Origin of the sequence: Streptomyces sp. T028, assembly GCF_048159505.1 — a bacterium.
Lineage (GTDB): Bacteria > Actinomycetota > Actinomycetes > Streptomycetales > Streptomycetaceae > Streptomyces.
This window is the reverse complement of record NZ_JBLRVZ010000071.1, coordinates 30,769-80,077: the sequence shown is the minus strand read 5'-3', so window position 1 is coordinate 80,077 and position 49,309 is coordinate 30,769. Positions and strand designations below refer to the sequence as shown.

General features: G+C 67.8%; 44 protein-coding genes and 1 pseudogene. 24 read left to right on the top strand and 21 right to left on the bottom strand.

Translation table 11 applies throughout. The features are described 5' to 3' along the window. The 6 genes from ACLZN2_RS46870 to ACLZN2_RS46845 all read left to right on the top strand — a co-directional run. Positions 1 to 269: hypothetical protein (locus ACLZN2_RS46870; protein WP_416986166.1), on the top strand; the 269-nt coding region annotated here is incomplete at its 5' end. A gap of 151 nt (positions 270 to 420) precedes the next feature. Further along, positions 421 to 1,386 (top strand): alpha/beta fold hydrolase, encoded by a 966-nt coding sequence (locus ACLZN2_RS46865; protein ID WP_416986165.1) that lies wholly within the window; start codon positions 421 to 423, stop codon positions 1,384 to 1,386. 23 nt (positions 1,387 to 1,409) lie between these two features. Further along, complete coding sequence (locus tag ACLZN2_RS46860; RefSeq protein ID WP_416986164.1) at positions 1,410 to 2,282, top strand: hypothetical protein; 873 nt, start codon at positions 1,410 to 1,412, stop codon at positions 2,280 to 2,282. Further along, positions 2,282 to 3,559 (top strand): DNA cytosine methyltransferase, encoded by a 1,278-nt coding sequence (locus ACLZN2_RS46855; RefSeq protein WP_416986170.1) that lies wholly within the window; start codon positions 2,282 to 2,284, stop codon positions 3,557 to 3,559. Before ACLZN2_RS46860 ends, ACLZN2_RS46855 begins: the two co-directional genes overlap by 1 nt. After that, the gene (locus ACLZN2_RS46850) at positions 3,559 to 4,695 is read left to right on the top strand and encodes a DnaB-like helicase N-terminal domain-containing protein (RefSeq protein ID WP_416986163.1); all 1,137 of its coding nucleotides are present in this window, start codon (positions 3,559 to 3,561) and stop codon (positions 4,693 to 4,695) included. Before ACLZN2_RS46855 ends, ACLZN2_RS46850 begins: the two co-directional genes overlap by 1 nt. Before the next feature lie 61 nt (positions 4,696 to 4,756). After that, the gene (locus ACLZN2_RS46845; protein WP_416986162.1) at positions 4,757 to 6,127 is read left to right on the top strand and encodes a DUF317 domain-containing protein; all 1,371 of its coding nucleotides are present in this window, start codon (positions 4,757 to 4,759) and stop codon (positions 6,125 to 6,127) included. A gap of 106 nt (positions 6,128 to 6,233) precedes the next feature. On the opposite strand, the gene ACLZN2_RS46840 is transcribed toward ACLZN2_RS46845, so the two are convergent. The 4 genes from ACLZN2_RS46840 to ACLZN2_RS46825 are packed head-to-tail and all read right to left on the bottom strand — an operon-like array spanning position 6,234 to position 12,989. Further along, a complete protein-coding gene (locus ACLZN2_RS46840; RefSeq protein WP_416986161.1) occupies positions 6,234 to 7,067 on the bottom strand; it encodes a phosphoadenosine phosphosulfate reductase family protein in 834 nt (277 codons plus the stop codon). Then, entirely contained in the window at positions 7,064 to 10,642 is a 3,579-nt protein-coding gene (locus tag ACLZN2_RS46835; RefSeq protein WP_416986160.1) for an ATP-binding protein, read from the bottom strand. The genes ACLZN2_RS46840 and ACLZN2_RS46835 overlap by 4 nt, the downstream gene beginning before the upstream one ends. Beyond that, a complete protein-coding gene (locus tag ACLZN2_RS46830) occupies positions 10,639 to 11,754 on the bottom strand; it encodes a DUF4007 family protein (protein ID WP_416986159.1) in 1,116 nt (371 codons plus the stop codon). Before ACLZN2_RS46830 ends, ACLZN2_RS46835 begins: the two co-directional genes overlap by 4 nt. A gap of 59 nt (positions 11,755 to 11,813) precedes the next feature. After that, entirely contained in the window at positions 11,814 to 12,989 is a 1,176-nt protein-coding gene (locus ACLZN2_RS46825; RefSeq protein ID WP_416986158.1) for a cysteine desulfurase family protein, read from the bottom strand. Between the two features lie 513 nt (positions 12,990 to 13,502). On the opposite strand from ACLZN2_RS46825, the gene ACLZN2_RS46820 reads away from it, so the two are divergent. From ACLZN2_RS46820 to ACLZN2_RS46800, 5 genes are all read left to right on the top strand, one after another. Further along, complete coding sequence (locus ACLZN2_RS46820) at positions 13,503 to 15,074, top strand: DEAD/DEAH box helicase (protein ID WP_416986157.1); 1,572 nt, start codon at positions 13,503 to 13,505, stop codon at positions 15,072 to 15,074. Further along, entirely contained in the window at positions 15,071 to 16,963 is a 1,893-nt protein-coding gene (locus ACLZN2_RS46815) for an ATP-binding protein (protein ID WP_416986156.1), read from the top strand. Before ACLZN2_RS46820 ends, ACLZN2_RS46815 begins: the two co-directional genes overlap by 4 nt. Further along, positions 16,960 to 17,856 (top strand): phospholipase D family protein, encoded by an 897-nt coding sequence (locus ACLZN2_RS46810; RefSeq protein ID WP_416986155.1) that lies wholly within the window; start codon positions 16,960 to 16,962, stop codon positions 17,854 to 17,856. The genes ACLZN2_RS46815 and ACLZN2_RS46810 overlap by 4 nt, the downstream gene beginning before the upstream one ends. A gap of 74 nt (positions 17,857 to 17,930) precedes the next feature. After that, positions 17,931 to 18,590, top strand: a complete 660-nt coding sequence (locus ACLZN2_RS46805; protein WP_416986154.1) for a hypothetical protein — start codon at positions 17,931 to 17,933, stop codon at positions 18,588 to 18,590. A 205-nt stretch (positions 18,591 to 18,795) separates the two neighbouring features. After that, complete coding sequence (locus ACLZN2_RS46800; RefSeq protein ID WP_416986169.1) at positions 18,796 to 19,596, top strand: phosphoadenosine phosphosulfate reductase; 801 nt, start codon at positions 18,796 to 18,798, stop codon at positions 19,594 to 19,596. A gap of 112 nt (positions 19,597 to 19,708) precedes the next feature. Here the strand turns inward: ACLZN2_RS46800 and ACLZN2_RS46795 are convergent, their stop codons facing one another. The 4 genes from ACLZN2_RS46795 to ACLZN2_RS46780 form a co-directional block, all read right to left on the bottom strand. Further along, complete coding sequence (locus tag ACLZN2_RS46795) at positions 19,709 to 20,560, bottom strand: hypothetical protein (RefSeq protein WP_416986153.1); 852 nt, start codon at positions 20,558 to 20,560, stop codon at positions 19,709 to 19,711. 59 nt (positions 20,561 to 20,619) lie between these two features. Continuing rightward, positions 20,620 to 21,981, bottom strand: a complete 1,362-nt coding sequence (locus tag ACLZN2_RS46790) for a DNA phosphorothioation-associated putative methyltransferase (RefSeq protein WP_416986152.1) — start codon at positions 21,979 to 21,981, stop codon at positions 20,620 to 20,622. A 209-nt stretch (positions 21,982 to 22,190) separates the two neighbouring features. After that, positions 22,191 to 22,760, bottom strand: a complete 570-nt coding sequence (locus ACLZN2_RS46785) for a peptide deformylase (protein WP_416986151.1) — start codon at positions 22,758 to 22,760, stop codon at positions 22,191 to 22,193. A 218-nt stretch (positions 22,761 to 22,978) separates the two neighbouring features. Further along, entirely contained in the window at positions 22,979 to 23,446 is a 468-nt protein-coding gene (locus tag ACLZN2_RS46780) for an NUDIX hydrolase (RefSeq protein ID WP_416986150.1), read from the bottom strand. A gap of 201 nt (positions 23,447 to 23,647) precedes the next feature. On the opposite strand from ACLZN2_RS46780, the gene ACLZN2_RS46775 reads away from it, so the two are divergent. Next, positions 23,648 to 24,502, top strand: coding sequence for a hypothetical protein (locus ACLZN2_RS46775; RefSeq protein WP_416986149.1), 855 nt, complete (start codon positions 23,648 to 23,650; stop codon positions 24,500 to 24,502). Between the two features lie 33 nt (positions 24,503 to 24,535). Here ACLZN2_RS46775 and ACLZN2_RS46770 read toward each other — a convergent pair whose 3' ends face one another. Continuing rightward, positions 24,536 to 24,991 (bottom strand): NUDIX domain-containing protein, encoded by a 456-nt coding sequence (locus tag ACLZN2_RS46770; RefSeq protein ID WP_416986148.1) that lies wholly within the window; start codon positions 24,989 to 24,991, stop codon positions 24,536 to 24,538. A gap of 351 nt (positions 24,992 to 25,342) precedes the next feature. On the opposite strand from ACLZN2_RS46770, the gene ACLZN2_RS46765 reads away from it, so the two are divergent. From ACLZN2_RS46765 to ACLZN2_RS46740, 6 genes are all read left to right on the top strand, one after another. Beyond that, positions 25,343 to 25,810 (top strand): NUDIX hydrolase, encoded by a 468-nt coding sequence (locus ACLZN2_RS46765; protein ID WP_416986147.1) that lies wholly within the window; start codon positions 25,343 to 25,345, stop codon positions 25,808 to 25,810. Between the two features lie 77 nt (positions 25,811 to 25,887). Beyond that, a complete protein-coding gene (locus tag ACLZN2_RS46760) occupies positions 25,888 to 26,244 on the top strand; it encodes a helix-turn-helix domain-containing protein (RefSeq protein WP_416986146.1) in 357 nt (118 codons plus the stop codon). 21 nt (positions 26,245 to 26,265) lie between these two features. Further along, positions 26,266 to 26,814, top strand: coding sequence for a helix-turn-helix domain-containing protein (locus ACLZN2_RS46755; protein WP_416986145.1), 549 nt, complete (start codon positions 26,266 to 26,268; stop codon positions 26,812 to 26,814). Next, positions 26,784 to 27,401 (top strand): transposase, encoded by a 618-nt coding sequence (locus ACLZN2_RS46750; protein WP_416986144.1) that lies wholly within the window; start codon positions 26,784 to 26,786, stop codon positions 27,399 to 27,401. Before ACLZN2_RS46755 ends, ACLZN2_RS46750 begins: the two co-directional genes overlap by 31 nt. A gap of 56 nt (positions 27,402 to 27,457) precedes the next feature. Further along, on the top strand, positions 27,458 to 28,321 hold the full coding sequence (locus ACLZN2_RS46745; protein ID WP_416986143.1) for a DNA-binding protein: 864 nt from the start codon (positions 27,458 to 27,460) through the stop codon (positions 28,319 to 28,321). 84 nt (positions 28,322 to 28,405) lie between these two features. Continuing rightward, positions 28,406 to 28,564, top strand: a complete 159-nt coding sequence (locus ACLZN2_RS46740; RefSeq protein ID WP_416986142.1) for a helix-turn-helix domain-containing protein — start codon at positions 28,406 to 28,408, stop codon at positions 28,562 to 28,564. On the opposite strand, the gene ACLZN2_RS46735 is transcribed toward ACLZN2_RS46740, so the two are convergent. The 4 genes from ACLZN2_RS46735 to ACLZN2_RS46720 form a co-directional block, all read right to left on the bottom strand. After that, on the bottom strand, positions 28,547 to 29,989 hold the full coding sequence (locus ACLZN2_RS46735; protein WP_416986141.1) for an IS701 family transposase: 1,443 nt from the start codon (positions 29,987 to 29,989) through the stop codon (positions 28,547 to 28,549). The two genes, ACLZN2_RS46740 and ACLZN2_RS46735, sit on opposite strands and share 18 nt — an antisense overlap. 97 nt (positions 29,990 to 30,086) lie before the next feature. After that, positions 30,087 to 30,644 carry a transposase gene (locus ACLZN2_RS46730; protein WP_416986168.1) on the bottom strand — a complete coding sequence of 186 codons (558 nt, stop codon included), beginning with the start codon at positions 30,642 to 30,644 and terminating at the stop codon, positions 30,087 to 30,089. Positions 30,645 to 30,697: 53 nt separating this feature from the next. Next, entirely contained in the window at positions 30,698 to 31,180 is a 483-nt protein-coding gene (locus tag ACLZN2_RS46725) for a winged helix-turn-helix domain-containing protein (protein WP_416986140.1), read from the bottom strand. A 98-nt stretch (positions 31,181 to 31,278) separates the two neighbouring features. Further along, on the bottom strand, positions 31,279 to 32,688 hold the full coding sequence (locus ACLZN2_RS46720) for an IS701 family transposase (RefSeq protein WP_416986139.1): 1,410 nt from the start codon (positions 32,686 to 32,688) through the stop codon (positions 31,279 to 31,281). 55 nt (positions 32,689 to 32,743) lie between these two features. On the opposite strand from ACLZN2_RS46720, the gene ACLZN2_RS46715 reads away from it, so the two are divergent. Further along, the gene (locus ACLZN2_RS46715; protein WP_416986138.1) at positions 32,744 to 33,886 is read left to right on the top strand and encodes a transcriptional regulator; all 1,143 of its coding nucleotides are present in this window, start codon (positions 32,744 to 32,746) and stop codon (positions 33,884 to 33,886) included. 232 nt (positions 33,887 to 34,118) lie between these two features. Next, entirely contained in the window at positions 34,119 to 34,538 is a 420-nt protein-coding gene (locus tag ACLZN2_RS46710) for an ATP-binding protein (protein ID WP_416986137.1), read from the top strand. Here the strand turns inward: ACLZN2_RS46710 and ACLZN2_RS46705 are convergent. Together ACLZN2_RS46705 and ACLZN2_RS46700 are read right to left on the bottom strand one after the other, a co-directional pair. Further along, positions 34,507 to 35,034: an NUDIX domain-containing protein gene (locus ACLZN2_RS46705; RefSeq protein ID WP_416986136.1), complete on the bottom strand. Its 528-nt coding sequence runs from the start codon at positions 35,032 to 35,034 to the stop codon at positions 34,507 to 34,509. The genes ACLZN2_RS46710 and ACLZN2_RS46705 overlap by 32 nt on opposite strands. A 94-nt stretch (positions 35,035 to 35,128) precedes the next feature. Then, a complete protein-coding gene (locus ACLZN2_RS46700) occupies positions 35,129 to 35,830 on the bottom strand; it encodes a hypothetical protein (protein ID WP_416986135.1) in 702 nt (233 codons plus the stop codon). Positions 35,831 to 36,085: 255 nt separating this feature from the next. Here ACLZN2_RS46700 and ACLZN2_RS46695 point away from each other — a divergent pair, with 255 nt between their 5' ends. Further along, complete coding sequence (locus tag ACLZN2_RS46695) at positions 36,086 to 36,559, top strand: GNAT family N-acetyltransferase (protein ID WP_416986134.1); 474 nt, start codon at positions 36,086 to 36,088, stop codon at positions 36,557 to 36,559. A gap of 200 nt (positions 36,560 to 36,759) precedes the next feature. Here ACLZN2_RS46695 and ACLZN2_RS46690 read toward each other — a convergent pair whose 3' ends face one another. From ACLZN2_RS46690 to ACLZN2_RS46670, 5 genes are all read right to left on the bottom strand, one after another. After that, positions 36,760 to 37,656, bottom strand: a complete 897-nt coding sequence (locus ACLZN2_RS46690; RefSeq protein ID WP_416986133.1) for a DUF5655 domain-containing protein — start codon at positions 37,654 to 37,656, stop codon at positions 36,760 to 36,762. Between the two features lie 370 nt (positions 37,657 to 38,026). Beyond that, positions 38,027 to 39,286, bottom strand: coding sequence for a group II intron reverse transcriptase/maturase (ltrA, locus tag ACLZN2_RS46685; protein ID WP_416986132.1), 1,260 nt, complete (start codon positions 39,284 to 39,286; stop codon positions 38,027 to 38,029). Positions 39,287 to 40,198: 912 nt separating this feature from the next. Then, positions 40,199 to 43,480, bottom strand: coding sequence for a CHAT domain-containing protein (locus ACLZN2_RS46680; RefSeq protein WP_416986131.1), 3,282 nt, complete (start codon positions 43,478 to 43,480; stop codon positions 40,199 to 40,201). After that, entirely contained in the window at positions 43,467 to 44,426 is a 960-nt protein-coding gene (locus ACLZN2_RS46675; RefSeq protein ID WP_416986130.1) for a hypothetical protein, read from the bottom strand. The genes ACLZN2_RS46680 and ACLZN2_RS46675 overlap by 14 nt, the downstream gene beginning before the upstream one ends. Before the next feature lie 9 nt (positions 44,427 to 44,435). Then, positions 44,436 to 44,876 carry a hypothetical protein gene (locus ACLZN2_RS46670; RefSeq protein WP_416986129.1) on the bottom strand — a complete coding sequence of 147 codons (441 nt, stop codon included), beginning with the start codon at positions 44,874 to 44,876 and terminating at the stop codon, positions 44,436 to 44,438. 699 nt (positions 44,877 to 45,575) lie between these two features. Between ACLZN2_RS46670 and ACLZN2_RS46665 the strand changes: the two genes are divergently transcribed. Together ACLZN2_RS46665 and ACLZN2_RS46660 are read left to right on the top strand one after the other, a co-directional pair. Next, a complete protein-coding gene (locus ACLZN2_RS46665) occupies positions 45,576 to 46,379 on the top strand; it encodes a hypothetical protein (protein WP_416986128.1) in 804 nt (267 codons plus the stop codon). Positions 46,380 to 46,656: 277 nt separating this feature from the next. After that, on the top strand, positions 46,657 to 47,175 hold the full coding sequence (locus ACLZN2_RS46660; RefSeq protein WP_416986127.1) for a hypothetical protein: 519 nt from the start codon (positions 46,657 to 46,659) through the stop codon (positions 47,173 to 47,175). 400 nt (positions 47,176 to 47,575) lie between these two features. Here ACLZN2_RS46660 and istA read toward each other — a convergent pair. Then, a pseudogene (gene istA, locus ACLZN2_RS46655) lies at positions 47,576 to 48,286 on the bottom strand (IS21 family transposase); the annotation flags it as partial. Positions 48,287 to 48,920: 634 nt separating this feature from the next. On the opposite strand from istA, the gene ACLZN2_RS46650 reads away from it, so the two are divergent. Next, positions 48,921 to 49,309, top strand: a 389-nt coding sequence (locus tag ACLZN2_RS46650) for a DUF2335 domain-containing protein (protein ID WP_416986126.1), incomplete at its 3' end; no start/stop codon positions are given.

Sequence of the window (49,309 nt, the reverse complement as noted above, 5' to 3'; positions counted from 1 at the left end):
CCCAGACCTCGTCACACATCGCGATCACCACGTGGCACGCCCTGGAACGCAAGGGCCTGGCGTACCGCGACACAGCCGCCCACCCCGCATCCCTCATCGGTCAGCGGCTGGCACTGACCCACAAGGGACTGGCTGTCCTCAACCACCTCGCCCAGGCCACCTTCCCGTCCTCGGCGACCCGACTGTGGCCACCCGCTCCGCCGCGGCATTTCACCGCACACCCCAGCCCCTACGGCGCCCGCGCACCCCACTCCCGGCGCAGGGGCTGACCACCCGCGCCCCACGAGGCCCGCTCCTCGCCATCCGCCCACCCGCTCACGCGGCCAGCCGCCATCCAGGCCGAACAGCTTCCACCACCAGCGCCAAGTAGGCGGGGCACGGCGACGGCCCTCAACTGATCCCCCTCTCCGGAGTCCCTCTGTGCTCAATCTGCCTTATGCCAGCGAGGTGTTGTCGGTCCCCGCCGCTGACGGCACTGGGCTGTCGGTCTACCGCGACACCTCAGCCCGTCCGCGGTCCGAGGGCGCGACGATCGTGCTGGTGCACGGCGCGTCGGTCACGGCCGACCTGTGGCGCCTCCACACCCGGCACCTGACCAGCCTGGGATTCAACGTGCTGCGCTACGACCAGCGCGCGCACGGCCGCACCCCGCGCGGCCAAGCACCGCTGACCATCGAGCAGCTCGCCGACGACCTGCACCACATCCTGCGCGCCCTCGCCCCCACCGGACCGCTGGTGCTCGCCGGCCACTCCCTGGGCGCCCTCATCCTCCAGGAACTCGCCGCCCTGCACTCCCAGCTCCTGCCCCGGATCCGGGGCATGGTGCTGCTGTCGGCCACCGCCCACGGCGCGAGCGTGCTGCCCGGCCACAGCCCGCGCGCCCTGCTTCTGGCCGCCGGACGCAGCCTGTTCGCCCTGACCTGCACCCACGCGCCCCAGGCGGTGGACCGGGTGCGACGCCTGCTGCCCGACACCCACCGCTACACCCTCACACCCCGCCCCGGCGCCGGACCGGACGACAGACCGCTGCCGTGCCGCCACGGCGTACGCCACACCCCCACAGCCGACCTCGCAGCACTCTGGCAGTCCCTGCGCCGCTACCGGGCCCGCCACCTGCCCGCGCTGGAGCAGCTCGGCGGTCGGCTGCTGCTGATGGCCGGCGCGGACGACCGGCACATCCCCGCCACCCACACCGCACAGCTGGCCGACCGACTGGGCGGCGCCCGCCTGGAGATCCTCCCGCGCACCACGCACGCCCTGCCCATCCGCCACCCGGCACTCATCAGCGCCCGCCTCGCACACCTCGCCGCCGGGCCGCACTCCGACTCTCACCCCCCAAAGGACCCGCCATTTCCGAACTTCCCGCTTTCCGAGCAATTTCACTAGGCGCCGGGGTTCAGTCCAGCGCTATGCTCGCTCTGTCAGCCGAGGGAATTCTCCCGAAGGTCGACTACGCGATTTTCGCCGACACAGGCTGGGAACCCGGGGCCGTCTATGCACACCTGGACCGCCTGGAACGAGAGATAGCCGAGCCCGCAGGCATACCCGTTCTGCGCGTCTCCTCGGGAAACATCCGAAAGGACGCCCTGGACCCGGATCACCGCTTTGCGTCCATGCCTCTCTACGTCCTCAACAAGGACGGCAGACCCGGTATGACGAGGCGCCAGTGCACCGGGGAATACAAAATAAAGCCGATCAAGAAGAAGGTGCGGGAACTCCTCGGCTACCCCTATCCGGCACGCATCCCCAAGGGCGTGTTCGTCGAGCAGTGGGTGGGAATTTCCACCGATGAATTCCATCGGGCCAAAGACGCCGATGTGAAGTACATGCGCAACCGGCACCCACTCATCGACATGGGCTGGTCGCGATCCGACTGCATACGCTACCTGACCTCGCTCGGACTGGCCGACACGCCGAAGTCGAGCTGCCTCGGGTGCCCGTTCCACGGAAACGCCCAATGGCGAAATATCCGCGACAACTCCCCTGCGGAATGGCAGGACGTGGTGGAGTTCGACGCGGCCATCCGAAAGGGGAACGCCCGAGCCAACGCCACCGGCAACAAGCTGCTCGGTGAGGCGTTTCTCCACCGCTCCCGCGTCCCTCTCAGCGAAGCCCCGATCGACCACGTCACCGCCGCCGAATGGGCGGCGATGCAGCAGGAACTCACCGACACCGGACCGGACCTTGAGGAGCTGGAGCAGGGCGTCATCGACGGCTGTTCACCGTGGGCCTGCCGCGGTGAAGTCGAGCAGGTGCAGGACGACTTCGGACTGGCCTCTTGATCACCCTGGACCTGTTCGCGGGACCGGGTGGATGGAGCCACGCACTGAACGTCCTCGGCGTACGGGACATCGGGCTGGAATGGGACGAATGGGCCTGCAAGACCCGTGCGGCAGCAGGGCAGTTGACGATTCGCACGGACGTGGCCATGTATCCCGTCCGTCCGTTCCTCGGACGGACCACCGGACTCATCGCGAGCCCGCCCTGCCAGGCATGGTCCATGGCCGGCAAACGCCTCGGCCTGGTGGACCAGCCCCTGGTGCACCAGGCTGTCGCGGATCTCGCCGCCGGCCGCGACACCCGCACGCAACTGCTGTCCGCCTGCCAGGATCAGCGCAGCCTCCTGGCCGCCGAACCCATGCGCTACCTCCACGCACTGAACACGGTGGGCGAACCGGAATGGGTCGCCATGGAGGAGGTCCCCGACGTCCTGCCGCTCTGGCGCCAGTACGCGGCCACCCTCCGCCGGTGGGGCTACTCCGTGTGGACCGGCATCCTCAACGCCGCCGACTACGGCGTACCCCAGACACGGAAGCGTGCCATCCTGCTTGCCTCCCGGGTCCGTACGGCCGAACCGCCCGCGCCCACCCACGCCCAGGTCGCGGAGCCCGAGTCGCTGTTCGGGCCGGGCCGGGCCCGATGGGTGCCCATGGCTGAAGCCCTCGGCTGGGGCGCCACCGACCGGCCCGTCCCCACCGTGTGCGCCGGCGGTGGACCAGGAGGCGGCCCCGAGCCCTTCCCCTCCGGCTCCCGCAAGACCCTCTCCGACGCCCGCAACCGTGGCACCTGGGCACCCCGCACCGACGGGATCGTTCTGCAGTCTCGCCGGGAAGGAGCAGGCTGGGCCGCCCGGTATGGCGCCCGGGACAACCGTTCCGTCGGCGCTCCCGCTCCGACCTTCACTGCGGAAGCGCACCGCTGGTCCTGGTCCCTGCGCAGCAACAACCAGGCCAACGCCACGGTCAGATCGATCGACGAGCCGGCCGGGACGCTGTTCTTCGGGCACCGCGCGAACGAGTGCACCTGGATCGCCGAACCCGTCGGCGCCCCGCCGGAGAACGAGACGGAAGCCACGCCGCCCGCCCCGGAGCCGATCCGGATCACCGCCCGCGAGGCCGGCATCCTCCAGACCTTCCCCGCCGACTACCCGTGGCAGGGAAACAAGGGCCAGCAGTTCTCCCAGATCGGCAACGCCGTGCCCCCGCTGCTCGCCGGCCACCTCCTCGCCCCGCACCTACGCGTGCCCCTCAACCCCGACGACTTCACCCTGGCTGCCTGATGCCCCGCACCCCCGCACCCAACGAACCCGAGGACGACCTCGACGACCTGCCCGACACGCATACACCCCAGCCCGTGTATTACGCCGAGCAGGCCCTCCTCGGCGCCCTCCTCCTCGAACCCCACCGCCTCACCGACATCGCAGGGATCGAGCCGGACTCGTTCTCCAACTACGCGCACGGCGCCCTGTTCGCCGCAATCCGCGCTCTGCCAGCCCCCGACGCGGTCCAGCACACCAAGGACACCATCTGGCTCAACGCGGTGCTCACCGCCGCACGCGAGCACGCTCGCGGACTGACCGCCTCCTACCTGCACACGCTCATCCAGGTGTGCCCGTGGCCCAAGCACGCGTCCGCGTACTCCCGGATGATCGGAGTCGATCACGCCCGCCGCACTCTGCGCGCACACGCCGAGCGCCTCGCGCAGACCGCGACGGACGTCACGCTTCCACACCCGGTGCCCGCCACTCTCGCCGAAGCCGACGCCCTCGCCGCCGCCGTGGATGACACCGCCGCGCGCTTCCCGCCGCACTCCGGATCCCTGCCCCGCACACCCGCACCCGGGCCAGCAGCGACCCCCGACGATGCCGAGGAGGCGGCCGACGAGGAGCGGCTGCTACTCGCGACCGCGACGGCACACCCTGCTGACATCGAGCAGATGCGGTGGCTGACCGCCGACGACTTCACCCACCCCCTGCACGCCGGGCTGTGGCAGTGCCTGACCGCTCTGACCCGGCGCAGTGCCCCCGTCGACCCAGTCACCGTTCTGTGGGAGGCCCAGCAGCGCGGCCTCCTCACACCCGGCATCGAGCCGGCCGACCTGCTGGATCTCCTCGGAGAACCAGCCGGTTCCCCTCAATACTGGGGCGAACGGATCCTCCAGCGCGCCCTCCTGGTCACCGCGCATCGAGTGGGCCACCGCGTCGCAGCGTTCACCCACGATCCGGCGACCACCCCATATCAGCTCATCGTCGGCAGCCGCCGCGCACTCGCCGAATTGTCCGCCGTGCGCACCCGCTGGCACCACGCCACCTCACCGGCGCCGACACCGCTGCCCGCACGGACCAGGGCCACGGCACCGCCCCGGGCTGGCCCGCCGCGGACCACGGCTCCACCCGCCGCCCGCATCTCCCGCTGAATGAACCCGCCGGTGGCCGGACCCGAGAAGGGTCCGGCCACCGGCAGAACCGAGCACCTTCGTGACGACCCCCTCCGCCGACGCGCACGTCCGCCTCGACGCCCATCCCACGCACACCAGCGCCGTGACCGCCACGATCACCGGCCCCGGACAGAACCTGGCCCGCGCTCTGCTGACCGCCAGCGGCTTCGAGGCCCTCAACGAAGACACACTGGTCATGGCCCGCATCGACCATGAGGAGCCCTACTGGGCCGGTGAGGCCGCGCAGGCCCTGACCGCAGACGGCTTCACCACCGAGATCACCCCCCAGCTCCGCGAAGCGATCGACGAGGAGTGGACCTGGGCCAACTACCCGATGCCCTGGTGTACCCGGGCGGAGATCCGGGAGGTCTCCGACGAAGCCCAGAAGATCTACGATGACATCCGCCACGGCCGGCTCCTCATTCACGCTCACGCCGAGGACAGCGGCACCAGAGTCGCCGTCGGTACGTACCGCGACAGCGGCAAGAGCGTCTACCTCCACGGCGAGAACCACCTGCGGCAGATCGCCGACACGTTCGGCTCACCCGCCCAGGCCCTTGTAGCCTTCGAACGCCTCCATGCCGACACGATGCGGCCCGGCCCCGCGCCTGCCACCGGCACCGAGCGCGCCGCCGCCCAGGCACGCACCTCGCTCGACACCCGTGCCACAGAACCCGAACCGCCTGCCCCGCGGCCGGAGATCGTGCCCGCCTATGCTGCCGATGCCGGCGACCACGACGCCATCCTCGACCAGTTCCTCGCCGCACACGGAGACTGGGAGAAGTGGCGTACCTGGTCGGACGACACCACCCACGCGATCCACGAATCACAGACCCTGCGCATCGAGCGCGTCCACGAAGCCCACCCCCGTGAGACCGCCTGGACCGTGGCCGCGTACGAGACGCCCGTCTCCGACAGGATGTGGCACCTCACCGCGACCGGCACAACACCGGCCCCCGTGCTCCAGACCCTGCTGCACCACCTCGCCGAAGGCGACGGGTGGGACACCTCCATCGGAAGCCCCGCCGGCGAGAAGGCCGTCACCGCCGCCACGAAGCCCCTCGCCGACGCCGGGTGGAAGCACACCCTCGACGGACGCTGGATCCGCTGGATGAACCCGTCCGGGGACGTCGGCGTCCAGTTCGACGCCTTCGCCGCTCAGCAGCAGAACAGCACGCTCGCGACCTGGACCATCTGGGCCGGCCCCAGCATCGACCACCCCGCCTGGACCCTCACGGCGTCCTCCTACACCCCCAGCTCGCTGCTCGCCGACCTGGCCGACAACCTGGCCCACGGAACCGGACCACGCCTGGCCAGCCCTCATCAAACTGCTCGGCACTCCAGCCAGCTCACCACCGCACGCCCCATTGCGGCACCAACTGGCGCTGTTCGTACGAGGCTCCGACGCTGACGGGAGTGACCGAGTCAGGACCGTTTACCCACTCAGCGCCATGATGGACGACACGTGGCCCGCTCCCAACGTGAGGTTGAGAGCGGGCCACAGTCGTCAGCAGGCTCTACAGGTGGCAGACGGAGCAACCGGCTTCGTCGTCGTCGGAGTCGAGCGCGTCGGAGAGTACCTCCAGCAGCGGTCGGTTGGGCTTGATGCGCTTGGCGGCGCGCTCAAGGGCCGTCTGATGCTTAGCCTCGATCTCATCCTTTCGCTCTATCAGCTCCGGCAGCGACTCGCCCTGTGACCAGGTGTAGTTGCGGCCCTTCATGGCGGTGTGCCGGTAGCGGACCTTCTCTTCGTACTCGACAGCACGGTCGAAGAGGTCCGGGTGGCGTTCCTTGAGACCGACCCATTCGTGCTTGCGCTGGAAGAAGCAGAAGTAGCAGCCGGAGCGTGTGCGCCACTCGTAGTAGTCGGGCAGGCCGATGCCGGCCTCGTCGAGGATGCGCATGACGCCGTCCTTGTCGATGCCGGCCTCGCGGAAGGGGAAAACAGCATCGATGTTCGGCTTGGTGCTGACGTAGCCGAGGCGGTTCTCGTCGGCCCGGATGGCGACGTAGGAGATGACCTTGTCGTCGCCGACCCAGTCTTCCAGGGGCTTGATCTTGAGGTTCTTGGTGCACCAGCGCATCTGGGGGCTGGGCAGGGTGCCCTGGTAGACCTCCATCCAGTGGTCGAAGTCCCGGTCGGCGTTCAGCCGCACGATGGACTTGCCGAGGGCAGCTTCCAGGCGGTTGAGGTACTCGTAGGTTTCGGGCAGTTCGGCGCCCGTGTCGCAGAAGAAGTACTCCATCTCCGGGACTCGATTGCGCATGTAGACGGCGAGCGCTGAGGAGTCTTTGCCGCCGGAGATACCGAGCACGTGCCGGACCTTCTGGGTGTCGGCTCCGTCGGTCATCCCTGTGCCTTCCTTTCACTCGCTGCTGTCGCGGCATCGGTTACGCGCTGGGCGAGGGCCGCTAGCAGGATCCTCGCTCCGTCCGGTCCGAGGGCTTTCTCGGCCTGCTTCAGGACGTCGGCGGCGAGGCTGTTGGCCTCGCTGCGGGCCTGTTCCGGCACGTAGATCAGGGTGCGTTGTTCCACGCCGGCGCTGTCGGTCAAGGTCAACAACTGGGCGTCGAGTTTCTCTTCCCGGCCGCGGACCTCGTTCCCGGCGTGGTGCAGGTGCCCGACGCGGTCGAGAGCGGAGGCCATCGACCGGGCCTTTTGCGGGAAGACCTTGGCCTCGTGGTCGTCCCAGTCGCCGAGGGCGGAGTTGGTCAGCCGTACGACGATGGGTTCCAGCCAGTCGTCGTCCTCAAGGTCGTCGCTGAGAACGAAGTCGACGAAGCCGCGCAGTTCCGGGGTCAGCACCGCGTCCGCGAAGCCGCGCAGCCGGGCCGCGAGCTGTGCGCGCAGCTCCGGCAGTTCGGCCGGCAGGCGGAACTCCCTGGCGAGAACGCGCACGACCTGGGCGCGCAGTTTGCTGTCGATGGCGACGAGTTCGTCCGCCGCCGCGGTGAGCCGTTCGACGTAGGTGTTTGCTGCTTCCGCGTTGGCGCGGGTGCGAGCCGGGATCTCCGGCAGGCCGAGGGCCTTCGGCAGCGTGTGGAAGATCAAGTCGTCGGGGTCCAGGGACCGGGCGATCGTGGTCCGCACGGTGCGGGCGTCAGCGGAGATGTTCTTGGTGGTGCGGGCGTACTTGTGCAGGTCGGCCACGCGCATGATCAAGGCGCTAGCCACGGAGAGGAGGTCGGGGTTGCGCAGGGCCTTGGAGCGTGGTGCCTCCACGCCGAGCGAGACCATCAGCTTCTTGATGATGCTGCCACGCTGGCCGTCTCCGGCCGGCGTGTACTTCGCTGAGAAGCGTCCCGGGCCCTTGACGAGGCGCTCCACGACGTCGATGGTCAGCCGGGGCAGGTAGGTGCCTTCCTCGAACAGGGCGACATCGTGGCGGCGGATGATCAGGGCCGGGATCAGGAAGACCGGTACCACGCCGGCCTTGAGCCCGTACGGCGGGCTCATTAGGACACGGATGACCTCTTCCATGCTGACCCGCTCGGTGGCGCCGGACAGTGCTTCGTTGAGGGCGTTCCAGGCGGGCTGGGCGTGCTCGTGGCCCTCGCCGGGCGGGGAGAAACCGTACGGGAGCAGGCTTTCGTGCTGGCTCTCGGACTGTGCCTCCCCGTTCTCGCGGTGCAGGCCGAGGTAGGCCAGGACACCGTGGTAGATGGCCCGTTCGGCCTTGTACCCGGGCAGGCCGAGGTTCTCCTCGCCTGAGGCGGAGAGCATGGCCGTCAGCAGTATGCCGCGGGCCTGGGCGGCCTGGCTGGTCAGGACGTGCCGACCGAGCATCTCGTTGCGGATGTGCGGGGTGTCCGGGTACACCGATTCGCAGGCGAGGGAGACCAGGCCACTCAGGCTGCGGGCCGTCAGGCCGGAAACGGCGGGTTCTTCGCCCGGGGCGATCCCGGTATGCCACAGGCTCCAGGACGCATCGGAGGACGGCGGGTAGAAGGCGTCCTGCAGCAGCTCCAGCAGCTCGGCCTCGGCCTGCACGAGCCGCTCCATGACTTCCCGCCGGGCGACGTGGTCGATGTCCTGCTGGACGCTGAGTTCCTTCAGCGCGACGAGGTAGGTGGCCGTGGTCAGCACCACGTCGGGGTCGGGGGTGGTGCCCACGAGCACTGGCAGAGGCGAGTGGACGTTGGGCCGGTCTGCATCAGTGCCGAAGTGGAAGACGACGAGGCCGTCGGCGGGCTCCCTCAATTCATCCGGGGCGGCAACGGTCTTGGTCTCCGGGCCGCTGACCGCGGTGTAGAACACGCGCATCATGCCGGTCACCTGGCTGTGGCGGCTGGCCACGAATGCCTGCGGGACGAGACTGCCGAGCCGGTTAATGACCGCAGCGTCATTCAAGTGGCTGATGATTTCCTTGAGCCGGCCGTCGATGTCGACGTCCGTGCCCTGCCAGACCCGGTATTCCCCGCTGAACTCACGGTGGACCACGAAGCCCCGGCGGACGAGGTCGGCGAGCCGCTCTTCGAGTGCCGTGAAGGCGTCGGAGTCGGCGACGTCGGTGGGGTCGTGGAGGGCGAAGTGGATCATCGGGGCGGTGGCGCTGAGGGCCCCGTCGGAGTCGATCAGATTGAGGACGCCGATGGTCTTCAGTACGTCCTGGTCGGCATCGGGGAGGCCATTGGCGTCCCGGATGCGGGAGTCGACCTCGATCCACTTGCTCGCGTTGGCGGAGGCGAGCAGGGTGGTGCGCCCGGAGTTGAGGAAGTAGTCGTACAGCTGCGGCAGCCGCACCGTGCTGGCGTGCTCCGCTTCCTCGTTGCGGTGCTGGGCCAGCGTGTGGCGGACGGTGTTGGGCTCCCCGCTGTTGAGGAAGCCTGACAGGCTGCGGTCGTGCTGGCCGATCTGGGCGGCGAGGATCGGCGCGGCCAGGGCCGTGATGGGGTGCAGCGGGTAGAGGTCGGCGAAGTGGTCGGGGCCGAGTTCGGCGAGAACGCCGAGACCGTGCTGCGTCCAGATGTCCGCGGATGCCTCGGCGCAGGCGTTGATCAGGGCCTGCCCCGCAGAGTTGACAGCCGAGCGGTCGAGGCGGCGGCGCAGCAGGTGCAGGGAGTCGCCGTGGTGGGGGACGAAGGTGATGTCTTCGAAGCGCCCCTGGATCTTGGCCCATTCGCGGGTCTTGAGTTCGCTGGACCGTGAGGCGTAGTCCATGAACGACAGGTGCTGCAAGGTCATCAGGTAGACGGGCAGCCCGTTGGGGCCGGCCGCCTTCTCGGCGAGTTCCTGCAGCAGGAACAGGTCGTGCTGGGCATCGGCGAACTCGTTGTGGCCGGCCAGGTGTTCCAGCGTCTTGCCGAACTCGTCGATGACGAGGAGCAGAGGCTGCTGCCCGTCCGCCGTCAGAGCCGTGACGGCGCCGAGAATTTCCTTCGCCCCCGCCCGGTCCGGGTCAGCGCACGCCTCCAAGGCCGTGGCAATAGCCTTCGGGACGCGCTTGCCCCAGCGCCGCGCCGCCGCCGTGTGCAGGGCGCGGGACAGGGTGGCGACGACGGATTCGCGGCGTGCGGTGGCCACGCCGCCGAGGAATCCCTCGGGGGCGATGGCCTCGCGGGCTGCGGCAAGGCGCTGAGCGAGGGCGGGGCTGGCCTCTTCGAGGATGCGCTCGGCCTCGCTGCGGCGCTGGGCATCGCGCCCCAGCAGCGCGTCGATGATGTTGGACAGGGTGGACTTGCCGGAGCCGTAGGGGCCGGTGAACGACCAGGCGCGAGTGCGGCGTTGGTCGGCCAGCGCGCTCGCGATGCGTTCCAGGACGTCGACGGCCCGGGCGCCGACGTAGGGGTCGTGCAGGGCATCCTCGACGTCGCGCTCGAGGTTGGTCGAGCGCATCTGGGAGCCGACGAGTTCGATGCCGGCGGGGAACTGCGGAGCGGAGCTCGATGGGCTGCTCGGGGTCCGCGTGGAGGTTGCGGTGGTCACGCGGTCTCCTTGGCAAAGAGTGTGTCGGTGGTGTCGTCCGTGTCTGTGGCGTCCGTGGCCTTTGTGGCGAGTTCCTTCTGCTCGGCCTTGGCGAGCTTGGGGAACGTGGCGGCCCACTCTTCGCGGGTGGGGAAGCCGGGGCGGCGGGTGACGAAGTCGTACTGCTCGTCGAGCACTTCCCAGGCCAGCTCGAAGGGGTCGGCGCTGAAGGCGAGGCTGCGCTGTCCCACTGCCTCGGTCAGGTTGAGCTGCGGGTGGTCCGCGGCGACCTTCTGCAGTGCCATGACGATTTCGTTCTCCCGGACGCGGAAGGCGCGCCCTGGGGAGCCCGGCTCGTTGGCGAGGCGGGCCACGGAGATCGAGTTGGCCTGGCGGGAGAACTTGGCGGCGTAGTCGAGGCAGGCGTAGGCCAGGACTCGGGCGGGCAGCGAGGTGCGGTGCCCGCTGGTGAACTGCCACTCGGCATGTCCGCGCGTCCCGACAAAGGTGAGCAGGTCAAGGTCGCGGAAGGGGCAGGCGAGCAGGTCCTCGTAGCTGCCCGGCGAGCCCGCCTTCTCCGGGGCGCTGCGCGCGTACATCTTGGTGAGGCACTCGATGTCCTTGACGATCGACGCCTCCTCCGGGCTCTTGTCGTAGGAGAAGTTCACATGCCGGGTGACCACCTGCGTCATGTCCGCGACCGTGAACCGGGAGAACGGCGCGAGATGGAAGGCCGTGTACCAGGCCGGCGCGTGGCTCTTGGCCCCGGGACGGGACGAGACCAGCCACCAGTGCAGCAGCCACAGGCTGCCGTTCTCCTCCAGATACGGGTCCGCTCCTCCGTCCTCATCGAGGAGCCAGCGGGCCTCCCAGGTGGGATAGGAGAACTTGGCCTGTGTGCCCTTCGCGGGCGAGTGCTCGCGGGTCAACTTGAACGCCCGCGACCAGTAGCGCATTGCGTTGACCATGTTCTTGCCCACACCGAACCGCACCGGGGCATTAGCCTCGAGGAACGCACCCTGATCGTGTTTGACCTGCATGTACGCCTTGTGCAGCCAGCCGAAGCGGGGCGCGAACGTTTCGTGTCGCGCGAAGGAAAAAAGGGCGGCTTCCCCAAGCCGGCTGTCTGACATGCGGGACCTCTCTGTGTCCAATGCGATTTCTCTAACGAGGTTGATAAACGGGGTAACGGTCAGCGGGCACCGTCGGCTTCGGCCAGCGCGGCCCGAACCTGCGTCACGGCGCGTTTGACGGCCTGCGCGGCGTGCTCGACCTCGGCTTCCGTGGTGGCGTAGCCGAGCGAGAAGCGGATCGTGCTGTCGGCGTCCGCCCGGGACAGACCCATCGCCAGGAGCACGTGGCTCGGCGTCGGGGCGCCGGACGCGCACGCGCTGCCCTCCGAGGCAGCCACGTCAGGCATGGCCGCCAGGACCGCGTCGGCAGGCAGCCCAGGGAAAGTAATGCTCGTCACGCCAGGCAGGCGCTCATCGCGCCGACCGTTGATACGGCAGCCGGGCAGGGCGCCGACAACCAGGCGTTCGAGGCGGTCACGCAGGGCAGCGACCCTCTCGGCCTCCTCGCGGAGGCCGAGCCCCGCAGCTTCGGCCGCTGCGCCCATGCCGATGATCCCTGCCACGTTCAGCGTGCCCGCGCGCCAGCCCCGCTCCTGTCCGCCGCCCACGAGGAGCGGCCGGTGCGGGAGTGGGGACCCACGCCGTACATACAGGGCACCGACTCCCTGCGGTCCGCCGAACTTGTGGGCCGACAGCGACAAGAGGTCGACGTCGAGTTCAGCGACGTCCACGGGGAGGCGGCCGATGATCTGTGTGGCGTCCGTGTGGACGAGTGCGCCGGCTTCCCGGGCCGCCTTGGCCACGACGCGGAGATCGGTGAGGACGCCGGTCTCATTGTTCGCCGCCATCAGGGAGACCACTCCCCCACGACGCGCGGCGAAGACCTGTTCCAGGGCGTCGAGATCCACCAGGCCGTCGCCACTGACCGGCAGGAGCGCAAGATCCTCGGGGCTCCCGGCGGTGACCGCGCGGGCTGTCTCCAGCACAGCCGGATGCTCAACAGGGCTTGTGACCAGGGGACTTCCTGCTGTGAACGCGGCCCGGAGGGCCAGATTGTTCGCTTCGGTCGCCCCGGAGGTAAAGATGATCTCGCCGGGCGAGCAGCCGAGGAGGTCGGCTAGCTGCCGGCGGGCGATGTCGACCCGATGAGCCGCCTGCCGTCCGGGTTGGTGCATGCTTGAGGCGTTGCCGACCGATTGCATGGCCTCGACAACAGCCGCGAGGGCCTCGGGCCGGATCGGAGCGGTGGCGTTGTAGTCAAAATAGGACGTATCTGGCCCATTCGGCTCGCTCATCGTCTGCCACCCCGCCTCGCTCGTGTCGCACACCAATGTACTGCTGGTGGAAACCTCGCCCCGCATCCGGGGTTCCACCAGTAGCTCGCCGTGATCCTAGTCGCGAGCCTAGATCCACTCTTTGAATCACTCGAACGCGTGGTGTCGCAAGCGTTTTGCCGAATGAATGTTCTATATTGCGCTCCTCGCGCGCAAGTCACATGCCGCGAGATCCGTTTCATGTGCCGGAAGTCGGGCGGTTGCGTGACCAAATGCCGTCCCTGGCTGGGCTTTTAGTCTGATGGTGCTCCTGTTGTCAGTGGTCCCGTTTAGGGTGGTCCGCACGCTGCAACGCCGCAGAATCCGCACGTTGAAGCGCTGCTTGGTGTGCGTCGAGCTGGGGGAGGAACTTCACGATGATGGTCGGTCCTGTGCGAGCGGCTCACGGCTTGCCGTCAGCCTCATCGGTCAGGTGAGGCTGTGACGACGTGGTCACCGGGAATGCCCTTCGAGGCAGTCTTGGCAAACGCCCCCATGGACTACATCCGCCTGCACCTCGGCAAGGAGCTGTGCGGCCTCCTCGACCTCGTCGAAGGAGGCGCGGCGGGTGATGAGCGGTTGCGAGCCGTCGCCGCGATCGCGATCGACGCCGAGCTCCTGGTCGCGGACGAGGACGAGCGTGCCGCACTGCTCGTCCTTGTTCCCGGACCCAAGCAGGCGGAACTGGCGCAACGGCTCGGGTCGCTGGACGACGGACAGCCGCTGGAGTACCTGCAGGCGCTGAAGTGGACGCCTGACGAGCGCAGGGAGCTTCTGGAGTTCTTCGGCTTCACCGTCGAGCGCGCACAGCCTCAACTGCCCGCCTTCAAGCGGGAGACAGCACCTGACTACGCCCTGTTCCCCCATCAGCTCCGCGCGGCGCGCCGGGTCAAGGAGCTGCTGTACGACGGCCCCCGCCGGGCCGTGCTCCACCTGCCGACAGGCGTGGGCAAGACGCGGACCGGCATGAGCATGATCTGCGACCACCTGCGGCAGCACGGACCCGCCCTGGTGGTGTGGCTGGCCCACGGGCAGGAACTGCTGGAGCAGGCCGCAGCCGAGTTCGAGCGCGCCTGGAGCAAGGTCGGCGACCGCCCCCTGCCGGTCCTCCGCGTGTGGGGCGGCACTTCCCCGGACCTCGCGGACGTGACCGACGGACTGGTCGTCCTCGGGCTGGAGAAGGCCGTCTCAACCGCCAAGTCGGACCCGCAGTTCCTGCGCACCCTGGCCGCCCGCAGCACTCTGACCGTGTTCGACGAGGCACATCAGATCATCGCCCCCACGTTTCAGGGCGTAGTGGACGACCTGACGGTACGTCACGACTCCAGCCTGCTGGGCCTCACCGCGACCCCGGGCCGCACGTGGGCGGACATCGCCAAGGACGAAGAACTCGCCGACTTCTTCTCCCGCCAGAAAGTCATGCTGGAGATCGAGGGCTACACGAATCCCGTGACAGCCCTTATCGACCAGGGCTACCTGGCCAAACCGATCATGCGCACGGTGGCCGCGGAAGCCGGCATGCATCTGTCGGCCCGGGATCAGCAGAGCCTGGCGCGAGCGTTCGAGATCCCGGACAGCATCATCGCCGAGCTTGCGAAGGACGAGCAGTGGAACCTCAAGGTCGTCCAAACGATCATGGAGCTGCTTGAGAAGCAGCACCGCCGCATCCTCGTGTTCGCGGCATCGGTGCAGCACTGCCGACTCATCGCTTCCGTGCTGTCCGCGGCCGGCCTCGACGCGGTATTCGTGACCGGCGAGTCCTCACCTCGTCACCGCAGCGACGCCATCCGTCGCTTCAAGAGCGCGGCACGCAAGCCCATGATCCTGTGCAACTTCGGAGTCCTGACCACGGGCTTCGACGCGCCCGCAGCCAGCGCCGCCGTCATCGCCCGGCCGACCAAGTCCCTGGTGCTCTACAGCCAGATGGTCGGCCGGGTCATCCGCGGCCCCAAGGCCGGCGGAACCGAGACCTGCGAGATCGTCACCGTCGTCGACCCGGCGCTCCCCGGGTTCGGCGACGTCGCCGAAGCATTCACCAACTGGGAAGACGTATGGGAGACAGCGTGACCGGCGAAGGAAACAACTACCGGATCGTCAGCCCTTCGCTGACCGTCAAGGCCATGCGCGACAGCGGCTACAAGAACACCGCCTACGCGCTCGCCGAGCTGATCGACAACAGCATCGACGCGGAAGCCACGCTGGTGCAGGTCTTCGCCTGCGAGAGCCCCCTCGAGGGTGCCGCCCAGACCAGGTACCGGGTGGACAAGATCGCCGTCCTCGACGACGGCAAGGGAATGGACAGCGAACTCCTGCGCCGCGCCCTGAAGTACGGAGACGGTCTCGGCGACGACCGCAGCCGAATCGGCCGCTTCGGCATGGGCCTGCCCAACTCCAGCATGTCCCAGTGCACCAAGGTCGAGGTCTGGTCGTGGAAGAACGGCGCCGCGAACGCCCTGTACACCTATCTTGACCTGGACGAGATCACCAACGGGCAGGATGAGGTTCCCGACCCCGTCCCTCGCCGTGTTCCGGAGGAATGGGACGACCTCAGCGAGGTACCCCTGGGCACCAGCGGCACCCTCGTCGTCTGGACGAACCTGGACCGCGTCAAGTGGCACAGTGCCGGCGCCACCCTGCGCAACACCGCCGAGCTGATCGGCCGTGTGTACCGGCACTACCTGAACGACGGCTCCGTGGACATCAAGATGGCTCCCGTTCGCGACGGGAAGGTCATCGAGAAGGTCAACGAAGGGGACAACGGCGCCTACTACGCCGAACCCAATGACCCTCTGTACCTCATGGCGAAGACCGGAACGCCCGCGCCGTTCAGCAGCACCCCCATGTTCGAGCCCTTCCACATGGGCAACGAGGCGGAGCCCGGGGTCTACCGCTATCCCATCACGATCGATGGCACACAGCACACCGTAACGGTGCGCGCATCCATCGCCCGGCCCGAAGCCCGCCGTTCCGATGTCTCCGGCCATCCGTGGCCCGACACGGCCAACCCCAACCGGGACGCTGGTGCCCAGAAGTGGGGACAGCACGCCCGTCGGAACATCGGCGTCTCCCTGGTCCGAAAGGGCCGCGAGCTCGACCTCGATACCTCGTGGGCGATCGGTTACGACCCCGTGGAGCGGTGGTGGGGCGTCGAGGTGGACTTCCCGCCCGAGCTCGACGAGGTGTTCGGCGTCACCAACAACAAGCAGACCGCCGTCGTGTTCTCCTCCCTCGCCGACTTCGACTGGTCGGCTGAACAGGACCCCGACGAGACACCCAAGCAATTCAAGGACCGCCTGCGGGAACTCGGCGACCCCCGGCTGCCGCTGATCGACCTCGCCCAGTACCTCAAGGGTCTCCTGGGCAAAATGCGCAAGAAGCTGAAGCAGCAGACGCTGGGTGGCCGGAAGGGCAAGAAGCGGTACGACCAGGACGTCACCTCCAAGGCCACGGACGCCGTCAAGCGCCGGCAGGAGGACGGGTACACCGGTACGACCGACCTCCTCGCCGAGGAGGCGACGGAAGCCGACAAGCGCCAGGAGCAGCTGACCGCGCTGACCGAGCGACACCACGTCGACGAGGACACCGCCCAGACCCTGGTCGACGATGCCATGGAGAACGACTGGCGCGTCCGCTGGATCTCCAGCCCCCAGGACTCATCGGCCTTCTTCAACATCGACCTGCTCGCCGGCATGCTCCAAGTGTCCTTCAACACGGAACACCCCCTGCACAGCAAGCTGATGGCCGTTCTTGAGGACGTGCCCGAGGACGCCAACGACGCAGAGCTCCGCCAGCGGCTCGCCCGTGCGACCGAGACCTTCAAGCTGCTCATCTTCTCCTGGGCACGGATGGAGGACGAGATCCCCAACAAGAAGGCGCGCCGGGTCATCTCGGATGCCCGAAGCGACTGGGGCCGGTACGCCCGTGACTTCATCGAGGACGGGAGCGAAGAGGAGTGACGCAGCCGGACCATGTCTGGCAGCAGATCGCGGACCTGATGGAGGACGCCGCCGAGGAGGTGGTCATCATCGCCCCCTTCATTAAGAAGGCGATCTTCGAGGAGACCATCGCCGCGGTGCCCTCCTCCGTCCAGAAGATCACGTGTGTCACGCGCTGGACCCCGGCGGAGGTAGCCGCCGGGGTCTCCGACCCGGAGATCATCGAAGCTGCCCAGAGCGACGAACGCGTTTCCATTGCCTTGTGTCCGTCCCTCCACGCCAAGCTCTACCGTGCCGACGGCCGCTGTCTGGTCGGCTCGGCCAACCTGACCGGCAAAGCCACTGGACGCGTACCGAACGCCAACGTGGAACTCTTGTTGGAGGTGCCGATCGACCACCCCGAAGTACAGCGCGTCCTCGGCCAGATCAACGCCCGCTCGACCATAGCCACACCCCACACGGCAGCCCTCGTACGGGAGCAGGCTGAACTCCTGAGAAGCGAGCGCGTCACCCCGCCGTCCGAGGACGAAGCAGCGCCGTACTGGTTCCCGGAGACAAGGAGACCGGAGAACGTCTACGCCCTCTACAGCGGGCGGCAGCGGTTCACCTCGCTGGTCGAGGCCGGCATCGTGCGCGACCTGGCCATGCTCGATGTTCCCGCCGGCCTCTCGGAAGACGCCTTCAACGCAGAGGTCGAGGCCCGCCTGCATGCGATCCCGGAACTCGGTCAGCTGACCGCAGAACAGCGTCTCAGCAACATCGAGCTCCAGCGGGCCATCGCCAAGCGGACAGGAGATACAGAGGAGCAGGCGCGCAGAACGACCGAGACGCTCGCGGCCTGGCTCCAGCACTTCGGCCGGTACTACACCGAAGTGGGCTCGTGGGAGCTGCGACCCGGCGTAGAGCACGCCTAAGATCACAGCCACGGCGTGGTCTGCCAGCACACCGCCGACGAACACGAGCACAGGGTGATGGGGAAGGCCGTCTCATGGCAGAGGTACGCGTCCCGTTCCTCCTCGGGCACGCCGAGATTGCCTTCCTCTTCCATGTGGAGCGACAGACATCCCAACGATGGCGGACAGCGGGCACGCTCGACGAGCCCGATCTGATCGCATCGGGCAACCCCTACTGGCTGCTGAGCACAGCCATGCGACTCGACGGCGAAGGCAACCGCGAAGCCGACCGAGAACGGCTAGCGGCCTACAAGGCTGGTATCCCTCTGGGCTACGACCCAGAGGACAAGGAGAACCTCCCGGTCGTCGTCGGTATCCAGGAGGCAGCACGCGTACTCGGCCAGAACGTGCAGACCATCTCTCGGTGGCGGAACCGGCACAAGATCGCCGAGGCCGACCTGCTCGTCTCCGGCTCGCCGCTCTGGCTCCTTGAAACGATCCTGGACGACGCGCGACAGCGGCAGCGGCAGCGGCAGCGAACCATCGTGGCCTCCGAAGTCGCCGCGCTCCGTGCAGGACAGCGCGCTCCTCAGAAGCCCCGGGGCCGAAGGCCGAGTACCCCCGAGGCGAGCCCGCCCCGACAGCCACCGCCTGCTGCACAGACGTTCACCAGCGCCGAACATGTCGCCGCAGCCGAGTTTCTGGCGTCCGTCCTGGCTCAGGGATATTCCGTCACCATCAAGCCCCGGCCGTAGCTCATCACCGCATCCACCCCCTGCCGGCCCACGCCCCGTTGATCTCTGCGTTCGCCAACAGCAGTGAGAGAAACACTTGCTTTGACGCCATCCCATCCATACTGTCTCTCATATGTCGATCTTGCAGCAAACCTCCGGAGCCCACCACGTCAAACCCACAGACTTCCTCCCTCGAGCCGCGTCCAGCGAGCCCAACCGCCCTCCCGTGAAGGTCGTTTCCTACGGAGGCGGAGTCCAGAGCACGGCCCTGCTCGTGCTGGCCGCTCGCGGAAAGATCGACTTCCGCACCTTCCTGTTCGCCAACGTCGGTGACGACAGCGAGCATCCGGCGACCCTCGCGTACGTCCGTGAGATCGCCATCCCGTACGCCGTGCGGGTGGGACTGGATATCCACGAGCTCAAGCGGCGCCGACGCGACGGGGCCACGGAAACGCTCATGCAGCGGCTGAACCGGCCGGACACCCGGTCGATCCCCATTCCGGTCCGCATGGCCAACGGCGCTCCTGGTCGCCGCAACTGCACTGCCGACTTCAAGATCAAGGTGGTTGGGCGGTGGCTTCGGGAGCATGGCGCCACGGCGGAGGAGCCGGCGGCGGTCGGCATCGGCATTTCAGTCGACGAAATCCATCGCGCCAACCGCCGGCGGCGGGAAGCCCACGAGGTCATCGAATATCCCCTCCTCGATCTCGGGCTGCGCCGGGACGACTGCGAGCGCATCATCGCCGAGGCCGACCTGCCGGTACCGCCCAAGAGCTCCTGCTTCTTCTGCCCCTTCCGCACCGTCGGCGCCTGGCACCACCAGCGTCGGCACGAGCCCGAGTTGTTCGCTCAGTCGGTCCGGCTGGAGGAGACGATCAACCGACGGCGGGCCGCACTCGGACGGGATGCCGTGTATCTCACGAGGTATGGGATGCCGCTCCCTCAAGCCATCCCCGATGAGAGCCCGGGGGAAGGCGACGTCGATGAGGATGAGGGAGCATGCGACTCCGGCTGGTGCATGACCTGATACGTGCCGAGCAGGTCACGACGGGTGGGCCCGAAGCCATGGCTTCGGGCCCACCCGTCGTTTGCCCCTGGGCTGCCGACATGATCGCCGCGGGGCACTGCAGGTGGCGGAATCAGAGCTCGGGCGGCTCACCCGGCTGAAGGTGGAGAACCGCGAGGTACTCGCCGTAGGGCATCTCTTCATCCACCCAGCGGCTGCCGCCCGAGGCGTCGGGAATCCACATGCCGTCGAGAAGGTACTTGTCATCGAAGACGGCGACGCGGTCCTCCGTCACCGCTGCCGCCATCAGCAGCTGCATCCCCAGCAGCAGCACCGTGGAGGCTTCCTTGACCGCGCAGACCTCGGCGTGCCCCGTGGGAAAGACCTTCCCGTCCGCGTCGCTGCCCGGCTCGGGGACGGACGCACAGCCCCGGACGGCCATCTCGTGCAGGGCAATCGCCTGAGTCACCGCTGCCGCCACCGACGTGCCGGCGCCCGACACACCGTCCGGCGCATGCGTCCGCAGATGGTCGGCGACCGCGTGCGCGTGGACAGGCCATGCGCCGACGTGGTGGTGCAGCTTCTCCTCAGCGGCTTCGACGGCCAGCCCAGTCTGTCCAATGTCCGGAGACAGCAGCCGGACGAATCCTTCGAGTGCCGCGCGCAGGTAGCCGAGACGGATCTGGTGCTGCTGCCACTCCTCCATCATCTCGGTCCAGACGGCATCGAAGTCGAGGCCCGCCGAGCACATGCCGCCGTCGTCATACGACATGTCGAACGCCACCGTGCGCAGGCCCTGCGCGAGGCGCAGCCACTTGTAGGCCGTGTCCCAGCTGTTCTGCGCCCCCGGGACTCCGGAGACGGCGGAGGCATGCTCCAACCAGTCGGTGAGTTCACGGACATGATCCTCAGGCTCGGACAGCGCGAGTGTTGACAGCGTGCGGTATGAGGGCAGGCAGGAGCCCTCCATCCGGGTAGTGGTCATGGATGGAGCGTGACACACGGCACTGACAATCGCCCCGGTGCCGAGAGCCGGTGCGACGCTCAGGTGCTGGTGGCGCGCCGTACAAGCCGGTGGCCTCGCAACTCCCGCTCGCAGCGTACGAGTTCGCGTTCCCAGCCCTCTTCCGTGCCGATCAGGTGCGGACTCTCGTAAAGGCCAGCGCGCACCTCGGCGTCCGTGAGCCTCCGGTACTTGGGTGCGTCAGGATCATCCTCGGCAAGGAACTCGTGCTTACGGTGCAGCAGTGGACGGTTGGCGGAGTCCGCGTACGAGATGAAGGAAGACTTGAGGGTCTTCAGGTCGACGGCGTACGACGCCGCGAGACGCGGGTGAGGATCCGTGTCGAACTCGGGGTAGTCGAGCCAGCTGACGCCACGGCCCTGGTGGCGGAGTTTGACGACGGACCACTCGCCGGGACGGCCGGCAGCAATGCTCGCGCACTGCTCGTACAGACGCAGCACGACCGGGATCCGATGAAGTGCCCGACGGTGCACGTACAGGGCGGTCGCGGTGAACTTGCCGGCGATCGAGCCGTTCATCGCGCGGCGGACGTATGCGTCGTCGCGCAGCTTGAACAGCAGTCGATCGGCACGCTGACACGCCTCGGTGTATGAGGGGAAGAACGCACGGATGTCCAGCTGCACAGGCAGGGGCAGACTGCTTACGGGACCGCGGCCGTGGAACAACTCGAGGGCGAGGAAGAGCAGCGTGTCAAGGGCTCCGCGTTCGGCGCTCCGTTCCACCTTCACAGGGTCGGCTTCCTGCTCGGCGAGGCGCTTCAGTTCAGTGGGGCGCAGGTGGCCGAGGAGGCTGATGATGGGCTGCGGCATTTCCTCAAGCTGAGGCATGCGGCCCCGATGCTCGAGATGATCCACGACCGAAGTGATCGCCGAGGCGGTGTCCTCGGACGCGAGCCAGCCCCCGTCGGGGGCGACCTGGCGGGCGAGGTAGCTGAGGCGGGCCGCGTCGTCCTTGAAGGCATAGACGATGCCCGGCGCCGCCGACACGCAGCGGACGCCAGTGGCTTCCTCAACGTAGTCGCGAAGCTCGCCGGCGGCGTAGAGGTGCTGGAAGGTGCGGCGCTGCGTGAGGATGCCGTCGCCGTACTCCTTGCCTTTGATCTGGTTACGCTCCCACCTCAACCGTGCGGACACCACGAGCACGGATTTGGTGAGGTCCCAGGCGCGGAGGAGCGTCTCCCGTCGTTCGGCGGGATTCTCAATTACATTCAGGACGTAGGTAAGAAGGACCACCTCGGCAGGCTCACGCCGCCCATCCGGGAAGTGCACCGGGTCCCACCCCGCGGCATCAAGACCGAGGTGCTGCAGAGCCCGTAAATCGCCGCCACGACCGCACCCGTAGTCCAGTACTCCCGTGTCTGGTTCGAACTGGAGGTCGCCCACTGCACGACGGGCCGGTAGCGAGAGGCCGACACGACCAATGGCGGTCCGATGCCTCTGGCTGCTCCAAAGCTGCTGTGTCATCGGCGTCCCCTGATTCCACGGACAGGCCAGCATGCGACAGCACCGAACCTTACGTGACGCCAGCTGCGGCGACCCGGACTTGTGCAGAGCCGCGCCTCCCGGCTGACCACGGATGACGCCGCGCTACGTCAGGATTCGTAAGTCCAGGCACGGCCGGTCTGCCGGTACTCCTCAACGTGGATCGGCAGGACACCTGGCCTCATGCGAACCGTGTAGAGCAGGCCAGCGAGGTGGTCAATCTCGTGCTGAACGAGACGGGCGAGGCCGCGCTGGTAGACGGTGGTCACCGCGGCACCGTCGACGGATGCGGTCTCCACAGTGATTCTCAGTGGGCGAGGCACCTGGCCTCGCACGTCAAAGAAGGACAGGCACCCTTCGTACTGCTCATCGCTGTCCTCCGACACGTCGGTGACACGGGGGTTGAGGAGGACGATGGGGCTGGCCCCGGACTCGGCAGGCTGGACGACAGCGGCAGCACGGGCGATGCCGATCTGAGGCGCGGCGATCCCCATCCCCTTGGCGAAGGTGTGAACCTGGGCGATGCGCTTCATGAAGGCGAAGAGATGATCCACGACACGTTCTGCGGCATCCCTCTCGGCCGGGAGGCCGAACGGGCGTGCCGGCTCGTCGAGGATAGGGGCGCCTACCTGGACAACTCCGAGATTGCGCATCTGCTCGCTGGGACTCACCTCATCCACTCGAACTCCCCTCGGTTGATACGTTGTTCGGGCCAGAAGGCGCAAGCTCCATGCGTGACGATAGCGGGCGTGCAGGGCGGATCGTCCACGTGAACGCCGAAGAGAGCCAGCCTGGGATACGCCTGACAACGGGAAAGCAGCGCGCCCACAGCGCAGGTGCCGGGCATCTCACCCGCCGGACAGGGTGGCCCGATCTCCGACGAGGTACGCGGGCCGGGTCAGCGCAGGACGATGGGGCGGTCGGGCACGCCATTGGCGAGTACCTCGGTAATGAGGTCGAGGAGACCAAGGGGATAGATCGTCTCCGAGGTGTCCCTCAGCTCCTGAAGCGTCCACCATCGATGGGCCCGGATGTTGTCGGGCTGAGTGGCTCGGGCAGGGTCGACATCCTCGCGCGCGAGGTGGGCGAGAAAGTACTGCTCGACCTGCCGGACATTCCGCCCGCCGACTGGGTGCTCCTTGCTGCGCTGGGCAAGCTGCATGCCGAGTACGACGTTCTTCTCGTCGACGCCGAGTTCTTCGCTCAGTTCGCGTAGCACGGCGGCAGCATGGTCCTCCCCTGCCTCCAGCGAACCACCGGGAGTGGCCCAGTAGCTTCCGCCGTCGTGGTAGCGCAGCAGCAGGACCCGCTGGGCGTCGTCAAGGGCGATGACGCGGGCAGCTTCCCGCAGAGGTGGGGTGGTCATACCGCCCATTGTGGCGGTATAGGCCCGTCCGACGAGGCAGCCCCGATTCACCCGTTGTCCTGGCCTCATGCCTGGAGGGTGACGTGCGCGGTAGAACGCAGACCAGCCGCACGGCGCACGGCAATGGCCGACGCCGCATTACAGCCAAGGCTGCTGGCTATCTCGCGGATCCGGCTCCGCGTGCTTGGTACGGTCCCGCATATGACGCTGCCTGTGCCTCGTAATCTCGATCTACGCCGCGAATCGCTTGACGGGGTGCTAGACCGTGTGGAGCGGTCGCTGCAGGTACGGCTCGACCTGCAGACAGTGGTGCGCAAGCGCCGGACCATCGGGGCGCGGACGGACCGCGATACATGGGTGCGCATCGAGCGGCGAGGGTTCGAGCGGATTGGCGCTCAGGGGTGGAACGGACCCGAATCGGCTGCTGTCCTGAGCGGGATCGTCATGCCCTCGTGGTACGCAGGGTTCGCATGGCGCGAGCCAGAGGAGCCGGTGATGTGGCGGGCGGATGAGATGGAACTGGTCAACGCCGCGCCGGTCGGGCAAGCCGCTCTCGTGATCGAAGACCCTCGCGTCCCGGATGCGTGGTGGTCCGCGCTGAACGCATCGCTGGACGCGCTCGCTGCCCAATCCGCACCCCGCCTCGCCACGCCGGACACCGAAACCATCACCCAGGAGTTGGTGACATCAACCCTCGGAGTGGTCTTTCCCGAGGTCACCGACACCACGGTCGAGGAGTGGCGGCCGGCCCATGCCGACCTGACGTGGGCGAACGTGACCGGCCCGGAATTCTGCATGATCGACTGGGAGGACTGGGGCAGAGCGCCACGAGGGCTGGACGCGGCAACCCTGTGGGTCCATTCCCTCGCCGTCCCGGCCTTGTCAGAACGTGTGTGGAGCGAGCGTCGACCGGACCTTGAGAGCAGGTCTGGTCGGCTGATGGCGCTGTTCTGCTGCGCGAAGGTCGCAGGACCACACGCGCACCCCGAGGATCCCCGGGTAGAGCCGGCCAGGAAGGAAGCCGCGCGGCTCGTAGCTGAGCTTCACGCCTCTTGAGCACGGCCCTGCGGCAACTGCCCGCACTGACCGTCATCCAGCCTCTGGCCAGCCGTCGAACGAGAGGATCGGGCCCCCGTCCAGGTACCGCTTGACGGCGACCAGGGTGGTCTGGGTGAAGGGTTGCGGCAGGTCGTCTGGAGGCACCCAGGCGATGGTGTCGTGCTTGTGCGGCTCGGCATTGTGGGGAGTACCGCTCCACCGGTCGGTGTGGAAGACCAGGGCCATGAACATCCCCGGGACCTCCGCTCCCCAGGAGCCATGCACGACGTGGACAAGGCGCAGATCGGCTTCGGCAGCCACAACGCCCGTCTCCTCCTTCAGTTCCCTTACCGCGGTCGCGGTGATCGGTTCCCGGGGCTCGCCCTTGCCACTGGGGACATCCCACTCGCCGGGCGCGAAATCCAAGTGGCTGCTCCGCCTCAGAATGAGGAGTCTGCCGCTGTCCGGATCCGTGACGAGAACAGCGGCGATGAGCCGCGTCGTCATCGGTTCGCTCTTCCACCGGGCCGCCGGCGGATTGGACTCAGTCAATCGCCTTCCTCCAAACGATCTCGAGGTGTGGGAGCGATACACCTAGAGCAGGGGGTCGGCCAGTCTGCCGCAGAAGCTGCATGGTTCGCCTCGGGTTTTTCACCGCACTAGCGCTGGTCGAACTGGTACGCCTTCCCTGGCGCTTGCAGAGGCGTTCATCAATTGCGGCACTGGTTCAGCACGCGTACGTCCCGCCCTTGCCACGGTCTGCTTCATGCTCAGTCCGCCAGGCAGGAGATCCGGTCGCCACAAGGCGGCCCTCCGACTCTGCTTTTTGCTGTACCGCGACCAGAAGGAGCCCACGCCATGACCGACGTCGTCAAGCGCAGCGCCCGCGCCATCCTCCTCGATGGTGACGAGCTTGTCCTGATCAAGCGCACCAAGCGGGGCCGGGAACCGTACTGGGTGACGGTGGGTGGTGGTGTGGAAGCCGACGACACGAACATCGAGGCGGCCCTGCACCGTGAGGTGTACGAGGAACTCGGTGGCACAGTGGGCCGCTCTGAACTCGTCTACCTGATCACCGACGAACTCGATGACGGCATCGGCATCCAGCACATCTTCGCCGCACACCTGGTGTCGATGGACCTGACCGCGCGCACCGGCACGGAGTTCCGCAGGCCGGAGCGGGGCAGCTACGAGGTGGTCAGGGTGCCGTTCACAGCAGAAGCCATCGGCGAACTCAAGTTGATGCCACCGCAGTTAGCCGAGTTCATCACCGCCAACGTGGACGCAGTCATCTCAGTGCTCGACACGCCGATCCGCGAGGCTTGAGACGGTCCGACGTCCCCTCGTTTGCCCTGACCGGGCGCATCGCCGGCCGGTCCACGCGATTCAACGGTGTAACTAATGTGTCCTGCGACAAGCGTACGCGGCCCGCCAAGGGAGACCTGATCCTTCGCGGAACGAGACGAGGGGCCTTTGTCCTGGCGGTGCACAGAGGCCGGGCGAATGGGTATGCGAGCAATCTGGTGATAAGTGGGCTCGACGAGAGGCACGCCGGTGGCCCTATTGGGGCCCGCCTGGCTGCCTGGCGCCTTCGCCGGGGGCTGACCATCGATGACCTTGCTTCGCGCACGGGGCTTGAGCTCGCCTACGTCGCAGGGCTGGAGGCCGGCGGGGAGTGGGTGGACCGCCGCAGCCCGTTGGCTGCGCTCGCCGCAGCCTTGCGGCTAAGCGGATCCGGTGAAGTTGGTTGCGTTGGGTAGGCGTTCTTCGGGAGGGACGTCATGCCGAGGAGCCTTCGTGTTGAGCTGACCGACGATCAGCGCCGTGACCTGCACGCGTTGCTGGCCCGCCGTGATCTGACCGCCTACACCCGGCAGCGGGCGGAGTGCATCCGCTTCCTCGATCGCGGCATGACCGCACCCGCAGTCGCCGACCTGCTCGAATGCAATCCGGTCACCGTCCGTGCGGCGGTCCACCGCTTCCACGACGGCGGGATCGAGGCGCTGCCCGATGCCCCGCGTCCGGGCCGCCCGGCGAGGGTGCTGGGCGGCGCGGACCGTGCCGCTCTGGCCGGTCTGCTGGACCGGTCCGCCGCGGCCGGCGTCACCTGGACCGTCCCGGCCCTGCGTGACTGGCTTCATGAGGAGCGCGGGGTGGAGATCTCCGCCGACTGGCTGTGGGAGCTGCTGCGCCGCGACGGCTTCCGCTGGAAACGGACCCGCGACAGCCTGCGGCACAAGGCCGACCCCGTCCTCCAGCAGGCCGCGAAGGCACAGCTGGAGGACTTACGGACTTACGGATGGAGGCGCACTCGGGCAGGCGGGATCTGATCTTCCTGGACGAGTGCGGGTTCGCCCCGACCATGCCCACCGGCTACACCTGGTCCCGCATCGGGCAGCGGGCCGTGGTGCCAAGGGAGGACACCAAGAACCGCCGGGTCAACGTGCTCGGCGCGGAGATCGTCGGCGCCGGGCCGGACCTTCTCTGGCAGCGCACCAGCGGCAAGATCGACGCCGGGATGCTGCTGGAGTTCGTCCTCGTCCGCCTGGCGGGCCTGGGCGGCGGGGCGGCTGTCCTGGAACTGGCCGCGGACGGCCTCGGCGTCGATGTCATGCCGGTCTGGGAGCGGCGACGGCCGTGCACGGTCGTGCTGGACAACGCTTCAGCGCACGTGGCCAAGGCGTTCAAGGGCCGCCGCCGTCAGCTGGCGAAGATCGGCGTGGACCTGCTCTACCTGCCGCCCTACAGCCCGGAGTTGAACGACATCGAACTGGTCTGGCGCCAGGCGAAGTACCAGGACTACCCGCAGCGCACCCAGACCAGCACCGACACCATCGGCGAAGCCGTCGACCGCGCCATGACACGGCAGCAAGACCGAATCCGACAGTCAGCAACGAACTTCACCCAAGCCGCTTAGATGTCGCAGACCTGACGGGGCAGCCCTACCCGCCGCATGGGGAGGAGCACGCGGCGGTGCGAGCGGTCGCCTTCCACCTGCGACGCCAGCTCGCTCGCCCGCATCCGGACACCGCTGGCGGCCTCCTGCTAGAGGAGCTGGCCGAGCAGACCCGGACGGCCACCCACGCCGATGCAGTCGGCGACGAGCACGGTCTCGCGCTGACTCTGCCGAAACTGATCGAAAGGACGGATCACGCAATCACCACCGCCCCGGCTTCCTGGCAGGAGGAAGCGACGCGACTGCGGGTCCAGGCGCATGTGCTGAGCGCCGGGCTAGTGCGGCGCTTGGGCTATAAGGATCTGGCCTGGATGCTGCTGCACCGAGCCCGCCCCGGCACCGGCGAACCGCTGCCGGTGCTGGTCGAGGAGGTGCGGCTGCTGATCGACCTCGGCCTGCCGGAATACGCGTTGGCGCGCGCCGAACGCTCCGAGCACGCGGGAGTCGGGTCGGAGCTGCCCCTGCTGGCCGCCGTCGCTCAGGCCATGACCGGACGCCGCCAACACGCCGAACGGTTCCTTGCCGAGGCTGCTGGAAAGGCCACCACCGCACGGGAGTTGGGCATGGTGGTTGCGGCCCGAGCCGCCGTCGCAGCGGAGCACGGCGACACAGAGGCAGCCGCTGACCATGTCCAGGCCGCGGATCAGATCGCACTCGACGGCGCGCAGCGGTCCCACTTGCTGACGGTGGCCGCCGCGGCCGATGTACGCCGGGACCGCGCCGATCAGGCAGCTGTCCGCCTTGTCGAGGCCGATGCGGTTGCTCCGCTGCGGGTGCGGTTGGACCCCTTCGCGCGGGAGCTGGTCGCCGCGCTCGCCGGCCGCACCACCGTCCAGGCCACAGCCCTGCGGATTCTGGCAGAGCGGGCGGGGATGCGCTGAGGGCGCCCGTCTTGGCGGGAAGAACCGCTGGGGACGGCAGGCTCGCCCTAGGGTACGGCTGAGACAAGGAATTGAGCGGGGGCCATGGACCAGGAACAGGCTCGGAAGATCGGCGAGCGCCTGAGGTCGGCCCGCCGACAGCGGGGGATGAGTCTACGAAAACTCGCGGAAGCGGCCAACGTGTCGGTCGGCTATCTGTCGATGGTGGAGAACGGGCATCGTCACTTACCGGTAGTTCGTTAAATCCGGCGGTAGAGATCGATGCCGTGTCCGGTGGTGACCGCGTCGATCAGGGCCTGGAGTTCGGAGGGTGGGTCCTTGTCCGTCCAGGCTTGCCACCATCGGTTGAGGGTGACGGCGGGGGTGAGCCAGGAACGGATGGCGCGTAAGGCCCTGGGCCAGCAAGGCTGTTGGGGCTGGTGGGACGGGGCCGGTCCCCCTCTCTGGCACCTCGTCGGGGCAGGGGTCCGGTGCGGTGGCATCCAGGGGCCCGGGCGGGGCGAACCATTGATCCCAGCAGAAGGAGAAAGCGCAGTTGACCAGGGTCTGGTGGCGGCGGATGGCACGGTCGGAGCGGACTTGGAAGTCGGCCCAGCCGAGTTCGTCCTTGATCTGCTTGTAGCTCTGCTCGATCCAGGGCCGCAGGCCGTAGAGGCGGACGATCTCGGCCAGTTCGGCCGGAGGGTGCGGGCTGGCGGGGGCGTAGGGTGCGTCGGGGTGGGGCAGGTTGGTGGCCAGGTACCAGGTGGCCTTGTCCGGCAGGCTGGCCGGGTCGGTGGTGGCCACGACCAGTCGGCACGGTGAGTCGGGGCCGTAACCGCCCAGGCGGGCATCGGCGGCCCACCAGGTTTCGGTGTGCCCGTCGCGGAAGTGACGCTCCACGGGCATCCACTCGCCGGGACGTTTGGCATCCTTCCAGGTCAGGGCGTGGGCGGCTTCGATGGGGGTGTGCGGCTGGTCGGCCGGGGCCCAGGTGCCGCGGTGCGGCTTGAGCGCGACGACGTAGGCCAGGCCGGCCTCGCGCAGTGCGAGGTACCAGTCGTCGCTGACGGAGTAGGCGCAGTCGGCGACCACCGCCCGGCAGCCGAAGCCCGCCTCCTTCCCTCGGGCCGCGAGGGCTGCGGCCAGCTGCGGTTTCGTGCGGAAGGCCGGATCGGACCGGCCGCGGGCGAAGTGATGGGCGGGGGTGTAGGGAGTCGCGTGCAGCGGGTAGTACACACGGCCGTCGGTCCACACCGTGGTCACCGTGACGATGCCGTTGTCCGTCTTGCCCAGCCGGCCCAGCCACTGCCGGCCCACATGCGCGGTCGCCGTGCCCGCCTTGCGGTCCCCGGAATCGTCGATCACGATCACCCCGCCGTCGTGCGGAGCCGTCGCCGGCTCCTCGCGCAGCAGCTCAAGCCGCCGGTCGTTGACCAGCCCGGCCTCCCAGGGCGACTCGGACAGGAAGAACTGCAGCCGCTGCACCCCCGGCATCCCCGCACCCGCCACCGGCTCCGCCCCGGCCAGGCAAGTGATCGTCTTGTTCCGCTCCCGCGGCGCCAGCAGCCCGGTCAGGTACTCGCGGAAACCCCGCCGCTGAGCCAGGCTGAAGAAGAGGTCGTCGAACCGGGCCGCGTACTCCTCCAACGGCCCCGGCGCGGGCGGGCACGGACGGCGAGCAGTCATCTTCAGCCCCCAGTAAGGCAGTTGACTCCTACCACCGGCCTACGACCAACCCGACGTGCCGTCAACCCACACCACCACCGGATTTAACGAACTACCGTTACTGAGGTCTTCGGATTGTTGTCGGGTGGTGAGTGAGGGTAAGGCCGGTGCCGGCGAGGCAGCCGTCGATGAGGTCGGGGCGGAGTTGGATATGGCGCAGGCCCCGGCGCAGGGTGCGTTCAAGATGCTCGTCGTCGGTGAAGGCGGTGTTGGCCAGCGGGCCGCGCCGTAACAACGACCAGACGCCCTCCGCCGGATTCAAATCCGGTGCGTAGGAGGGCAGTTGCACGATGGTCAGCCAGTCGTGTGCGGCTGCGTACTCCCGCATCCCGGCGGCGAGATGGGTGTTGAGATTATCCCAGATCAGGACGATGGGGGCCTTGAGCTGGATGTGGGCGCGCACCACCAAGTCGCGGTAGTCACGCCAGGAGAAGCTGTCACGTCCCCTGCCCTTGTGCTTGCGATGGCGGCGCGACCGGTAGATCAGCCGGGACGCCTCGCCCTGCCTGTAACAGCACATCGCAGCGATCGACCAGCGGCGCCAGGACCGGCCGCGCACCCGCACCACCGGCGTGTGCCCACGCCGGCCCCAGGTGCGCGCCCGCGGCGGCGTCATCGAAAACCCCGCCTCGTCCTCGAAGACGACGAACGCCCCCAGCGCCGCCGCAGTCATTCCACCTGCGGCCACACATCCTTCTTCCACAGCTCGACCGCATGCTCGTCACGCTCCAGTGCCCGCCGGGCCGGCGACTGCCAGGACCAGCCATGCCGGTGCATCAGCCGCCACACCCCGGCCGACGAGCACTCGATCCGGAACTTCCAGAAGATCAACGCTCTGATCCTGGCCAGCGTCCACCGCTGGTCTTCCCAGCCGTGCTCGGCGGGCCCCAGGGCTAATTCCTTCTCCAACTCGGCGAACTGGCCGTCGGACAGCTTCGGCAGTTTCGGCGGGCCGGTGGAGGCGAGGGCCTCCATCCCGCCTTCCCGCCAGGCACGCCGCCAGCGCTCCACCGACCGCTCACTCACCCGCAGATCCCTCGCGATCACCGCGGACTTCTCACCCCGCGCAAACCGCTCGCCGGCCTCATACCGGATCCGCTCGCGAAACCGCCGCCGCTCCGCGGTCAGCCCACCACCCTGCGCATACCGCATACCTCCGGCCTACCGCAGGGATCACCACACGGCAGCCCCCCCCCGACAACAATCCGAAGAGATCAGTAGCGGTAGTTCGTTAAATCCGGCTGTAGAGGTCAATGCCGTGTCCGGTGGTGACCGCGTCGATCAGGGCCTGGAGCTCGGAAGGTGGGTCCTTGTCCGTCCAGGCTCGCCACCACCGGTTGAGCGTGACAGCGGGGGCGAGCCAGGAACGGATGGCGCGTAAGGCCCTGGGCCAGCAAGGCTGTTGGGGCCGGTGGGGTTGGTCTGGGCCCCCTCTCTGGCCCCTCGTCGGGGCAGGGGTCCGGCGCGGTGGCGTCCAGGGGTCCGGGTGGGGCGAACCATTGGTCCCAGCAGAAGGAGAAGGCGCAGTTGACCAGGGTCTGGTGGCGGCGGATGGCGCGGTCGGAGCGGACTTGGAAGTCGGCCCAGCCGAGTTCGTCCTTGATCTGTTTGTAGCTCTGTTCGATCCACGGCCGCAGTCCGTAGAGGCGGACGATCTCGGCGAGGTCGGCCGGCGGGTGCGGGCTGGTGGCGGCGTGGGGTGCGTCGGGGTGGGGCAGGTTGGTGGCCAGGTACCAGGTGGCCTTCTCCGGCAGCCGGGCCGGGTCGGTGGTGGCCACGACCAGCCGGCAGGGTGAGTCGGGGCCGTAGCCGCCCAGGCGGGCATCGGCGGCCCACCAGGTCTCACTGTGCCCGTCACGGAAGTGACGCTCCACGGGCCTCCAGCCGCCGGGACGCTTGGCATCCTTCCAGGCCAGGGCGTGGGCCGCTTCGATGGGGGTGTGCGGCTGGTCGGCCCGGGCCCAGGTGCCGCGGTGCGGCTTGAGCGCGACGACGTAGGCCAGGCCGGCCTCGCGCAGTGCGAGGTACCAGGTGTCGCTGACGGAGTAGGCGCAGTCGGCGACTACCGCCCGGCAGGCGAAGCCCGCCTCCTTGCCCCGGGCCGCGAGGGCTGCGGCCAGTTGCGGTTTGGTGTGGAAGGCCGGATCGGAGCGGCCGCGGGCGAAGTGGTGGGCGGGGGTGTAGGGAGTCGCGTGCAGCGGGTAGTACACACGGCCGTCGGTCCACACCGTGGTCACCGTGACGATGCCGTTGTCCGTCTTGCCCAACCGGCCCAGCCATTGCCGGCCCACGTGCGCAGTTGCCGTGCCGTCCTTGCGGTCCCCAGAGTCGTCGATCACGATGACCCCGCCGTCGTGCGGAGCCGTCGCCGGCTGCTCGCGCAGCAGTTCAAGCCGCCGGTCGTTGATCTGCTCGGCCTCCCAGGGCGACTCGGACAGGAAGAACTGCAGCCGCTGCACCCCCGGCATCCCCGCACCGGCCACCGGCTCCGCGCCTGCCAGGCAGGTGATCGTCTTGTTCCGGTCCCGCGGCGCCAGCAGCCCGGTCAGATACTCGCGAAACCCCCGCCGCTGGGCCAGGCTGAAGAACAGGTCGTCGAACCGGACCGCATAGTCCTCCAACGGTCCCGGCGCGGGCGGACACGGACGGCGAGCAGTCATCTTCAGCCCCCAGCAAGCCAGTTGGCTCCTACCACCGGCCTACGACCAACCCGACTTGCCGTCAACCCATGCCACCACCGGATTTAACGAACTACCGGTAGACCGCTCCAGCCTGATCACCGCCTTCGCCGAGGCCCTGCACATCGCCCCGTCCGAGCTGACCGGCCAGCCATTCGCTCCGGTGGACCCGAGCGCAAGCGCGGCCCACGAGGCGATTCCGGCTCTGCGGCTGACACTGATGGGCATCACCATGGCAACCCCACCGGATCGGCGACCGCCTCAGGTACCGGCGGCCGTACTGGCCGACCGTGTAGCGAGGGCGAACCAGCTGTACCACGCCGCCGAATACGGCGCCCTCGCCGCCGGCCTGCCCACCCTGCTGGCCAGCCTGCACGCAGGCGTTGAGGCCGCCGAGGGGCCGGCCCGGCACGAGCTGCTGAGACTGCTGGCGGACGCCTACCATCCGGCCTGCACCCTGCTTCTGAAAAATCTGGGTTACACCGACTTGGCATTCATCGCTGTTACCCGCGCCGCTGAGGCGATCGCGGAGCTGGACGACCCGGTCTACTCGGCCCTCAGCGGCTTCTTCCACACCCACGTGCTGATGTCGGCGGGCAGCCCCACGCAGGCCCTCGCCCGGGCCACCGCCGCCGCCAACGCCCTGGAAACACATCTGAACAGCCCGGACGCCTACGCGCTGCTGGGCGAACTCCACCTGATCTCCGCCACCTCGCTCACTCAGGACCGGCACCGGGCCGGAAGCACCCGAGCCGAGGAGATCCGAGGCCACCTCGCCGAGGCCGCCGACATCGCTGGCCGCACGGGCGAGACACGCGCCCACCACCTGAACTTCGGTCCGACCAACGTCGGCATCCACCAGGTGAGCCTGAACACCGAACTCGGCCTGCACGGCGAGGCCGTCACCGCCGGCCACGGTGTACGCCCCGAAGCCCTTGCTGAGGCCCCCGGCCGGCAGGCAGCCTTCCACGCCGACCTGGGCCGGTCGCTGGCCCATCTGCGAGGCCGCGAAGCCGACGCGATTGCCTCCCTGCTGACCGCCGAGGAGATCGCCCCTCAGCGCATTCACGCCAGCGCGCCAGTGAGGAGCATCGTCGAGTACCTCAACGACCGGCCGCTGCCCGCTCACGCCGCACGGGATCTGCGGGGCCTGACCCACCGCATCGGCCTTCCCCTTTGACGGGCTGCGCTCCTCGGCTGGACACGTAGGCCCGTACGCACCCGTGAGCCCGGTCTGCACGCGGCGAACGCTCGGACGTACCCGGATGCCGGTCCCGGAGGCTGACCAGGCCGAACGGGATGGGATGAGATACGGGGACGTGGGTTCACTGTCGTGAACACCCCAGCGTGCCCGGGCCATTACCTTCAGTGCCGGGCCGGGCGGGTCCCGCCCAGAGAGGGTGAGGCACGCGATGACCAGCACTCCGGTGCGTCACGACTTCCCGGTGATCTCTACGCCCGGGCACGTCCCGCTGGCCCGCCACGAGACCGCTAAGGTCCTCGCCTCTTGGGGCGTGTCCGACCAGGTCTTGGACACCTCCTGCCTGATCATCACCGAACTGGTCACGAACGTCGTAAGGCACGCGGCTGTCGTGTCACCCACGGCCATGGTCACCCTCGCCGTCGAGGGGCGGGGCGTCCTGCTGCTGGGCGTCGCGGATGCCCACCCATTCAAACCGAAGCCTCTAATGGCGGCGCACGATGCCGGAGGCCGCGGCCTGCACCTGGTCAGCGCCCTGGTACATGAGGCCGGCGGCAAAGCAGAGGTCGTCCCGGACGCCGCAACAGGCGGCAAGCAGATCAATATCCGACTGCCCCTGGCCCCTGCCTGATCACCGGTTCGTTCTCGCGGTAGGCCCACACCCGGCCAGCCGGAGCTCCGTCCAAGTAGGCGAGCAGTGGTTCGATCTCGGGCCTTGACGCGCTGGAGTTCGCCAGGACCTTCTTGGCCTCCTCGAGTGGCAGGAGGAGCGCACCCGTGACCTTGCCGTCGGGGTCATGGACGGTGATGTCGCCGTCCCAGTCGGTGCACTCGAAGGTGCATACGACCGTGGAGGGGTAGCGGTCGCTCGTCGTGTTGACAAGACAGGCGAGGGGGCCGACCGAGGCCACGCGCAGCCCGGTCTCCTCCGCCACCTCGCGGACGACGGCCTCCTGGAAGAGCTCGCCTCGCTCCACGCCGCCGCCGGGGACGGACCAGATCTCCTCGCCGTCGCGCTGCTCACAGACCAGGACGATATGGTCCGCGCGGCGCAGCAGGGCTGCGGCGACCTGAACGCCGGGGCCCGTGGCCCGCGAGGTGGGCGCGGTGGGGTGAATCGTGGTCATGAACGAGGGCTCCCAATTCGTTGCGATGGTCCGCGTCATATCAAGGGGAATCGAAGCGCCTACAACACTCGCTATGGTTGCTGGCGACCAAGCCCTATCGCCCGAAGTACCTCTGCCAGCGCTCCCGGCAGTCGATGGGATGCTGCATGCTGGTGTCGAGCAGATAGATGCCGTCCTTGAAACTGCGGAATCCGATCGACTCCCACACCTCGGCGATCCTGGCCTGGGCCTTAGCGAATCTGGGCTCGTCATCATCGAATTCCCCTTCAATCGGGGCGGGCTCGCAAGCCACCGCGGCGCACCCCGGCGACAGGCGGCGGATGGCCTCCGCGGCAACCAGAGCCCCGATCCCGAACCCGCGGAACTCGGTATTCAGCCGGACTCGATCCATAATCAGCAGATCTCCCACCCCTTCGACCATGTCCTGGAATTCCGGAGACCAGTGCAGCCCGGGGGTCATGGCATATTCAGGTTCCGTGCACACTGAGACGACCTTCTCGATGTCTCCCGTGTAGGAGTCCGCCGCTTCCCAACCGGGATCTTTTGTGTAGTTACGAATCCGTACCAAGGACATGTCACCGATTGGAATGCCGGTCTCGAAGAACTCACATGTCCCGTCTTCCCGGCACCGCGGGCAGTCGTCCTCGCCGTGATAGCGGCTGATCTCGACGGGCCAGACCTCTAGCGTGTCCTCGAACTCGAATGGGACAGCGGGGTGGCTGTGGCTGTATCGCAGCATGATGTCCTGCGCATCAAAGGGAAGATCTGCGACCGGACGGCGAGGGGTGTAGGCCATGCCTCGGACACTACCGACACTCCCGCCGGTAAGACAGAAACGGGCACCCTCTGAGCGAGCAGCCCGCTCACAGCGTTGACCGTGCATCGCGCACCTCGCCTTATACCCAGAACAACCTCCCGCCCCGAAGACAAGTCACACGACTGAGCTGGACAGATCCCAGAAGTGCGCTTGACTGCGCGGATGAACATCAGGTCGACGGGCATAAGTCCGTCTGCAACCGTGCAGATCAGGCGCTTCCACAACGGTGATTCAGTGGAGCAGTTGACTCTCCTGCTCCACCGCGCCTACGCAGACCACGCCGCTGCCGGGCGCGCCTTCTTCGCCTCCTACCAAAGCCCGCAAGACACACGGCACCGTCTGAGCAAAGGCGAGTGCTGGGTCGCGGTGAACGGGAACGCACTGGTCGGCACCGTCACCGTGTCAGCTCCTCACACCACTCCATCTGGGTACCCGGCGCCAGCAGGAGGGGGCTCGTTCTGGCAACTGGCTGTCGAACCGTCGCACCGAGGCACTGGCCTCGGACAGCGGCTGCTGGCGCTGGCAGAGTCACGGATCGCTGCTCTCGGATCGGCACAGGTCGTCATCGATACCTCCTCACAGGCGACAGACCTCGTCGACTGGTACCGCCGGCGTGGCTACGCACCGATCGGCACCTGGCGGTGGGACGTCACCAATTACGACAGCATCGTCCTCATGAAGAACCTGCCGACGTCAACGCCTTCGTGATCGGCGGGGACACAACCTGAAGCACGACGTCGTATAGCACGGAATCCCCGGTTAGCGAACCCGGGGATCCTCCGCATCATTAGTGGTCCACCGCCACTTCCTGCCCACCCGTCGAGAGGCCAGACACAACCCAAAGCCCACAACTTCATGCGCCGCCCGGTCCGTCCTCGCTCCGCGCAGACGCATCAGCGGAACCTCTGCTACGCCACTGCGTAGCTGAGGCGGAACATGTCCTGGGCTCGCTCCAGGTCCCGCTCCGTGCGCAGCTGCACCTCCAGATCGCCGGTGCCGTGGTGGCCAAGCCCTGTCACGTCCCGGGTGAACCCGGGGACGAGGTCGACCTCTTTCGGGTCGGCCTTGAGGTAGACGAGGAGCTTGGTCTGCCGGGGCGGGCAGACGCAGGCGAAGTTCCGCAGACGCTGGTACGCCAGATAGGTCCTGTTCTCGACCTTGGTGATGTCGTCACCGAGCCCGAGCAGAACCTCGTCGACCGACGCAGTTAGCTCAGCCATGGCCTTGTCCGCGCCCGCCCGTGTGCCGCCCAGCGTTTCAGCCGCGGGGCGACGTCGGCATGCACCAGGGCCGACCGGCCGACCAGAGACCGAAGCGACTGTCTCAAGGCCGATGTGCTCGGTGCCGAAGAAGCGGTAGCGGACCAGGTCGATACTGCGCCGGTGCTCGCGTACGGCGTGCACGTCGTATCGGGTGAAGCCGCCGGCCACACAGATCAGCCTGGGGGCGCTCCAGAGCACCTGGGCCGCGGCTGTGGCCCCGAGCCGGTCGCGGACCAGGTGCCGGAACTCCGCCTTGTGATCCATCAGCCAGGACATGTAATAGAGGCCCTGATGAATCACCCCGGCATCGGTGCCACGCTTGAATTCCACGACCACCGGCGCGCCGTTCTCGTCGATGCCCAGCGAGTCGATCCGGCCGCCATGGACGTGCCCGGTGCTGTACTCGCTCGCCAGGAACCGCACCCCGAGCATCGCCTGCATGTTCGCCTCGATGAGGTCCTGCACCTCTGCCTCGACCTCAGCGAGACGCGGCATAACCTCGGTCACACCGCTCGTGGTGTTGAACAGCCTCAGACCCGACACCTTCCCTCCCCGATGTTGCGGTAGCCGAAGCGCAACATCAGAGTCTGCTGGATTATTTCCAGCTGGATCGCGGGATCATCTCAAGGAGGCACCCGCAGGACACGAGACGCGGCAAACGGGACACTGGCGACAATGAAGGGCATTTCTGCTTCGTGGGCCATTTGTGGGCCAGCGCCCCTAACAAGCCGTCAGGTAGGCGGCTGACCTGCAGAGACGGCGCTAGCTCCGGAGCCGTGTGCGCAGGTTCGAATCCTGCCGGGGGCACTCCGGATCAAGACCCTGCCGAGTAGCCGAGGGGGATCTCACCCCTCGGCTCTCACAGAACCGTGCGTAACAGTCGCCCGTTACACGGCTCTTGTCGTTCTGGTCGTCAGACCGATACGGCGCCCGTGGTCAGGCGCCAGTGCGCGAACATGCGGGGGTATCGCCGGGCGATCTCCTGCATCTTCGCGATGGCCTTCCGCTGGGCCGCGAGCCGTTTGTACTTCTGGCGGATCCAGCGCACCAGGTAGGCATTGATGCGCATCGCGAAGGGGATCAGCTCCCACGGCCTGAAGCGGCTGTAGTAGTTGAGCCAGCCCGCCACCACAGGGTTGATCCTGCGGGCGAGCTCGTGGAAGGACAGTTCGGAGCGGGTGTGCAGGTGCCAGGACCGCAGCTCCCGCCCCATCTTTTTCAGGGCGTCCTTGCTGACCGCCGGGTCGAACGCCAGGAACAGGTTCCCGTGCCGACTCCGGTTCCTCCTGGCGCGGAACGTGTACCCGAGGAAAGTGAACGACGTGTGCTCGTAAGGGCCACGTCGGTGGCCGTCCTTGCAGTAGATGATCCGAGTCTTGTCCGGGTGCAGTTGCAACCCGACTTCGACCATCCTGTCCGTGAGCGCGGCCAGCACCTGGCGGGCCTGGCGCTCGGTGACGCAGTGCAGCACCGCGTCGTCCGCATACCGTTCGAACCAGACGGACGGGAACTCCCGGTCCATCCAGGTGTCGAACGCGTAGTGCAGGAACAGGTTCGCCATGACGGGAGACACCGGAGCCCCTTGAGGGGTCCCTCGCTCCCGCTCCAGCAGGGAGCCGTCGGGCATGACGAGCGGGGCAGCGAGCCACCGCCGCACGTACAACTTCACCCAGACGGCGTCGGTGTGCGCTTCCACCGCCTTGACCAGCAGGTCCCAGGGCACACTGTCGAAGAACTTGGCGATGTCGAACTCCACCACCCAGTCCCTTTTCCAGCAGCGTTCCCGGCATTTGCCCACCGCATCCAGGGCGGACCGTCCGGGCCGGTATCCGAAGCTGTCCGGGTGGAAAATGGGATCCACCCTGCGCATCAGATGCCGGGCCACCACGGTCTGTGCCACGCGGTCGGCGACAGCGGGAATGCCGAGCATTCTCTCGCCGCCCCCGTGTGGCTTGGGAATAGCCACCGCACGCACCGGAGGCGGAAAGTACGAGCCCGACGACATGCGATTCCAAACCTTGTACAGATTGTTCTCAAGGTCTTTCTCGAAGTCCGCGACGCTCTGCCCGTCCACACCAGGTGCACCCTTGTTAGCCCTGACTTCCTCCCATGCCTCCTTGATTTCCCACTTTGAAATATCAAACGGCTTGGTCGACGATTTCAACTGGCCCATCGAACTCCTCCCGGACGCTGTCCGGTTGATGCGATCAACTCAGTCACGAACGACCCGGCCCCTTCGCTCCACCCCCGTTACAGGGGCTTCATCACTACTACGAGCCGGTCCGCCGGCACGCCCCGCGTCGGTACTCGACCCCTTGCAGTGACTGCTGCTTGGGGCACTCCCTCTCGCCCGCCGCTCGGCGGGCAGTATCGGGACCTGCCTTCTCCTGTTCCATGCGGAAGCCGCAGACCGGACTCACGTCGCCTACATGCCGGACACCACCTGGCCAATAAGCGGGCACCCGCCAGGCTCATCCCGGAGTTCTGGTCACACCCCGGTTTCGATGCCGTCTATTTTCTTTTCGACACGTCAGCAGCGATTCACTTGCGTTCGTCTTCCCGATCCCCACCTGACGCCTCTTACGACGCCTTTTCCCTCATCGCTCACCACGACAGTCATTAGCTAACGCAGCATGAGGCGGTTTAGAGCCTCCCCCCACAGGGCGGCTCTGAAGGGCCACAAAACCTTCATCTCCCACACAGCATCACTTCCAGAAGTTGCCTACAATCAACTCCCTTTCATGTTCAGGACACAAGACCTGCAGAAATGCAGATCAGGGTTTTTGTGTTCACGCCAAAACACACACGGTCTTTTGACCGTTGCTCGTTTCCGGCCCCGTACCGCCGCGAACAACCAGGCCACTCCTCTCGGTTGACGGATTTCCGCAGGTCAAAGCCGCCCCTCGAGACGCTCAGCAGCCATACTGACGACAAACTTCCGAACCTGGCGCGGATCTGGGGATACACGTGGTCTTCACGCCGAGAGCCGCTTCTGACCTGCCTGAATGTGGCTGACGCCACACGGAAACGTAAGCGGTCTGGTGGGTCGTTGCTCTTTGCGCCCGGACGCCACGTATCCGCGTAGTCATGCGCCCATGTGGGAGTAGGCCGCCCAGTCCGCTGGATGGGCGAAGTCCACGCCCTCGGAAGGGCGTCGCACCAACTCCCGCCACAGCAGACGGGTCGTCGCGATCGGGAGCTCCGGTTCGCCGTGCGCGGGCCGCAGCCACTCGACCTTTTCCTTGTTGGTGGTCTGCCGAACCCAGCGCTGCGCGGCGCACAGAGACTCGGCCGGGGAGAGTCCCAATAGCTGCCACTCTCGGTAGAACCGGGCGGTGACCAGGGAGTTGGCGAGGCCGCCGACGACCCAGTGGCTTGCGACGATCCCGGCTGCGCCGAGTTGGACGAATCCCATGGCGAGGCTGATGACTTCGTCGGGCAGATCGCTGCCGGCGACGTAGGTCTCACAGGCGCCCAGCACGACGAGCCGCGCGCTCACGGGGCTGTGATTCGGGTCGGCGGTGAGTAGGTCGCGCAGCCTCAGCCGCCCTTCCGACAGGACGAGCGCGCTGTCCATGGGGGAGCCGGTGTCCGCGTGGGCGTGACAGGCGAAGTGGCCGACGGAGCAGGAGCTCAGTGCCTCCCGCACCGCTGCCACGGTCGCGTCGGAGCCGGACAGCCGTTTCACCGGGTTGAAGAAGCGCGCGGCCAGGTTCACGTCGGGCTTCGCGAACGGGAGAGGACCCAGGGGTACGGGTCGGGGATCCTGTACAGCGAGCAGCCCGCCGGTGGCGCGTTCGGCAGCCGCGACGTCGGCTGCCGCCGCGGCGCGGGCGTTGGGGACGTAACTGATCGTGGCGTGGTCGAGCGCGTACCGCCGCCCCTGTTCAGAGGGGGTCCAGGCGGCGTGGAGTGGCAGGAGACCCAGCTGCCCGACGGCTACGAGGGCGAGCGACGAACCTTCTGGGACTCGCTCCAGTACGGGTCCCATGCATGAGTCCCAGAGCCACTCCGCCACGTCGTCCAAGGACTCTCGCCAGCGGTCCGGTCGGCCGTCGCGCCGGGCGTAGTCCGCTGCCAGCTGCTTGGCTCGTTCCCCCACGGCATGTGTGTTCAGATCGGGGAGCGCGACGGCGACCGTGTCGTCCGGGTCCCCGGATCTCAGGATCAGTGCCGTGCCGCCCAGGTCCGTGGGGATGAGGTAGGCCAGCGTCTGAGGCGCCTGAACCGGGGCCCGCCCGCTCGGGCCGGTGGCGACGGCCGAGCCGCTCAGTCGACGGACCTCGGCGGCGGCTTCCCGCAGCTCTGCCTTCACCCGGCGCCGGTCCGCGATCTCCGCGTCGGTCGCCTCCCGCCATGACGCGAGGTCCGCCGCGTCGGTCAGATCCGCCGACGTGCCGTTGGGGCCGGCCATGGCGGGCACCATCAGGCGTCGTACGTCCGCGCCGATGCGTCGGAGCCGGGCGGCCAGCGGGCTGTCGGCCGCAGCTGCGGCGCGCTCCAGAAAGGCATGGTCGAGGGCCTCGGTCAGTTGGACGGCTCTGCCGTGTTCGATCTCGGTGACGGCTCGTGCCAGGTCGCCGGCGCGCGCATGGGCGTGGGCTGAGCGGGCGGGGAGGCCCAGGGCCCCGGACAGCCGCAGGTGCTTGTGGCTCAGCAGCAGCTGGGCGTCCAGCAGTTCACCGAGGGCCTTCGTCGCATGGCGGTACGCCTCCGCGGCTTCGGCCCAGGCTCCGCGGTCCTCCGCCCAGCGAGCCCAGCTCCGCGCTGCCGACAGTGCGGTCTCGGTGGCGGTCTTCCCGGCGAGTTCGCAGGTGCGCCGGTAGAGCCGGCGCAGCCGACCGGTGCCGCGCGGGATCCGGCGCGCGCGCCAGAGGGTGGCGGTCGCCGAGGCCAGGTTGTACGACCACGCCGCGTACTCCGGCGCCGACACCGGCGTCATGCGCAAGGCCCGCCGATACCACCTGATCGCCTTCCGCAAATCACCGCGGCGTCCCGTCACGTCATACAGGTCCGAATGTCCGTTCGCCACGTTGTTCACCCAGGTGGCACGGCGCGGCGACCGGCGGGACGTTGCCGACACCGCCTCGGTGAAGAGGCCGATGGCTTTGCGCAGGGAGTCGCGGTCCTGGCGAGCCGCCAGCGCGGTGCCCAGGTTGCTGAGGTAGAGGGCACGCTCCCGGTGGCCCCGTGGGACCAGGGCGACGGCTTGCGTGTACATCTCGACGGCCTCGTCGAGGACGCTCTTGCGGCCCGCCTCGTGCGCAGCCATCAGGGCGTTGCCGAGGTTCGTGTGCCACAGCGGGGCGTCGGTCGAGTCCTTGGGCGCGACGGCGACCGCCTGGCGGCAGACGCTGATGGCCTCGTCGAGGTCGTCGAGGTTCCCGTTCGCCTCGAAGCTGTCCAGCAGAGCCGTGCTGAGGTTGCTCAGGCGGGCCGCCCGAAGGATCCCGTGGGGTGGTGTGCGGTCGATAGCGGCACGCAGATGTGCGACGGCCTCCTGCAGGTCCCCCGGTTCGCCCTCGGACTCGAAGCGGTCCAGCAGGCCGTTGGCGAGGTTGCTCAGGCACGCGGCCCGGCTCGGTGAGTCGTCCGGGCAGGCGCGAAGCGCATCGCGGAAGCACGTGATGGCCGAGCGGAGGTCCGCGGGGTCTCCTCCGCGCTCGAAGCGTGTCGACAGGCCGTTGCCGAGGTTGCCGAGCCAGCCGTAGCCGTGCACCGCGAAGCCCTGCGGGGTGTGGACCGCCTGGCTGAATGCCTCGATCGCCTGCTCGAGCTCCTGGTCATGGCCTTCGCGCTCAGCACTGCGCAGCAGGGCATTGCCGAGATGGCTGAGCCGGTTTCCCCGCTCGGGATGGTCGGCGTCGGTGGCTGTGAGTTGAGCGTGCAGGAGGGCGACCGCCTGGTCCACGTCGTCCGGGTCGGTGCTCTCCGCCAGGCTCACCCCCAGGTTGGCCAGTGCGGAGTCCAGGTGGGCGGCTTCGTGTCCGTCCTCCGCCGCAGCCTGTTGCTGGAGAGCCAACGCCCGGAGCTGATCCTCGGGCGAGCCGTCGCGCTCGTACCGTTCGAGAAGAGCGTGAGCCAGCAGGAGACGACCCCGTACGTGAGAGGTGGCTTCCGGCCGTTCCAGTATGTCCAGCGCCTCGTCGAGACTGCGGTCCTGGGGACGGGCTCCGTATCGGTCGTACCGGTCGAGCAGCGCGTCGGTCAGGTCGAGGGACACCTCGGCGTCGGAAGGGGCCCTCGCGGCGTCGGACAGCAGCGAGACCGCCGAGGCGAGGTCGGCCGCCTCGCCGGCGACCCGGTATCGGGACAGTGCGGCCAAACCCGCCCTGTGCGGGTCCGACGCGGGATCAGGACTGCTCATCGTCCGCTCCACTGGTGAACACGGGGGTGGCGGCCCGGGATCCCGAACGCAGGTAGTCGCTGACCCGGACGCCCTCGGACTGCTCCTTCTCGGGAGATGCCGGTACCGGCCAGCGCAGCGCCTCGTAGAGCAGACGACGGTGCACGTCGAAGCAGGACTCCACGATGTCCGCATAGCGCGCTGCCGCGGTCAGGAGCCGACCACGGTATGCCCCGAGCGCCACGGCGAGGCCGATCGGGGCCGCCCACCACGCCCAGAAGGCCAGAGGGACGAACAGGACGCCTCCGATCATGGCCTGCACGGCCAGGTCGAGGGACGCCCGTGCCGTGGTCGCCTCCTCACGCGCCCGGTCGGGAAGTACCAGCCACAGGCGCGTCCAGGCGATGATGGGGTCCAGCCCATAGTGGGCGGAGATCCGGGCCTCTCCCGCGCGCAGGATGTTGCCCAGCCGGGTAGGCATGCACAGGTCCGGATTCGCCGGGAGACGGCGCAGTGTGCGCTCCAGTCCGGCGCGCTCGGCACTGTCCTCGGGGCCGGGTGAGGACATCGCGGCCAGCGTACGGAGCCGGTCGCGGCCGTCTTTCGCCTCACCTCTCCAGTGGCGGCGGCGACGCTGCCCAAGCCGTGCCGCCGGTCGTGGCCAGTATCCCTCCAGCAGCCGCAGGACAGGGAACGCAAGCCCCGAGAACAGCAGGCCGGTCAGAGCGATGACCAGGAGGGGTAGGACGGCCAGGGCAGCCTGGGCCAGCGCCGGCAGCGCGCCGAGGCCGGAGGTCCACGACTTCATCGCCCCGATCAGGCCCTTGTCGGCGACCGTGTCCCACTGGGTGGCCCACACCCACACCGCTGCCACGCCGGCCCAGAAGGCGAAGGCGGGAGAGAACAGCGCCGCCACCCACCGCTCGGCCAGCCGTCCGGCGATCCCCCGCAGCAACTCTCCGCCCATCGGCCCTCATCACTCGCCGGCCGAACGGAATACCAGCTCCCCATGGCCGTTCGGGCACTCGGAGGGAGCAGGCTCGGGATCGCCGACGTCCAACACCGGCCATACCCAGCTGCACTTCGTGCACGCGTACCGGCTGTAGGGCAACGGGATGGGGTCGCCCAGCAGGAAACCGCCCTCCCCGCTCGGCGTGTCACCGCGTTCCTCCGCCAGGGCAGGGACCAGGACATCGACGCGCTCACGCAGGACCGGTTCGGCGACCAGGAGCTCCCAGAGCCGGTCAACGGCTTCCTCCCGGTCCTCGCCGTACCCCAGCCTGCGCGCGGCGATCAATGCCTCCCGCAGTGGCTGCCCGACATCCTCGGCGTGCTCCGCAAGCAGCTCGGGCAGCTCATGGACGACGACTCCCGCCGCAAGGACGATGGCCTGGGACCTGTCCTGCTCTTCCTCCACTCCGGCCTCCCTCAGCAACCGTTTCGTCCCCATGAACGACACGGGCTGCGCCGTCCGTCAAGACGGCGCGCAGTGGCGGGTCGTTAACTCGTTCTGACCGACGCTGCGGATCCGTCAGGCTGGACGGCAGACACAAATCACGCCATTGCGGCCTGAAACTCCGTCATGCACGCGAAGCAATACTTGTCCGTTGCCTCCCTCCTGCGGGGGCTCCTCCCGCACCTTCACCCCGCACAGCGCCGACGCCTTGCCAGCCGTCAGCACATGCCCCGTTGACACCCCCGTGATGCGTCTGCGCCGCACCACATCTCGTGCACTCGCAACTCACTCCAGGTTGATATGGAGGTCGTTCCCATGCGAGCACGGCCCACGCCGACCGGCCTCTGGGAGCGACCAAGCGGGTGACACTAGCCAGACCAGCCGAAGCCGCGGCCTCACGCCGACAACTGCTCACGAACTCTCCCGAGTTAAGGCAGGCGTGCCGTTCGGTTGCGGCGTGGCCCGCGCGGACGCGGTCCGGCCCGTGGCCTGGACACGACATCCGGGTGCTGCCTGAAGGGCAGTCCCCGGGGCCCAGGAACTGCCGTTCGAGTCGTTCATCAGCCGTACGGCTGTCGCGTTGACCCATGAGGCTGGCCAGGCATACCAGGTCGGCAGGGCAGCCCACGCTGGATCAAAAAGGCTGGTAGGACTGCTGACATGGTCGATCCAAGAGCGCCGAGGCTCAGCCCGCCTACCGGAGGGGAGCGGGTCCAGGTCACCTGGAAGGCTGGTGTCGGGGCCCCGCTGCGGCCTCGCGATCTTGCGCACTACCTACAGGACGTCGATATTGCGATCGGCGTCGGCGAACAGTGGGGCACCACGTTCGCCCGCGCGGCAGCCCAGCAGGAACTCATGGAGCGCATCGCCCAGGAAGGCGTTCGCAGCTTGGAGGGCGAGGCTCTCGAACGCGGATACTCCCCCCGGGACCTCATGTACCTCGACGAGTGGATGCACTTTGGGCCGTGGAGGCCCTGGCGAGGCATGCCCCTCGGGGGCTCCGGTAGCTTGATCGAAACTCTCGCGGATGCCCGGGTCCCCAAAGTGCTCGGAACCCCAACCCGAGTCGCCCGCGCCGAGTACGGCAGTCCACTTCTCCTTGACCTGGCGAACTCCGGATTCCTCGCGTACGGAGTCATCAAGATCGCCGAGCTTGTCCGTGACTGGAGCAACAAGCGACGAGCTGACGAAGCAAGCGCCCGCCGGATCGAAGCGGAGGCGGACAGAGGGGAAGCCGGAGCTCGCCAGGAGAATGCCCGGGCACGTCAGTTGGAGGCACAGGCGCGGCAGATGGAAGCCCACGCTGACCTTGTGCAGTGGGCCGTTGACCAGACTCGCGGTGGACCCGTTTCTCCTGGGGAACTATTCGCAGTCATCACCCCGGAGCAGCTCCAGGCACTCAGTCGTCTGGCCGAGACACCGACGGAGCTACAGCTACCGCCGGATGTCTCCCGCGGAGAGTAGCGACAGTCCCAGGTACTGGTGAGCTCGCATATTCAACTGTCGCGAGTTCTTCGTGGGGTCCAGCCTGTCGGTGACCGTAGGTGTACTCCAGCTGCCTCCGGCGTCGGAGGCGAGTCTGGTTGTGGTGGCGTGGTGATAGCCGAGGGCCTCCCCGGCGCCCTCGCCGGCCCAGAGCACGCGCACACGCCCCGAGCATTGCGGGGATACACCCTTTCCACGTAGATTTGCGGAGGTTCGCCCCGTAGGGGGGCGGCAGGCCGTCCGATCGGAGGACACCATGGCCCTGAGCAAACTTGCTCAACAGTTCGCTGACGAGATCCGTCTTCAGGACTGGTCTGATGCCCACTTCCGGCTCGACCGTGCAGGGCACAACCGCGACATTGACACAAAGAGCCGCCCCGGCGACCCGGTGCTCAACACTGAGCAGACGCAGGCCGTCAAGACGAACGCCATGTGGGTCACCGCCCAAGTCCTGGGCTACAACGATCCGAACTTCGACGTCTATGAGTTCGCTCAGGCATGTGGCGTCAACATTCTGAACACACGTGGGGGCAGGGACGGCTCGATCGCCGCCGGGCTCCGAACCTCGAACGGCCGGTACGAGCGACCGGGCACATACGAGTACGACCCGCTGACCGAGGTGGTCACCACGGCCACCAGCGACGCCTACCACGCCTCCACCAACTGCCCGCTGTTCCTCAGCGGCTACCAGAACAAGCCGATCATCAAATTCTCCTGGGACAAGGTGCCTGACCGGTGGAAGCCGTGCCAGTGCATCACCGCCACCCAGAGCTAGAGCTGACGCAAGAATCGCCCCGCCGGCCACCCGGCGGCGGGGCGTACCGCATCCGCCCCTCACTGCAGCCCTGCGCCGCGTGGGCCCGAAGTGGCCCCGCACAGCCCGACCGCCGTCGGCCACGCGGACCGCCTCACGATCGAAATGCGGGACTGCCTGCCTCTCGACCGACAGGAGCGCGGCGTCGACACCACCAGGGTTCGCTTTGACCCTCACCAAGGCGTTCGGCCCTTACCACCTGCATCGAGACCGCTTACACCAGCGGGCCCAGGGTCCCGGAAGTAGTGCGTTCGGCTTCCCGGTGTGGAGTGACATCACATTTATCGCTTTTGGGTGCGAGGCAGAGACACGGCGACTTGATTGATGCTCGGGCATGAAGTCGTGCGCGACAATCCAGCGGGTAACCGTTGGCCCGCTCGACCAGCCCCTTGGCCTCCGGATCGCGGGGCCGGCAAAGGATCACCTTGCAGGCCAGCAGCCCGGCCAGCGCAGCGAACTCGTGACCGAGCACGGCCCGCCCCTCCCGGCGGCGTCCGATGGCCGCTTCGTTGTCCCAGACCAGTGCCCGGGGCACCGCTCTCCAGCCGGACAGCAGGTCCCAGTGCCCGCTCACGAGGTCGGCGGCCTGCCTCGACGGCAGCATCCGCGCGGTGATCACCCGGGAATAGCCGGCCACCATCACCAGCACCGGCGGCCGCCCGGTCTGCCCGAACCCCAGCGGGATGTCCACCGGCGGGAACCACAGATCGCACTGGGCCAGCTCGCCGGGCTGATACGCCGTCCGCGAGACGGGGTCCGCCGGCAGATAGACCGGCCGCAACTCCCGCACCCGACGCTTCAGCACCGACAACGACCGTTCCCACCCGATCCGCTCGGCGATCACCGTGGCGGGCATCCGCGGATACTGCGCCAGCAGTTCGCGGATCGCCGGCTCCACCGCGTCCACGATCGAACCCTTCGGCGCCCGCCGGTACTTCGGCGGATCATTACTGGCCACGGCCCGCCGCACGGTGTTCCGGGCGATCCCCAGATGCCGCGCGATCCCCTTGATCGACATGCCCTCCGCACGGTGGAGCCGCCGGATCTCAGCCCAGTCCTCCACACCGATCACCTCTTCCACCTGACTCCCATGGAGCCAGACTGATCACTTGATCACGGAAGGGGTCACTTTTCATCGACCGATAGGGGGTCACGGTTCACGGAACGGCGACAACGTCACCCGGCCGCGATGTGCGTACCGTCGCCAGTTCGCATTTGATGCAACTGGCGGGCGCTTGGACCATCGGTACAGCCGTTGGCGCTCAGCAGCTGATCTTGGCCGCTCCGCCCCAGACGTCAAGTTGGGAGATCGCCCTCCGCTGGCCACGCCGGCAGGGTGCCGCGGTGAGCCCTCGCTCTCGCCGAGCTGATCAACGACCTCGGTATCCCCACGACCGCGGCCAGGCCGCGGCAATCCGCCAGCAGGTCCTGGATACGCCGGCCCCTGTCGTCGCCGATGCCCTCGGCTCCCCCAGGTCACCACGGCCCGCCTCACGTCCAAGGCCGGAGGCACCTGGAGCCGATACGCCCCCGGAGACCACACCCGGTCACCAGCAGGATGGACTCAACGGGGAACTGGCGACAGCTGAATAGACGAGCCACCAGCAGACCGATACCCGAATGGCAGACATACCCAGGTCCCGGTATCGAAGGTGACTCTAGGATTGAAGGGAGCGAACCAGCACGCTCGAAGATGGAGCATTTCTATGGCCAGCAAAGACGACCAAGATGCCGATCTCGAAGAAGTGGAGATCGAGATTCTTCGTAGCTCTGGCCACATGCCATCACCCGAGGATCTTCGACGCTTGGAAGAGGTCTCTCCAACCCTGGCTGATCGACTTATCCGTATCGCTGAACTGGAGCAGCGATTCGTTCACGAAGAAGTCGCGGAGATGGCGCGCGCTCGTTCAGCCGCCAGGATCGTAGCGTTGGCCAACAGGCTGTTCGTGCTTGCTGCTGGATTGGCCATTCTTGGCGTTTCCGCCTACCTCGTGGTCCGTGGCTTCGCAGGTAGCGCAGTCCTGCTGGGTGTCATCAACGCGCTCGCGGTAGCAGCACTTGGATGGTTCGGACACTACTGGACCTCCGGGACGCG

Excerpts from the sequence above, each read along its gene's own strand:
- ACLZN2_RS46860 (WP_416986164.1), top strand. The coding sequence starts at position 1,410 with ATGCTCGCTCTGTCAGCCGAGGGAATTCTCCCGAAGGTCGACTACGCG.
- ACLZN2_RS46850 (WP_416986163.1), top strand. The coding sequence starts at position 3,559 with ATGCCCCGCACCCCCGCACCCAACGAACCCGAGGACGACCTCGACGAC.
- ACLZN2_RS46840 (WP_416986161.1), bottom strand. The coding sequence starts at position 7,067 with ATGACCGACGGAGCCGACACCCAGAAGGTCCGGCACGTGCTCGGTATC.
- ACLZN2_RS46830 (WP_416986159.1), bottom strand. The coding sequence starts at position 11,754 with ATGTCAGACAGCCGGCTTGGGGAAGCCGCCCTTTTTTCCTTCGCGCGA.
- ACLZN2_RS46825 (WP_416986158.1), bottom strand. The coding sequence starts at position 12,989 with ATGAGCGAGCCGAATGGGCCAGATACGTCCTATTTTGACTACAACGCC.
- ACLZN2_RS46820 (WP_416986157.1), top strand. The coding sequence starts at position 13,503 with ATGGACTACATCCGCCTGCACCTCGGCAAGGAGCTGTGCGGCCTCCTC.
- ACLZN2_RS46805 (WP_416986154.1), top strand. The coding sequence starts at position 17,931 with ATGGCAGAGGTACGCGTCCCGTTCCTCCTCGGGCACGCCGAGATTGCC.
- ACLZN2_RS46795 (WP_416986153.1), bottom strand. The coding sequence starts at position 20,560 with ATGACCACTACCCGGATGGAGGGCTCCTGCCTGCCCTCATACCGCACG.
- ACLZN2_RS46780 (WP_416986150.1), bottom strand. The coding sequence starts at position 23,446 with ATGACCACCCCACCTCTGCGGGAAGCTGCCCGCGTCATCGCCCTTGAC.
- ACLZN2_RS46775 (WP_416986149.1), top strand. The coding sequence starts at position 23,648 with ATGACGCTGCCTGTGCCTCGTAATCTCGATCTACGCCGCGAATCGCTT.
- ACLZN2_RS46770 (WP_416986148.1), bottom strand. The coding sequence starts at position 24,991 with ATGACGACGCGGCTCATCGCCGCTGTTCTCGTCACGGATCCGGACAGC.
- ACLZN2_RS46765 (WP_416986147.1), top strand. The coding sequence starts at position 25,343 with ATGACCGACGTCGTCAAGCGCAGCGCCCGCGCCATCCTCCTCGATGGT.
- ACLZN2_RS46755 (WP_416986145.1), top strand. The coding sequence starts at position 26,266 with ATGCCGAGGAGCCTTCGTGTTGAGCTGACCGACGATCAGCGCCGTGAC.
- ACLZN2_RS46750 (WP_416986144.1), top strand. The coding sequence starts at position 26,784 with ATGGAGGCGCACTCGGGCAGGCGGGATCTGATCTTCCTGGACGAGTGC.
- ACLZN2_RS46740 (WP_416986142.1), top strand. The coding sequence starts at position 28,406 with ATGGACCAGGAACAGGCTCGGAAGATCGGCGAGCGCCTGAGGTCGGCC.
- ACLZN2_RS46735 (WP_416986141.1), bottom strand. The coding sequence starts at position 29,989 with ATGACTGCTCGCCGTCCGTGCCCGCCCGCGCCGGGGCCGTTGGAGGAG.
- ACLZN2_RS46730 (WP_416986168.1), bottom strand. The coding sequence starts at position 30,644 with ATGACGCCGCCGCGGGCGCGCACCTGGGGCCGGCGTGGGCACACGCCG.
- ACLZN2_RS46725 (WP_416986140.1), bottom strand. The coding sequence starts at position 31,180 with ATGCGGTATGCGCAGGGTGGTGGGCTGACCGCGGAGCGGCGGCGGTTT.
- ACLZN2_RS46720 (WP_416986139.1), bottom strand. The coding sequence starts at position 32,688 with ATGACTGCTCGCCGTCCGTGTCCGCCCGCGCCGGGACCGTTGGAGGAC.
- ACLZN2_RS46710 (WP_416986137.1), top strand. The coding sequence starts at position 34,119 with ATGACCAGCACTCCGGTGCGTCACGACTTCCCGGTGATCTCTACGCCC.
- ACLZN2_RS46705 (WP_416986136.1), bottom strand. The coding sequence starts at position 35,034 with ATGACCACGATTCACCCCACCGCGCCCACCTCGCGGGCCACGGGCCCC.
- ACLZN2_RS46700 (WP_416986135.1), bottom strand. The coding sequence starts at position 35,830 with ATGGCCTACACCCCTCGCCGTCCGGTCGCAGATCTTCCCTTTGATGCG.
- ltrA (WP_416986132.1), bottom strand. The coding sequence starts at position 39,286 with ATGGGCCAGTTGAAATCGTCGACCAAGCCGTTTGATATTTCAAAGTGG.
- ACLZN2_RS46680 (WP_416986131.1), bottom strand. The coding sequence starts at position 43,480 with ATGAGCAGTCCTGATCCCGCGTCGGACCCGCACAGGGCGGGTTTGGCC.
- ACLZN2_RS46675 (WP_416986130.1), bottom strand. The coding sequence starts at position 44,426 with ATGGGCGGAGAGTTGCTGCGGGGGATCGCCGGACGGCTGGCCGAGCGG.
- ACLZN2_RS46665 (WP_416986128.1), top strand. The coding sequence starts at position 45,576 with ATGGTCGATCCAAGAGCGCCGAGGCTCAGCCCGCCTACCGGAGGGGAG.
- ACLZN2_RS46660 (WP_416986127.1), top strand. The coding sequence starts at position 46,657 with ATGGCCCTGAGCAAACTTGCTCAACAGTTCGCTGACGAGATCCGTCTT.